The organism is uncultured Selenomonas sp. (assembly GCF_963528755.1).
Taxonomy (GTDB): domain Bacteria; phylum Bacillota; class Negativicutes; order Selenomonadales; family Selenomonadaceae; genus Selenomonas.
Map to the genome: position 1 here is coordinate 57,381 of NZ_CAURXA010000001.1, position 57,671 is coordinate 115,051.

Annotated in this window: 53 protein-coding genes and 2 tRNA genes (2 of these 55 cut by a window edge); 43 read left to right on the forward strand and 12 right to left on the reverse strand. The window is 57.1% G+C overall.

Annotation, left to right across the window (positions count from 1 at the left end; genetic code table 11):
- From RWS31_RS00285 to RWS31_RS00385, 21 genes are all read left to right on the forward strand, one after another.
- A protein-coding gene (locus tag RWS31_RS00285; protein ID WP_314595184.1) for an ArsB/NhaD family transporter crosses the window boundary here: on the forward strand, window positions 1-814 show its 3' portion. Its footprint begins 467 nt before the window's first position; 814 of the gene's 1,281 nt are visible here — the last part of the coding sequence; the start codon falls outside the window, past its left edge; the stop codon is at window positions 812-814.
- A gap of 44 nt (window positions 815-858) precedes the next feature.
- Window positions 859-1,005, forward strand: a complete 147-nt coding sequence (locus tag RWS31_RS00290; RefSeq protein WP_314595186.1) for a hypothetical protein — start codon at window positions 859-861, stop codon at window positions 1,003-1,005.
- 94 nt (window positions 1,006-1,099) lie between these two features.
- Complete coding sequence (locus RWS31_RS00295; RefSeq protein ID WP_314595188.1) at window positions 1,100-1,372, forward strand: DUF4321 domain-containing protein; 273 nt, start codon at window positions 1,100-1,102, stop codon at window positions 1,370-1,372.
- Window positions 1,373-1,384: 12 nt separating this feature from the next.
- Complete coding sequence (locus RWS31_RS00300) at window positions 1,385-1,957, forward strand: Maf family protein (RefSeq protein WP_314595189.1); 573 nt, start codon at window positions 1,385-1,387, stop codon at window positions 1,955-1,957.
- Window positions 1,938-2,627, forward strand: a complete 690-nt coding sequence (gene radC, locus RWS31_RS00305) for a DNA repair protein RadC (protein WP_314595691.1) — start codon at window positions 1,938-1,940, stop codon at window positions 2,625-2,627. The genes RWS31_RS00300 and radC overlap by 20 nt, the downstream gene beginning before the upstream one ends.
- 109 nt (window positions 2,628-2,736) lie before the next feature.
- Window positions 2,737-3,777, forward strand: coding sequence for a rod shape-determining protein (locus RWS31_RS00310; RefSeq protein ID WP_314595191.1), 1,041 nt, complete (start codon window positions 2,737-2,739; stop codon window positions 3,775-3,777).
- Window positions 3,774-4,844: a rod shape-determining protein MreC gene (gene mreC / locus RWS31_RS00315; RefSeq protein ID WP_314595192.1), complete on the forward strand. Its 1,071-nt coding sequence runs from the start codon at window positions 3,774-3,776 to the stop codon at window positions 4,842-4,844. Before RWS31_RS00310 ends, mreC begins: the two co-directional genes overlap by 4 nt.
- The gene (gene mreD / locus RWS31_RS00320; RefSeq protein ID WP_314595195.1) at window positions 4,841-5,341 is read left to right on the forward strand and encodes a rod shape-determining protein MreD; all 501 of its coding nucleotides are present in this window, start codon (window positions 4,841-4,843) and stop codon (window positions 5,339-5,341) included. Before mreC ends, mreD begins: the two co-directional genes overlap by 4 nt.
- A 114-nt stretch (window positions 5,342-5,455) precedes the next feature.
- Window positions 5,456-7,240: a penicillin-binding protein 2 gene (gene mrdA, locus RWS31_RS00325; protein WP_399553721.1), complete on the forward strand. Its 1,785-nt coding sequence runs from the start codon at window positions 5,456-5,458 to the stop codon at window positions 7,238-7,240.
- A gap of 110 nt (window positions 7,241-7,350) precedes the next feature.
- On the forward strand, window positions 7,351-8,043 hold the full coding sequence (gene minC, locus RWS31_RS00330; RefSeq protein WP_314595199.1) for a septum site-determining protein MinC: 693 nt from the start codon (window positions 7,351-7,353) through the stop codon (window positions 8,041-8,043).
- Window positions 8,044-8,053: 10 nt separating this feature from the next.
- The gene (minD, locus tag RWS31_RS00335) at window positions 8,054-8,857 is read left to right on the forward strand and encodes a septum site-determining protein MinD (RefSeq protein ID WP_265071068.1); all 804 of its coding nucleotides are present in this window, start codon (window positions 8,054-8,056) and stop codon (window positions 8,855-8,857) included.
- On the forward strand, window positions 8,850-9,128 hold the full coding sequence (gene minE, locus RWS31_RS00340; protein ID WP_314595202.1) for a cell division topological specificity factor MinE: 279 nt from the start codon (window positions 8,850-8,852) through the stop codon (window positions 9,126-9,128). Before minD ends, minE begins: the two co-directional genes overlap by 8 nt.
- 15 nt (window positions 9,129-9,143) lie before the next feature.
- Window positions 9,144-10,247, forward strand: coding sequence for a rod shape-determining protein RodA (gene rodA / locus RWS31_RS00345; protein ID WP_314595204.1), 1,104 nt, complete (start codon window positions 9,144-9,146; stop codon window positions 10,245-10,247).
- A gap of 26 nt (window positions 10,248-10,273) precedes the next feature.
- Entirely contained in the window at window positions 10,274-12,127 is a 1,854-nt protein-coding gene (locus tag RWS31_RS00350) for a TIGR03960 family B12-binding radical SAM protein (RefSeq protein WP_314595205.1), read from the forward strand.
- Window positions 12,124-12,807 (forward strand): TIGR03936 family radical SAM-associated protein, encoded by a 684-nt coding sequence (locus RWS31_RS00355; protein WP_314595207.1) that lies wholly within the window; start codon window positions 12,124-12,126, stop codon window positions 12,805-12,807. The genes RWS31_RS00350 and RWS31_RS00355 overlap by 4 nt, the downstream gene beginning before the upstream one ends.
- 29 nt (window positions 12,808-12,836) lie before the next feature.
- The gene (locus RWS31_RS00360) at window positions 12,837-14,276 is read left to right on the forward strand and encodes an Rne/Rng family ribonuclease (RefSeq protein WP_314595208.1); all 1,440 of its coding nucleotides are present in this window, start codon (window positions 12,837-12,839) and stop codon (window positions 14,274-14,276) included.
- A gap of 147 nt (window positions 14,277-14,423) precedes the next feature.
- Window positions 14,424-15,146 carry a 30S ribosomal protein S2 gene (rpsB, locus tag RWS31_RS00365; RefSeq protein ID WP_264918533.1) on the forward strand — a complete coding sequence of 241 codons (723 nt, stop codon included), beginning with the start codon at window positions 14,424-14,426 and terminating at the stop codon, window positions 15,144-15,146.
- Window positions 15,133-16,008: a translation elongation factor Ts gene (tsf, locus tag RWS31_RS00370; protein WP_314595210.1), complete on the forward strand. Its 876-nt coding sequence runs from the start codon at window positions 15,133-15,135 to the stop codon at window positions 16,006-16,008. Before rpsB ends, tsf begins: the two co-directional genes overlap by 14 nt.
- Before the next feature lie 229 nt (window positions 16,009-16,237).
- Complete coding sequence (pyrH, locus tag RWS31_RS00375; RefSeq protein WP_314595211.1) at window positions 16,238-16,966, forward strand: UMP kinase; 729 nt, start codon at window positions 16,238-16,240, stop codon at window positions 16,964-16,966.
- Entirely contained in the window at window positions 16,963-17,520 is a 558-nt protein-coding gene (gene frr / locus RWS31_RS00380) for a ribosome recycling factor (RefSeq protein ID WP_294175627.1), read from the forward strand. Before pyrH ends, frr begins: the two co-directional genes overlap by 4 nt.
- A gap of 210 nt (window positions 17,521-17,730) precedes the next feature.
- Entirely contained in the window at window positions 17,731-17,901 is a 171-nt protein-coding gene (locus RWS31_RS00385; RefSeq protein WP_009646785.1) for a DUF362 domain-containing protein, read from the forward strand.
- A gap of 70 nt (window positions 17,902-17,971) precedes the next feature.
- Here the strand turns inward: RWS31_RS00385 and purF are convergent, their stop codons facing one another.
- On the reverse strand, window positions 17,972-19,393 hold the full coding sequence (gene purF, locus RWS31_RS00390; RefSeq protein WP_314595213.1) for an amidophosphoribosyltransferase: 1,422 nt from the start codon (window positions 19,391-19,393) through the stop codon (window positions 17,972-17,974).
- Window positions 19,394-19,719: 326 nt separating this feature from the next.
- On the opposite strand from purF, the gene RWS31_RS00395 reads away from it, so the two are divergent.
- The 3 genes from RWS31_RS00395 (at window position 19,720) to brnQ (ending at window position 25,760) form a co-directional block, all read left to right on the forward strand.
- On the forward strand, window positions 19,720-21,366 hold the full coding sequence (locus tag RWS31_RS00395; RefSeq protein ID WP_314595216.1) for a ShlB/FhaC/HecB family hemolysin secretion/activation protein: 1,647 nt from the start codon (window positions 19,720-19,722) through the stop codon (window positions 21,364-21,366).
- A 222-nt stretch (window positions 21,367-21,588) separates the two neighbouring features.
- Window positions 21,589-24,429 (forward strand): excinuclease ABC subunit UvrA, encoded by a 2,841-nt coding sequence (gene uvrA / locus RWS31_RS00400; RefSeq protein WP_314595218.1) that lies wholly within the window; start codon window positions 21,589-21,591, stop codon window positions 24,427-24,429.
- Window positions 24,426-25,760 carry a branched-chain amino acid transport system II carrier protein gene (brnQ, locus tag RWS31_RS00405; protein ID WP_314595220.1) on the forward strand — a complete coding sequence of 445 codons (1,335 nt, stop codon included), beginning with the start codon at window positions 24,426-24,428 and terminating at the stop codon, window positions 25,758-25,760. The genes uvrA and brnQ overlap by 4 nt, the downstream gene beginning before the upstream one ends.
- Before the next feature lie 75 nt (window positions 25,761-25,835).
- On the opposite strand, the gene RWS31_RS00410 is transcribed toward brnQ, so the two are convergent.
- Together RWS31_RS00410 and RWS31_RS00415 are read right to left on the reverse strand one after the other, a co-directional pair.
- The gene (locus RWS31_RS00410) at window positions 25,836-27,242 is read right to left on the reverse strand and encodes an acetyl/propionyl/methylcrotonyl-CoA carboxylase subunit alpha (RefSeq protein WP_009645236.1); all 1,407 of its coding nucleotides are present in this window, start codon (window positions 27,240-27,242) and stop codon (window positions 25,836-25,838) included.
- Window positions 27,243-27,263: 21 nt separating this feature from the next.
- Window positions 27,264-28,259, reverse strand: coding sequence for a pyridoxal-phosphate dependent enzyme (locus RWS31_RS00415; RefSeq protein ID WP_314595222.1), 996 nt, complete (start codon window positions 28,257-28,259; stop codon window positions 27,264-27,266).
- Between the two features lie 337 nt (window positions 28,260-28,596).
- Here RWS31_RS00415 and RWS31_RS00420 point away from each other — a divergent pair, with 337 nt between their 5' ends.
- A complete protein-coding gene (locus RWS31_RS00420) occupies window positions 28,597-29,181 on the forward strand; it encodes a guanylate kinase (protein WP_314595224.1) in 585 nt (194 codons plus the stop codon).
- Window positions 29,182-29,889: 708 nt separating this feature from the next.
- Here RWS31_RS00420 and RWS31_RS00425 read toward each other — a convergent pair.
- Entirely contained in the window at window positions 29,890-30,927 is a 1,038-nt protein-coding gene (locus tag RWS31_RS00425; protein ID WP_314595226.1) for a hypothetical protein, read from the reverse strand.
- Between RWS31_RS00425 and RWS31_RS11010 the strand changes: the two genes are divergently transcribed.
- Window positions 30,913-30,993 (forward strand): hypothetical protein, encoded by an 81-nt coding sequence (locus RWS31_RS11010; RefSeq protein ID WP_399553722.1) that lies wholly within the window; start codon window positions 30,913-30,915, stop codon window positions 30,991-30,993. The two genes, RWS31_RS00425 and RWS31_RS11010, sit on opposite strands and share 15 nt — an antisense overlap.
- Here the strand turns inward: RWS31_RS11010 and RWS31_RS00430 are convergent.
- A complete protein-coding gene (locus RWS31_RS00430; protein WP_314595228.1) occupies window positions 30,990-31,859 on the reverse strand; it encodes a YitT family protein in 870 nt (289 codons plus the stop codon). The two genes, RWS31_RS11010 and RWS31_RS00430, sit on opposite strands and share 4 nt — an antisense overlap.
- Window positions 31,860-32,022: 163 nt before the next feature.
- Between RWS31_RS00430 and RWS31_RS00435 the strand changes: the two genes are divergently transcribed.
- The 15 genes from RWS31_RS00435 (at window position 32,023) to dnaJ (ending at window position 49,135) form a co-directional block, all read left to right on the forward strand.
- Window positions 32,023-32,100 (forward strand) — tRNA-Arg (locus RWS31_RS00435).
- 213 nt (window positions 32,101-32,313) lie between these two features.
- Window positions 32,314-32,937, forward strand: a complete 624-nt coding sequence (locus RWS31_RS00440; protein ID WP_009645231.1) for a TetR/AcrR family transcriptional regulator — start codon at window positions 32,314-32,316, stop codon at window positions 32,935-32,937.
- Window positions 32,938-32,956: 19 nt separating this feature from the next.
- Entirely contained in the window at window positions 32,957-34,153 is a 1,197-nt protein-coding gene (gene nirJ1, locus RWS31_RS00445) for a putative heme d1 biosynthesis radical SAM protein NirJ1 (RefSeq protein ID WP_314595230.1), read from the forward strand.
- Window positions 34,150-35,142 carry a putative heme d1 biosynthesis radical SAM protein NirJ2 gene (gene nirJ2, locus RWS31_RS00450; RefSeq protein ID WP_006191181.1) on the forward strand — a complete coding sequence of 331 codons (993 nt, stop codon included), beginning with the start codon at window positions 34,150-34,152 and terminating at the stop codon, window positions 35,140-35,142. Before nirJ1 ends, nirJ2 begins: the two co-directional genes overlap by 4 nt.
- Before the next feature lie 138 nt (window positions 35,143-35,280).
- The gene (locus RWS31_RS00455; protein ID WP_314595232.1) at window positions 35,281-36,081 is read left to right on the forward strand and encodes an HAD family hydrolase; all 801 of its coding nucleotides are present in this window, start codon (window positions 35,281-35,283) and stop codon (window positions 36,079-36,081) included.
- An 11-nt stretch (window positions 36,082-36,092) separates the two neighbouring features.
- A complete protein-coding gene (locus tag RWS31_RS00460) occupies window positions 36,093-36,941 on the forward strand; it encodes a histidinol-phosphatase (RefSeq protein WP_314595235.1) in 849 nt (282 codons plus the stop codon).
- Window positions 36,942-37,043: 102 nt separating this feature from the next.
- Window positions 37,044-37,976: a hypothetical protein gene (locus RWS31_RS00465; RefSeq protein WP_314595236.1), complete on the forward strand. Its 933-nt coding sequence runs from the start codon at window positions 37,044-37,046 to the stop codon at window positions 37,974-37,976.
- Window positions 37,977-38,068: 92 nt separating this feature from the next.
- The gene (gene lepA / locus RWS31_RS00470) at window positions 38,069-39,865 is read left to right on the forward strand and encodes a translation elongation factor 4 (protein WP_314595693.1); all 1,797 of its coding nucleotides are present in this window, start codon (window positions 38,069-38,071) and stop codon (window positions 39,863-39,865) included.
- A gap of 87 nt (window positions 39,866-39,952) precedes the next feature.
- Window positions 39,953-41,116, forward strand: coding sequence for a radical SAM family heme chaperone HemW (hemW, locus tag RWS31_RS00475; RefSeq protein ID WP_314595237.1), 1,164 nt, complete (start codon window positions 39,953-39,955; stop codon window positions 41,114-41,116).
- Window positions 41,103-43,322, forward strand: coding sequence for an FkbM family methyltransferase (locus RWS31_RS00480; protein ID WP_314595239.1), 2,220 nt, complete (start codon window positions 41,103-41,105; stop codon window positions 43,320-43,322). Before hemW ends, RWS31_RS00480 begins: the two co-directional genes overlap by 14 nt.
- 49 nt (window positions 43,323-43,371) lie before the next feature.
- Window positions 43,372-43,542, forward strand: coding sequence for a YjfB family protein (locus RWS31_RS00485; RefSeq protein ID WP_314595241.1), 171 nt, complete (start codon window positions 43,372-43,374; stop codon window positions 43,540-43,542).
- A gap of 706 nt (window positions 43,543-44,248) precedes the next feature.
- The gene (gene hrcA / locus RWS31_RS00490; RefSeq protein ID WP_314595243.1) at window positions 44,249-45,277 is read left to right on the forward strand and encodes a heat-inducible transcriptional repressor HrcA; all 1,029 of its coding nucleotides are present in this window, start codon (window positions 44,249-44,251) and stop codon (window positions 45,275-45,277) included.
- 30 nt (window positions 45,278-45,307) lie between these two features.
- Window positions 45,308-45,949, forward strand: coding sequence for a nucleotide exchange factor GrpE (gene grpE, locus RWS31_RS00495; protein WP_314595244.1), 642 nt, complete (start codon window positions 45,308-45,310; stop codon window positions 45,947-45,949).
- A gap of 53 nt (window positions 45,950-46,002) precedes the next feature.
- Window positions 46,003-47,865 (forward strand): molecular chaperone DnaK, encoded by a 1,863-nt coding sequence (dnaK, locus tag RWS31_RS00500; protein WP_314595246.1) that lies wholly within the window; start codon window positions 46,003-46,005, stop codon window positions 47,863-47,865.
- A gap of 97 nt (window positions 47,866-47,962) precedes the next feature.
- A complete protein-coding gene (gene dnaJ, locus RWS31_RS00505; protein WP_314595248.1) occupies window positions 47,963-49,135 on the forward strand; it encodes a molecular chaperone DnaJ in 1,173 nt (390 codons plus the stop codon).
- A 137-nt stretch (window positions 49,136-49,272) separates the two neighbouring features.
- Here the strand turns inward: dnaJ and RWS31_RS00510 are convergent, their stop codons facing one another.
- The 3 genes from RWS31_RS00510 to RWS31_RS00520 form a co-directional block, all read right to left on the reverse strand.
- Window positions 49,273-49,914, reverse strand: a complete 642-nt coding sequence (locus tag RWS31_RS00510) for a DNA-3-methyladenine glycosylase 2 family protein (RefSeq protein ID WP_314595249.1) — start codon at window positions 49,912-49,914, stop codon at window positions 49,273-49,275.
- 11 nt (window positions 49,915-49,925) lie between these two features.
- Complete coding sequence (locus RWS31_RS00515) at window positions 49,926-50,354, reverse strand: EamA family transporter (protein WP_314595250.1); 429 nt, start codon at window positions 50,352-50,354, stop codon at window positions 49,926-49,928.
- A gap of 213 nt (window positions 50,355-50,567) precedes the next feature.
- Window positions 50,568-50,644 (reverse strand) — tRNA-Pro (locus tag RWS31_RS00520).
- A gap of 304 nt (window positions 50,645-50,948) precedes the next feature.
- Here RWS31_RS00520 and hcp point away from each other — a divergent pair.
- A complete protein-coding gene (hcp, locus tag RWS31_RS00525; RefSeq protein WP_314595251.1) occupies window positions 50,949-52,586 on the forward strand; it encodes a hydroxylamine reductase in 1,638 nt (545 codons plus the stop codon).
- A gap of 208 nt (window positions 52,587-52,794) precedes the next feature.
- On the opposite strand, the gene RWS31_RS00530 is transcribed toward hcp, so the two are convergent.
- Window positions 52,795-54,090, reverse strand: coding sequence for a hemerythrin family protein (locus tag RWS31_RS00530; RefSeq protein ID WP_314595253.1), 1,296 nt, complete (start codon window positions 54,088-54,090; stop codon window positions 52,795-52,797).
- Between the two features lie 128 nt (window positions 54,091-54,218).
- Between RWS31_RS00530 and RWS31_RS00535 the strand changes: the two genes are divergently transcribed.
- Window positions 54,219-55,547, forward strand: coding sequence for a replication-associated recombination protein A (locus RWS31_RS00535; protein WP_314595255.1), 1,329 nt, complete (start codon window positions 54,219-54,221; stop codon window positions 55,545-55,547).
- Window positions 55,548-55,640: 93 nt separating this feature from the next.
- Here the strand turns inward: RWS31_RS00535 and RWS31_RS00540 are convergent, their stop codons facing one another.
- The 3 genes from RWS31_RS00540 to RWS31_RS00550 form a co-directional block, all read right to left on the reverse strand.
- Window positions 55,641-56,435 (reverse strand): ABC transporter ATP-binding protein, encoded by a 795-nt coding sequence (locus RWS31_RS00540; protein WP_314595257.1) that lies wholly within the window; start codon window positions 56,433-56,435, stop codon window positions 55,641-55,643.
- Window positions 56,435-57,316, reverse strand: a complete 882-nt coding sequence (locus RWS31_RS00545; protein ID WP_314595260.1) for an ABC transporter permease subunit — start codon at window positions 57,314-57,316, stop codon at window positions 56,435-56,437. The genes RWS31_RS00540 and RWS31_RS00545 overlap by 1 nt, the downstream gene beginning before the upstream one ends.
- An 86-nt stretch (window positions 57,317-57,402) precedes the next feature.
- Window positions 57,403-57,671: the final stretch of an ABC transporter substrate-binding protein gene (locus tag RWS31_RS00550; protein ID WP_314595262.1), read on the reverse strand. The gene runs 721 nt beyond the window's last position; the window shows 269 of its 990 coding nt (coding positions 722-990); its start codon lies off the right edge, out of view; the stop codon is at window positions 57,403-57,405.

Consider the following 57,671-nt stretch of genomic DNA (forward strand, 5'->3'; position numbering starts at 1 on the left):
GAACATCATGATCGGCAGCGCCGTCAAGGAACTGACCTTTGCAGCGTTCATTGAGAACCTTGCGATCATCTCGCTCATCAACCTCATCCTCATCACGGCGATCTTCGTCTTGCTCTATCGCAAGCATTTGACGACGAAGCCCGAGCTCAAGGATCTCGTGATGCAGGAGAACGAGTGGGACGAGCTCAAAGATATCCCGCTTCTCAGGAAGTGCCTGTTCGTTCTCGGCCTGGTCATCTTGATGTTCTTCCTCCATTCGCTCACGGGTCTTGAGTCTTCGCTCATCGCGATTGCGGGCGCGTTCCTCCTGCTCCTTCTGGTCGGCAAGGAAGAGTTCGTTGAGCACGCGATGCATGGCGTCGAGTGGCCGACGATCTTCTTCTTCATCGGTCTCTTCATCGCCGTCGGCGGCCTCGTGGAGACGGGCGTCATCCGCGATCTTGCGGTGCAGGGTGTCAATCTCACGGGCGGTGATGTGACGAAGACGTCGATGCTCGTCCTGTGGATGAGTGCGATTGTTTCGGCATTCCTCGATAACATTCCGTTCGTTGCGACGATGATTCCGCTGATTCAGGACATGGGCGCGATGGGCGTCTCGAATCTTGAACCGGTCTGGTGGAGCCTCGCGCTCGGCGCCTGCCTCGGCGGCAACGGCACGATCATCGGTGCGTCTGCGAACGTCATCGTCGCGGGCATGGCGGCGGAGAGGGGCGTCCCCATGACGTTCGTCCGCTTCATGATGGTCGGCTTCCCACTGATGATCCTGACGATCCTCACGTCGACGGTCTACGTCTACCTGCGCTATCTGATGTAATCTGTCTTTTTGCCTCCCTCGCCTGTGGGGGAGGCTTTCTTTTTGTGCGATACGCGAAAGAAATGACCTTAGTCGAGCAGGATTTATGCCGCGTGGCTAGAAAAAAGGCAGGAGCAATTAAAATCATTGTGCAGCGCCGTTTGACTGTCGATGCATTCGCTGAGGGATCGCTGATAAATGAAGTCGCCTGAATGTGCAAAAATGGGCGCAAAAATGAGCGGTTGAAGGGATCAGCGATTCTCTGAATCGTCGAGGCAAGCGGTGTTTCCTTTGGAGGGATTTTCTGTGAAATTTTCTTCGGGGCGCGGCTTCGGCATGTGCGCCGTATTTGTTTTTACCGGCGCGGTGCTTGGCGGACTCTTGGGTGAGGCTCTGCGCGGCGTGGAGGCGCTTTCTTCAATTGCGCCGCTTCTTTCCGAGACGCATCCGGCGTTCGTCTTGGCGCCCGTGGTGATCGATCTCTTTGTCGTCAGCGTCAGTTTCGGCCTTTCTTTCACGCCGAACATCATGAGTCTCGTCGGCGTCATCGTCGCACTTATTCTTTTCCGACGCTATTGAGGAGGAATATTCATGTTCATCCTGGCATCGGCTTCGCCGCGCCGTCGCGATCTCCTCACGCAGATTGGCGCCTCGTTCCGCGTGGAAGTGAGCGAGGCTGAAGAAGTGCGCGAGGCGAAGACAGCGGAGGAGCTTGTCCGCGTCAATGCGCTCGCCAAGGCACGCGCTGTGGCGGCGCACGCGGCGCTTCCCGTGCTTGGCGCTGATACCGTCGTCGCGCTCGCCGGGCGCATCTTCGGCAAGCCCGCAGACGAGAGGGAGGCGCACGAGATGCTCGCCGCGCTCTCGGGGCGTGCGCACGACGTTCTGACGGGCGTCGCCTGGTGCAGGGGCGGCCAAGAGTTCTCGACGGTTGAGAAGACGCGCGTCTTTTTTGCCGCGCTTTCAAAAGAGACGATCTCGCGTTACGTCGCTACGGGCGAGCCTCTGGGCAAGGCGGGCGCCTATGCCGTGCAGGGGCGTGCCGCCGTTTTTGTCGAACGCATCGAAGGCTCGTTCTCGAATGTCGTCGGTCTGCCGCTTCATGCGGCGGCGCATCTTGCAGAAAGAGCGGGGGTCGATCTCTATGGCGCTTCTCGTGCGTGATCTGCCCGCTGACGAGCGGCCGCGCGAAAGGCTTTTGGCTGAGGGCGCGGCGAGCCTTTCCAATACGGAACTTCTCGCCGTCCTCCTGCGCACGGGCGTCAAGGACGACTCGGTGCTCCGCGTCGCCGAGAAGGTGCTCGCACTCTACAAGGAGCGCGGACTCGCCGCCATCACGCAGATGAGCGCGAAAGAGCTTTCGTCCATCAAGGGCGTGGGCATGGCGAAAGCGGCGACGATCCTCGCCGCCGTTGAACTCGGACGCCGCCTCGCGCTCAAGGCGGCGGAGGAGCGGATGATCGTGCACGGCCCAGCGGATGCCGCTTCCTATGTCATGCCGCGCTTTCGCTTCGAGCGCAGGGAGCACTTCGCCGTGCTGCTTTTGAACGCGAAGAATCATATTCTTGCGCTGAAGACGATTTCCGTGGGAACGCTCACATCTTCCGTCGTTCATCCGCGCGAGGTGTTCCAGGCGGCGATCGAGCAATCGGCGGCGGCCGTCATCCTCGTCCACAATCATCCGTCGGGCGACCCTGCGCCGAGCGGCGAGGATCTCGCCGTGACGCGCCGTATGGTGGAGGCGGGAGAGATCATGGATATTCCCGTGCTCGATCACGTCATCGTAGGTTATGATAAATTTATTTCCCTAAAAGAAGAAGGTATGATACAATAGAACTCGTATCTTCATCAGCCCTTATATCTATGATTGACAAGGCTTTTTGACAGATTTTTGCAGACGTGTTTATGGGATGCGTGTGAAGAGAAGGGAGTTTTATTTCAACATGTGGAGTCTTTTTGGTGGCTTGTCCCGCGATATGGGCATCGACCTTGGAACCGCGAATACATTGGTGCATGTGAAAGGCAGGGGCATTGTTCTGCGCGAGCCGTCTGTCGTAGCGATAAAGAGTGAGAACGGTGAGGTGCTCGCTGTCGGTGAGGACGCGAAGCGCATGATTGGCAGGACGCCAGGCAACATCATCGCCATCCGTCCGATGAAGGACGGCGTTATCGCCGACTTCGACGTGACGCAGGCGATGCTCAAGTACTTCATCCGAAAGTCGATGAATACGAAGTCCTTCGTGCGCCCGCGCGTCGTCGTCGGTGTGCCTTCGGGCGTGACCGAGGTCGAAAAACGTGCCGTCATCGATGCGGCGCAGCAGGCGGGAGCGCGTGAAGCCTACCTCATCGAAGAGCCGATGGCGGCGGCGATCGGTGCAGGGCTTCCCGTCGAGGAAGCGACGGGAAGCATGGTCGTCGACATCGGCGGTGGTACGACGGAGATCGCTGTCATCTCGCTCGGCGGCATCGTCACGAGCCGCTCAATTCGCATCGGCGGCGATGAGATGGACTCTTCCATCGTGCAGTACATCAAGCGCCAGTACAACCTCATGATCGGCGAGCGCACGGCGGAGGAAGTCAAGATCGCGATCGGCTCCGCCATCGTGACGCCCGATGTTGACCGCGAAATGGACATTCGCGGACGCGACCTCGTCAGCGGATTGCCGAAAACGCTTTCGATTCGAGCGAGCGAGGTCAGGGAAGCCTTGAACGAGCCGATCTACAAGATCGTCGACGCCGTCAAAGGCACGCTAGAAAGGACGCCGCCGGAGCTGGCGGCCGACGTCATGGATCACGGCATCATGATGACGGGCGGCGGTGCGCTCCTGACGAATCTCGACAAGCTGCTGAGCCACGAGACGGGCATGCCCGTCCTTATCGCAGAAGACCCCTTGTCCTGTGTCGGCGAAGGCACGGGCAAGTCGCTTGAAAACATCGAACTTCTAAAACGTGTCGTGATGATTTCTAAGAAGTTGAGACAATGAGCCGCATACGCAGAGACGACCAGGACTCGAACCGCAAGGTCTGGCTGCTCCTCGTTTCGCTCGTCTGCGTCCTCTGCCTCGTGTTCTTTGCAGGAAAGGGCAGGTTTCAGTCCCCGTTCCTGAGCAGCGCCGCCGCGACGGTGCTGCGTCCCTTCCAGTCCGTGACGGCCTGGGTGGGAGACAAGATCCACAGCCTTGGTACGGAGTTTTGGGAAGTCTATTACGTCTACGACCAGAATCGTATGCTGAAGAACGAGGTGGAGGGGCTGCGCGTGCAGAATCTCGAAGCGAACGAAGCGCTCGCTGAAAATGCACGCCTCAAGGCGCTTCTCGGCTACAAGCAGACGAAGACGCAGTTTGACCTCGTGGCGGCTCGCGTCATCGGACGCGACTATGCGACATGGTCGGGCGTCATCGTCATCGACCGCGGTACGGCGAGCGGCGTGCATGAGAACATGCCCGTTGTGACGGAGAAGGGACTCGTCGGCGTCGTCATCGAGGCTGCGCCGTACTCCTCGAAGGTGCGCCTGATCCTCGATCCGCGTGCCGCCGTCGGCACGATCGTGCAGCGGCAGGAGTCGCGCGTCGCGGGCATCGTCGAGGGCGATCCAGCCAATCCTCTGATGCCGCGCATGAAAAACATCCCGAAGTCCGCCGATGTCGTCGAGGACGATGTCGTCGTGACGTCAGGCTACGGCGGCGTCTATCCGAAGGGTCTCCTCGTTGGCACGGTCAAGGCGTTGAAGAACGACGAGGGTGGCCTGTTGAAGTATGCGGTCTTAGAGCCCGCCGTCGACTTCCAACGTTTGGAGGATGTTGCTGTCATCGTGGCATCGCGCGAAGCACCGCCCGCTCCGTTCACGCCGCCTGCGCAGACGCCGGGCACAGAGACGGATCCGGCGGCGGAGAAGGCGGCGGCTGAAGAGGCGAAACGTGCTGCTGCACAGCCTGCTCCTTCTCAGCCAGCTGCACCAGCGCAGCCGAAGCAGCCAGCGAAACAGCAGAACGTCCAGCCTGCCGTGCAGCCACAGGGCGCACAGAAGCGCGAGGCAGGTGCGCGGCCATGATCAGCTACCGCAGGATCTTCTTTTGGCTTGCGTTCGTGATCGCGCTCTTCATCCTGCAGACCTCATTTTTTTCCATATTTTCCTGGAACGGTGTCTCAGTGAACCTCATGCTGGTTCTGACCGTTTCGTGGAGCCTCCTTTATGGAGCGCGTCGTGGTGCTTTTCTGGGCTTTATGACGGGGCTTCTGCAGGATCTCACCACAGGCATGTTCTTTGGCATGGACGTCTTCGCCTTGACGATCATTGGCTATGCCACGGGCGCCTTTTCGCGCAACGTGTTCAAGGACCCCGTGTTTTTGCCTGCGATGTCGACGATGTGGGCGACGGCCGCGCACTATTTCCTTGTGCTCGTTCTCATGCTGCTTCTCGGCTATGGTTTCAGTCTGCTCTACGTTGTTAAGACACTTCTTCCGGCGCTTTGCTGGAACGTTCTTTTCGCCTATCCCGTCTATCGCGCGGCGAGTCGCATGCGGTCGTGGCTGGAGCGGCGGAAGTAGCGGCCGGAGCGCAGCGCCTCTCAGGGAAAAGATCAAGGCGCCTTGCGGGGCGTCTTCTTGTTTGAATGGGGAGATATACCTTTGGAAGAAAATGAAAACGAGTATGCAGGGCGCATGCACGTGCTCGGCGGCGTCATCGTTGCCGTCATCGCCGTGCTTCTGCTGCGGCTCGTCTATCTCCAGATCTACGACGGCGACTATTATGCGAGCCTTGCGGACGGCAACCGCATTCGCATCATTCCTAGCGTAGCACCGCGCGGCAATTTCTTCGACCGCAACGGCACGCCTCTCGTCATGAACCGCCCGAGCTTCACCGTGTCGCTCTTGCCACTGTCGGGTACGATTCCCGAGGACGTCATCGAGCGATTGTCCGTGCTCCTTCATGTGCCGACGGAAGAGATCCACAAGAAGATTGACGCGCATGTCGGCTTCGATCCCATACGCATCAAGCAGGATATCGGACCGGAAGTTTATACGATCATCGAGGAACAGCGCGACAAGTACCCGGGCGTCATGATTGAGGCGCAGCCGATCCGCGATTACGTCTACAAGACGTGGGGGGCGCACGTCTTCGGTTACGTCAGCGAGATCAGCAACGAGGAGCTGGAAAAGCGCAAGGCGGAAGGCTACAAGTCAGGCGACATCGTCGGCAAGTTTGGCTTGGAGCGCGTCTACGACAAGACGGTGCGCGGCACGGACGGCGGCAGGCAGGTCGAGGTTGATGTCGCGGGCAAGCCCGTGAATAATCTCGGTACAAAGGAGCCGGTCGCGGGCAACGACCTCGTTCTCACGATCGATGCGACGATCCAGGTTGCCGCCGAACGCGCCATCGATCAGCAGCTTTCCTCCATCGGTGCCAATGCGGCGGCGGCCGTCGTCATGAATCCGCAGACGGGTGAGGTGCTCGCCCTCGTGAGCCGCCCGTCCTTCGATCCTAACCTCTTCGTCAACGGCATATCGACGAAGGATTGGAAAGTCATCAACGAGAACCCGTATCATCCGATGGATAACAAGGCGATCACGGGCGAGTATCCGCCAGGATCGACCTTCAAGATTGTCACGGGCACAGCCGCATTGCAAGAAAACGTCGTCTCGCCGAATGAGATCATCTACGACTCGGGACGTCATTGGATCATCCCAAAGGGAAATGCGGGCGGCGAAGCGCTCGGACCGATCAATTTCATCCAGGCGCTTGCCCACTCGGATAACGTCTACTTCTACGAGATGGGCAATCGCCTCGGCGTCGACCGTCTGGGCGAGTACGCGCGCATGTTCGGCATCGGTTCGAAGACGGGCATCGACCTGCCCTACGAAGCCGAAGGTCTCGTGCCGAGCCGTGAATACAAGAAGAAGGTCTACGAGGACGACTGGTATCTGTCGGAGACCTTTGATGCGGCGATCGGGCAGGGATTCGACCTTGTGACGCCGCTGCAGGCGGCTGCCATCATGGGGACGATTGCAGCGAACGGCGACCGATATCAACCGCATCTCGTGCAGCGCATCGTAGGACCTGACGGCAATACGGTCGAGACGATAAAGCCCAAGCGCATCGGCAGACTCGATGTGCGCCCAGAGGTCATCGCGCTCGTGCAGCAGGGACTCAGGGACGTTACGAAGTACGGCACGGCGGCGGCGGCCTTTGGCGCGAAGTATCCTGTCGATATCGCGGGCAAGACGGGCACGGCGGAGAACTCGCACGGGCGCGACCACGGTTGGTTCGTCGCCTACGGGCCGTTCAATAATCCGACGATCGTCGTTGCGGTCATCGTCGAGCAGGGCGGCTTCGGCTCTCTGTCAGCCGTGCCGATCGGCAAGAAGATTCTCGACGCAGCGTTCAATCTCGATACGCCCGAAGTCAAAGCTGTTCGGCAAGAAGTGGCGGCGCGGCAGAAATCTTGATATAATGGAGAGGAAAGAAAGGAGAAACGGCTCCGTCAGAGGTATCGGAGTCGCTCCTCGGATCCCGCGTGCGGCGCATCGCCGCACGCGCATGTAAAAGCGAGGAAATCATGGAGAAAGAAAGCGTATTGTTTAAGGGGCTGAAGACGGGGCTCCTGCTCGTGCTGGTGGGAAAGCCCGAGTTCTCTGCTGTTGAGCGCGAGATTCGTGAAAAGCTGGAAACGAGCGCCCTTTTCTTCCGGCGCGGCACGGTCATCGAGTGGCGCACGGGGACGTTCACGGCGAAGGAAAGCCTCGCTCTGAAGAAGCTCTTCCTGCAGCACGGTTTATACTTCCGTGAGATGAAGGAAGAAGCTGATGCACAGAAGCCTGTCGTCAGTGCGGTGAGCGGGGCGGCGCGGGCGGGAGTCGTCCTCGGCAGGAAGAAGGCGGAGTCTCCCGAGATGAAGAAAGAGCCGGACGCGGACAAGAAGGACGTGCAGATGCTCGTCGTGAACCGCACGCTTCGCGGCGGACAGGAGGTGCAGAGCCAAGGCTCGGTCCTCATTCTCGGCAATGTGAACCCCGGTGCGCAAGTCATCGCGGGCGGCAGCATCGACATACGCGGCACCTGCCGCGGCATCGTCCATGCGGGTGCCTATGGCGACAGGGATGCTATCATCATCGCGGATCACTTGATGCCCGTGCAGATCCGCATCGCTGACGTCATAGCGCAGTCACCCGAGCAGTATGAGAAGCCGGAGCTTGCCGAAAGGGCGAGCGTGCAGGATGGACGAATTGTGATTGAACCGATAGAAAGGTAGGAAGCAGCCGATGGCAGAAGTTATCGTTATCACCTCAGGCAAGGGCGGAGTCGGCAAGACGACGACCACAGCGAATATTGGCGTGGGACTCGCGAAGCGCGGCAAGAAGGTCGTGCTCATCGACACCGATACGGGGCTCAGGAATCTCGATTTGCTCCTAGGACTCGAACGCCGCATCGTCTATACACTCGTCGACGTCATCCAGAAGCGCACAACGTACAAGCGGGCGCTCGTGCGCCACAAGAAGTATGAGACGCTCTTCTTGATGCCGACGTCACAGGTCGCGGACAAGTCGGCGATCGAACCCGAGCAGATGAAGGAACTCATCACTGAGATGAAGGGAGAGTTCGACTACATCCTCGTCGACTGCCCGGCGGGCATCGAGCAGGGCTTCCAGACGGCGGTCATCGCAGCGGATTGGGCGATCGTCGTCACGATGCCCGAGATCGCCGCCGTGCGCGACGCCGACAAGATCATCGGCAGACTGCAGAACGACGGCAAGGAGATCAAGCTCGTCGTCAACCGCATTCGCTCGCAGATGGTCAAGGACGGCACGATGCTCGACATGGATGCGATCAATGACATCCTGTCCCTGCCGTGCATCGGACAGATTCCCGACGATGAGAAGGTCATCGATTCGGCGAACCGCGGCGAGCCGGTCATTGACAATGCGAACTCGCTCGCGGGCAAGGCATATGCCAATGTTGTCTCGCGCATCATGGGCGAGGACGTGCCCTTCCTCGAGGCACCGAACGAGAGCTTTCTGCAGCGGCTCAAGAACATGATCCTCGGAAGGGGGAAGCGTGATGATTGAAGCTTTGCTCAAGATTTTCGGCAAGTCTGGCAAGTCGTCGCGCGAGATCGCCCATGATCGTCTGAAGGTCGTTCTGATTCATGATCGCTTGAGCGTTTCACCCGAGGTCATGGACAAGATCAAGACCGACATCATCCACGTCATTTCCAACTATGTGGAGATCAATCAGAAGGACATGGAGATTTCGCTCGCCAACGACCAAGATTCCGTCGCGCTCATCGCGAACATTCCCGTGAGCCGAATGAAGCCCAAGGAAAGTAACAGACGCTAGGAGGAGCAGGGGAAAATGAACAAGCGTTGGCTCAGGCGCATGGACTTCACGTTGATCGGTGCGACGGCGGCGATCATCGTCATGAGCCTCATCGTCATCGGCAGCGCCACGCACATCAATACGGCGGGCGGCGATCACTACTGGTTCGTGCAGAAGCAGGGCGTATTCGTCGTCTTGAACGTGCTCTTCGCCATATTCCTCATGAACTTTGACTACAAGGCACTGCAGAACTATGGCAAGAATCTCTACATCTTCAATGCCGTCATGCTTCTCCTCGTCATGATCATCGGACAGACGGCGCTCGGCGCACAGCGATGGATTCAGCTCGGCCCCATCACTCTGCAGCCGTCGGAGTTTTCGAAGATCATTATGATCATCGCGCTCGCCGCCATGCTGGAGGATCGCGTGGGAAAACTCAATACCGTAAGCGACATCCTGCCCGTCGTCGGCTATGTGGCGCTGCCGTTCTTCCTCGTCCTCAAGCAGCCCGATCTCGGCACGTCGCTCGTTTTCATCGCCATTCTCTTGGGCATGATGTTCGTCGCGGGCGTGAACCTTCGTATACTTGCAGCAGGGTTTGCGGCGGGCATAGCGGCGTCGCCCCTCCTCTGGCTCTTTTTGAAGGATTACCAGAAGATGCGCCTCAAGGTTTTTCTCGATCCGAGCGTCGACCCGCTTGGCTCGGGTTATCACATCATTCAGTCGAAAATCGCTATCGGCTCGGGGCTGATCTTCGGCAAGGGGCTTTTCGGCGGTACGCAGAGTCAGCTGAACTTCCTGCCTGAGAACCACACGGATTTTATCTTCGCCGTTGTCGGTGAGGAACTGGGCTTCGTCGGTGCGTCGGCGCTGCTCCTTTTGTACCTTGTCGTGCTCTGGCGCGGCGTGAAGATCGCGCGTGACGCGAGCGACACTTTCGGTCGGCTGCTCGCCGTCGGCATCACCTCGATGCTCGCCTTTCATGTGCTCGTCAACGTCGGCATGACGACGGGCATCATGCCCGTCACGGGCATACCGCTGCCGCTCATGAGCTACGGCGTCAGTTCGCTGACGACGAACTTAATCGCGATCACGATCTTGCTCAACATCCACATGCGCAAGGCAAAATTTGTATTCTGAGAGAGGAATTATTCCAGGGAGGATTTATGGTCAAGTTGGAACAGGAGATGCTTCAGGCTGTCGAGAAACCCGCACGCTATACGGGCGGTGAATGGAACGCGCAGCCGAAGGCCTCCGCCGCCGTCCTTTGCCGCATCGCGCTCGCGATGGCGGACGTCTATGAGGTCGGCATGTCAAACCTCGGGCTGAAGATTCTCTATGAGATTTTGAACCGCCGCGATGACATCGCGGCGGAACGTGTTTATGCGCCCTGGCTCGATATGGAAGAGGAAATGCGCCGCCGCGGCATCCCGCTCTTTTCGCTCGAAACCTTCCAGGAGGTTTCTTCCTTCGACATCCTTGGCTTCTCGCTGCAGTACGAACTTCTCATCACGAACACGCTCAACATGCTTGACCTCGCAGGGCTGCCGCTCCATGCGGCGGAGCGCACGGACGAGCAGCCCTTCGTCATCGGCGGCGGCCCTTGCGTATACAATACGGAGCCGATCGCCGACTTCTTCGACTTCTTCGTGCTCGGCGACGGCGAGGAAATCGTCGTCGAGGTGTGCGACGCCTTGATTGCCTGGAAGAAGGAGGGTCGCCTGGACGGCAGGCGCGGTTTCCTGCGCCGCGCTGCGCGGATTCCGGGAATTTATGTGCCGTCCTTTTACGCGCCCGAGTACGATGCGCGGGGCATGTTCACGGGGCTTCGCGTCCTCGATGAGGCGGCTTCGCCGCAAATCTATCGGCGCGTCGTCAAGGATCTCGATGCCGCGCCCTTTTTGGAAAAGCCCGTCGTGCCGTACCTCGGCATCGTGCACGACCGCCTCATGCTGGAGCTTTTCCGCGGCTGCACACGCGGCTGCCGCTTCTGTCAGGCGGGCATGGCATACCGCCCCGTGCGCGAGCGCCGTCCCGAGACGCTCGAATCTCTGGCGCGCACGCTCTTCGATTCGACGGGCTACAACGAGATGTCCTTGACGTCGCTCTCGTCCGCCGACTACTCGTGCCTCTCGCCGCTCGTCGACGGGCTTCTTGCCGGCACTCAGGGTGAGCGCGTGAGCTTTTCCCTGCCGTCTTTGCGCATCGACAGCTTCTCCGTCGACATCGCCGAGCGATTGCAGCAGGTGCGAAAGAGCGGCCTGACGTTTGCGCCCGAAGCGGGTACGCAGCGTCTGCGCGACGTCATCAACAAGAACGTGACGGAAGACGACTTGCTGCACTCGGTGCGCACGGCGTTCGAGCAGGGCTGGAAGGCGGTCAAGCTCTACTTCATGATGGGGCTGCCGACCGAGACGGACGAGGACATCGTCGGCATCGCAGAACTCGCGCAGAAAGTTGTCGACTGCTACAAGGAAGTCAAGGGGAAGCGCGGCGTCAAGGTCACGGTGTCCGTCTCGTGCTTCGTGCCCAAGGCGTACACGCCGTTCCAGTGGTTTGCGCAGGTGCCGCAGGAAGAATTCGAGCGCAGGCAGCGGCTCTTGAAGGAGAGCATACGCGACCGCGCGATTTCGTTCCATTACCATGACGCACGCGCGAGTGTCCTTGAAGGAGCGCTGTCACGCGGCGATCGCAGGCTCTCCGCCGTCATCGAGACGGCGTGGCGAAACGGCGCGAAGTTCGACGGCTGGACGGATCAGTTCAAAGACGAAGTCTGGAAGGACGCCTTTCGCCGCTGCGGCGTTGCGCCCGAGTTCTACAGCCAGCGCACGCGCGATCTGGAAGAAGTCCTGCCGTGGGCGCACACGAGTCCCGGCGTGTCTGAGGACTTTTTGCGCCGCGAGTGGCAGCGTGCAGAGGAGGCGGCGCTCACGCATGACTGCCGGCGCGAAACGTGTACGGGCTGCGGCGTCTGTCCCGAGCTTGGCTGCGACGTCGTCGATTGGAGGGGAGAAGCATGAAACTGCGCGCACTCTTGACGAAGGGCGAGGAGATCCGCTTCATCTCCCATCTCGATTACGCTGCGCTCATCGAGCGGGCGATCCGCCGCGCCAAATTGCCCGTTGCCTATTCGGAGGGGTTCAACCCGCACATGAAGTTCTCGTTCGCCTCGGCGCTCGCCGTGGGTGTGACGAGCGAGGCGGAGGTCATGGACGTGGAGCTTTCGCGCCCCGTCGCGCAGCCCGAGGCGTGGGACAGACTCGCCGCCGCCCTGCCGCCGGGCGTTCGCCTCGGTCGCCTCGTCCCGTACGAGGGCAAGGCGAAGTCGCTGATGGCAGCGGTCGACCGCGCCGAGTACCGCGTGCGCGTGCCCTATGCGGGCACAGAGGAGGAGGCGCGGCGCAGCGTCGCCGCCTTCTTCGCCGCGTCCGAGGTCATCTATCGGCGCGTCCTGCCGAAGAAGACGCGCGAGGTCGAAGTGAAAGCGTACCTGAAGGAAATCCGCGTCGAAAAAGAGGGCGGCCGCCTTCTGCTCTTCCTCGCCATCGCCGTCACGCCTGAGGGCAGTCTGAAGCCTGGCGAGGCGATCGGGCTTCTGGCGCACGACTTCGGTCTCGCCGTCGAGCCGAGGGAGGCCGAGATCTGCCGCACGGCGCTCCTTTCGGGCGGCAAAGACCTTTTCACCTTGATCGAATCGTAAGACCGATACTCATCGATGGAGTTGATGTGATGAAAACCATTCTTGTAAACTGCGCCCCCGAAGAGACGCGCATGGCGATCGTGGAAAGCGACGAGCTTCTGGCAGTCGAGGTAGAGCGCGAGTCGCAGTCGCATCTCGTCGGCAACATCTACAAGGGACAGGTGCAGAACGTCCTGCCGGGCATGCAGGCGGCTTTCGTCGACATTGGCTGGGAGAAGAACGCCTTCCTCTACATCGGCGACGGCGTGCCGCACGGGGGCGCACAGAAAACGACGCCCGCCGCACGCATCCATATCGGCCAGCGGCTTCCCGTACAAATCACGAAGGACGCCATCGGCACGAAGGGTCCGCGTGCGACAATGCACCTGTCGATTCCGGGCAGGAACGTCGTGCTCATGCCGACGGCCGCCTACATCGGCATCTCGCGGCGCATCGAGGGCGAGGCTGAGCGCATGCGGCTTCGGGAGATCGCCGCGCGCATCTGCCCGGCGGGCATGGGACTCATCATTCGCACGGCGGCGCACGGGCAGACGGAGGAGAGTTTCCAGGAGGACGTCGACCGCCTCGTGCGCCTCTGGCAGACGCTAGAGGCGAAGAACAAGATGGCGAAGGCGCCGGCGCTCCTCTACCGCGACGCCGACCTCATCGTGCGCCTCGTGCGCGACTCCTTCACAGAAGAGATTGATGCGCTCTACATCGACGATGCTGACGCCTGCCGCCGCGTGAAGGAACTCGTCGAATCCATCTCGCCTGAGCTTACACAAAGAGTCCATCTCTACGAGGAACGCGAGCCGCTCTTCCGCCGCTACGGCGTGGAGGAAGAAATCGAGCGCCTCGGCGAGCGCGAGGTCGTGCTTCCCTCGGGCGGCTCGATCGTCATCGACAAGACGGAGGCGCTGACCGCCATCGACGTGAACACGGGGCGCTACGTCGGCAAGGCAAACCTCGGCGACACGGTCTACCGCACGAACCTCGAAGCGGCGGCAGAAATTTTGAAGCAGATCCGCCTCAGGGACATCGGCGGCATCATCCTCGTCGACTTCATCGACATGGACACGGACGAGCAGAAGGAAAAGCTCCTCACCTTCCTGCGCGACCGCGTGCGTTTCGACCGCACGAAGACGAATATCGTCGACATCACGGCGCTCGGCCTCATCGAGATCACGCGCAAGAAGTCGCGGCAAAACTTGGAGAGCATCATCTACAGCCCGTGCCCTTACTGTCACGGCCGAGGCAGGGTCGAATCGCCCGAGACGATCGCCATCCGAATCTGCCGCGACATCCGCCGATTAGAGAGCAAGGCGCACGCGGGCGCCTATGAGATCGAAGTAGCGAGCCGCATCGCACGCGCCGTGGAAACCGCCGAGCCGCTCGCGCACCTCGCCGCCGAACTCGCACTTTGCCTGACCGTCGTCGCTAAGGACGTCATGGCGCTCGAAAGCTACACGATCTTGCCCAAGGAAGAGTGATTTTCCCACTTGCTTTTCCGCCTCATCTATGCTAAAATTTTTCACGGTGTCTATATAACGCACGCGCACTGATGTCTGCCCTGTGCTCCTTTGGGAGTGGTGCAGAGGATGAGGGGCGCGGAGGAAAAAACAGGAGGTGCACCAATTATGGCAGTAGTTTCTATGAAACAACTTTTGGAGGCCGGTGTCCATTTCGGACATCAGACCCGCCGTTGGAACCCGAAGATGGCGAAGTACATCTTCACGGAGAGGAACGGCATCTACATTATTGATTTGCAGAAGACCGTGCGCAAGGTTGACGAGGCGTACAACTTCCTTCGCAGCTTGGCGGAAGAGGGCAAGAGCGTTCTCTTCGTCGGTACGAAGAAGCAGGCGCAGGACGCCGTGAAGGAAGAGGCGACGAAGGCTGAGATGTTCTATGTCAACGAGCGTTGGCTCGGCGGCATGCTGACGAACTATCAGACGATCCAGAAGCGCATCCGTCGCTTGAAGGATCTTGAGCGCATGGAAGAGGACGGAACGTTTGACGTTCTGACGAAGAAGGAAGTCCTGCAGCTGCGTCACGAGATGACGAAGCTGGAGAAGTTCCTCGGCGGCATCAAGGAGATGAACCGTCTGCCGGGCGCTCTCTTCGTCGTTGATCCGCGCAAGGAGCGCATCGCCGTCGCTGAGGCGAGAAAACTCAACATCCCCATCGTCGCAATCGTTGACACGAACTGCGATCCCGATGAGATCGACTATGTGATTCCGGGCAACGACGACGCGATCCGTGCCGTCCGCCTTTTGACGAGCGCGATGGCGAGCGCCATCGTCGAGGGTCGTCAGGGTCAGGCCGGTGCAGGCGAGGAGGCGCAAGATGGCAAAGATTGACGCAAAGATGGTCAAGGAGCTGCGCGAGCGTACGGGCGCAGGCATGATGGACTGCAAGAAGGCGCTGACGGAGACCGACGGCGACATGGACAAGGCGATCGACTACCTGCGCGAGAAGGGCATTGCGAAGGCTGAGAAGAAGGCCGGCCGCATCGCTTCTGAAGGCGTCGTCGCAGCTTATGTCGCGGACGATGCGAAGGTTGCGGCGCTCGTCGAGATCAACTGCGAGACGGACTTCGTCGCCGTTACGGAGAAGTTCCATGCGCTTTGCGATAAGATCGCCAAGCACATCGCAGAGACGAATCCTACTGACCTGGATGCCTTGAATGCGAGCACACTTGAAGGCAAGACGGTGGCAGAAATCGTCACGGAAGCTGTCGCGAGCATCGGTGAGAAGATTTCACTGCGCCGTTTCGAGCGCTATGAGAACGCTTCGGGCCGCATTGCAAGCTACATCCACATGGGCGGCAAGATCGGCGTGCTCGTTGACCTTTCGGGCGGCACGGCGGAGATCGGCAAGGACGTCGCCATGCACATCGCAGCGTCTGCACCGACGGCAATCGACCGTTCGGGCGTGAAGGCGGAAGACCTTGAGCACGAGAAGGAAGTTCTGCGCGCGCAGGCTCTTGAAGAGGGCAAGCCTGAGAAGATCGTGGAGCGCATGGTCGAGGGCCGCATCAACAAGTTCTATCAGGAAGTTTGCCTGCTGGAGCAGCCCTTCGTCAAGGATCCGGACAAGAAAGTTCAGGAGGTTCTCGGCGATGTCAAGGTCGAGCGCTTCGTTCGTTTCGAGCTGGGCGAAGGTCTTGAGAAGAAGTCGGAAGACTTCGCAGCTGAGGTCGCTGCTCAGATCAAGGGCTAAGAGATTGGAAATAAGAAAAGCTGCTGCATGGCGATGGATGAAAAATGTTTCTATGCGGCAGCTTTTTTCCTGCCATTTTCAGGAAGGTGTCGTACAAATACACAACACCTTAGGAAGCTCTAACGGCAGGACGGTTTTCTGAAAAGTGAAGAGGATTATTTCCAGCTTCGTCGAATAGGGAAGAGAAGCAACGAGATGGGAAGATACTTCTGCAAGGGGGACGTTCATTTTGGATATTGCCAGTTACAAGCGTGTCGTTTTGAAACTCAGCGGTGAATCTCTCGCAGGAGATCAGGGCTTCGGCATCGACCTGCCGACCGTCGACGCCATTGCGGCCGAGGTCAAGAAGGTGCGCGAGCACGGCATTGACGTCGCCGTCGTCGTCGGCGGCGGCAATATCTGGCGCGGCCTTGCGGGAAGCGACAAGGGCATGGATCGGGCGCAGGCGGACTACATGGGAATGCTCGCGACCGTCATGAACTCGCTCGCCTTGCAAAGTTCTTTGGAGAACATCGATGTCGATACGCGCGTGCAGAGCGCCATCGAGATGCGTCAGATCGCCGAGCCGTACATTCGCCGCAAGGCTGTGCGCCACCTCGAAAAGGGACGTGTCGTGATCCTGGCGGCAGGCACGGGAAATCCGTATTTCTCGACCGACACGACGGCGGCTCTTCGCGCTGCTGAAATCGAGGCGGACGTCATCCTCATGGCGAAAAAGGGTGTCGATGGCGTCTACGATTCTGACCCGCGCAAGAATCCTGCGGCAAAGAAGTTCAGCCGCCTCGCGTACATGGAGGTCCTGAATCGTGGCCTCGCTGTCATGGACTCGACGGCGACGAGCCTCTGCATGGACAACAAGATTCCCATCGTCGTATTCAATATTGATAGGCATGAGAATATCCTCAAGGCTGCGGTCGGCGAGGATATCGGCACGATTGTAGGGGGAGAGGAAGCATGATCAAGGATATTTTCCATGCGCAGGAAGAGCGCATGAAGAAGACGCTCGAAGCGCTGCGCCGCGATTTCGGCTCGCTGCGCGCTGGACGCGCAACCCCTGCGCTCCTCGATCGCGTGATGGTCGACTACTACGGACAGCCCACGCCTGTGAGCCAGGTCGCGGCAATTGCTGTGCCCGAGCCGCGCATGCTCATGATCACGCCTTGGGAGAAGACGATTCTGCACGACATCGAGAAGGCGATCATGAAGTCCGATCTCGGACTCACGCCAAACTCCGACGGTACAGCGGTACGGCTTTCCATTCCGCAGCTCACGCAGGAGCGCCGTACGGAACTCGTGAAGTCGCTGAACAAGAAGACGGAGGATGCGAAGGTCGCGATCCGCAACATCCGCCGCGATGCGAACGAGCAGATGAAGAAGCTCGAAAAGGCGAAGGAAATCACCGAGGACGACGCGAAGAAGGGCCAGGATGACATGCAGAAGCTTGTCGACAAGTACATCAAGGCCGTGGAAGATGCGCGCGTCGTCAAGGAAAAGGAAATCATGGAAGTCTGATGGAAGAAGTCGATGTTTTGGGCATTCCCTGGCAGGAGGCGAAAGAGCGCCTTGAGGCGCTCGGAATCCTCTGTGATGTGGAGTGGACACATCCCACACGAGATTTTTTTCCGATAGATGAGCAGTCTCCCTATGTCGTGCGGCAGAGGCGAGACGGCGATAAGATAAAGCTCGTGCTTGCGGCACGGCTGCGAAAGGAGGTGTCCTGTCATGGCTTACAAGATTAGCGAAGAGTGCATTTCGTGCGGCTCGTGCGCTGGTACCTGTCCCGTCGAGGCGATCTCGGAGGGTGAGTCCCAGTATGTGATCGACCCGGAGAAGTGCATTGAATGCGGTGCGTGCGCGGAGGGCTGTCCCGTCTCCGCAATTTCCGCACCCTGATGCGCAGAAATGCATGAAAAAACCGCTGCCAGGCAGCGGTTTTTTTGTGCGCTTTCGAGGGAGCGATTCCTCAACCTTCGCTTTCAGAGAGCTTTTTCTCGAAGCGATCCTTGGTTGTATTCTTTGGGATGCTCGTCGGATAGTCGCCGCTGAAGCAGGCGTCGCAGCATGGGATGTTGCCGGCGAGTGCGGGCAGCGATTCGATCGGCAGATAGCCGAGGGTGTCGGCGCCGACGATCTTCGTGATTTCCTCAAGCGTGTGGTGCGCGGCGACGAGGTGATCGGCAGAGTCGATATCCGTGCCGTAATAGCAGGGATGGAGGAACGGCGGTGCGGAGATGCGCAGGTGAATTTCCTTCGCTCCCGCCTTGCGGATGAGGTCTGTGATGCGCTTGCTCGTCGTGCCGCGCACGATGGAGTCGTCGATGAGTACAACCCTTTTCCCGTAGACGGTTTCGGCGATGGGGTTGAGCTTGATGCGCACCTTGTCGACGCGGTTTTCCTGCCCGGGCGCGATGAAGGTGCGGCCGATGTACTTGTTCTTGATGAGCCCGATGCCGTAGGGGATGCCTGAGGCACGGCTGTAGCCGAGTGCCGCGTCGAGTCCCGAGTCGGGTACGCCGATGACGACGTCGGCGTCGATGGGATGCTTGGCGGCGAGAATCTCGCCGGCGCGCGTCCTTGCTGCATGGATGGAGACGCCGTCGATGATAGAGTCGGGACGCGCGAAGTAAATATACTCAAAGACGCACGATTTTCGCGGCTTCGTATGACAGTGTTCCAAGCGGCTCGTCATGCCGTTCTTCGTGAAGACGAGGATCTCGCCGGGCAGGAGGTCGCGCTCGAATTCGGCGCCGACGGCGCTCAGAGCACAGCTCTCAGAAGCGACAACCCAGGTGCCGTCGGGCATCTTGCCGTAGCAAAGCGGACGGAAGCCCTGCGGGTCACGCACGGCGACGAGCTTGGCGCTCGACATCAGACACAGTGAATAAGCGCCCTCCAGGCGGTTCATCGTCTGACTGACCGCGTCTTCGATGGAGGGAGTCTTGAGCCGTGCCTGCGTGATGAGGTAGGCGATGATCTCTGTGTCGATCGTCGTGTGGAAGATTGCGCCCGCGAGTTCGAGCTTGTCGCGCAGGACATCGGCGTTGCTGAGGTTGCCGTTGTGTGCGAGCGCCAGCTTTCCCTTCTGGTGGTTGATGGCGAGCGGCTGACAGTTGCGGCGGCTCGTCGCTCCCGTCGTGCCGTATCGTACATGGCCGACGGCCATCGTGCCCTCGGGGAAGTGAGAGAGGACTTCGCGCGAAAAGACGTCGTTGACGAGTCCGAGATCCTTGTGCGAGGAAAAGACGCCGTCGTCGTTCACGGTGATGCCGCAGCTCTCCTGGCCGCGGTGCTGCAGCGCGTAGAGTCCGTAATACGCCATCGCGGCGACGTTCGCCGGCTCGGGGGAAAATGCGCCGAATACGCCGCATTCTTCATGTATGCTCATTCCTGTGCCTCCTGCTTGGGGGAAACTTCTTTTTCCCCTACATCGTACACCATGAGAAAAGTCATGTCAATGGAACGACTGTATACAAAATACGCAGAAGGATGTGTACGGCTGGCAGCGGATTAAAATTTCTCGCGAGGCACAATAAATGATTCTGAGGGAAGGATTTCAAAAGGTGCATGTCGAAAAAGAAAAAAGCTAGGCTATGTCTGATGGATTGGCTTTTCCTGCAAACGGGTGGGCATACGTCCGGCAGGTTCCTATTTTAGGAGAAAGACTGCACGAAGCAGCATATCCATGAATTTAGAGCAAGGGAGATCATTGGCATGAAAAACAAGCTGCACCATACTTTGACGAGGGCGGTGCTCTTGGGGCTTCTCGCGAGCACGGCGGCGGCGCCGGTGTATGCCGCGTCTTCGCTGTCAAAGCCCGGGCAGGACATCGAAAGGACGCTGCCTGGGGCAGAGGCGGGCGTCGAGAACAACATGAAGAAGAACACGGCGACGAACGAAGTGAAGTTCCTCGTAAAGAACATCCAGCTCGACGTCGAAGATGAGATCAAGTTCAACAATGCCGAGATTCGCGACATTCTCTTAGCGCGCATCGGCAAGGAGACGACGCTTGCGGGGCTCAACGACCTGCAGGATCAGATCACGGCGTACTGCCGCAGCCACGGCTATCCGGCTGCTGCCGCCTACCTTCCCGCGCAGGAGTCCGAGGACGGGAATGTCATCATCAAGGTCATTCCTGGCCGTTACGGTGACGTGAAGCTCGACAACAAGAGCCGGTTCAAGGATGCGGCGGCGCAGGGTTTCCTTGCAGGGCTAAAGAAGGGCGAGATCATCCGCACGAAGGATCTTGAGACGGCGCTTTACACGATCAGCGACTTCAGCGGAGCGCGCGCCGTCGGCACGCTCAGTGCAGGAAAATCGTTTGGAACGAGCGACGTGACTGTGCACATCGAGGATGGCAAACCGTCCTCGACCATCGTCTACGCCGAGAACTATGGCAGCGAGTCTACAGGACGCTACCGCTACGGCGCACAGCATTCGATCTATAACGTCGACGGCATGGGATCGAAGGTCAATGTCGGCGCCTTGATTTCCAACAAGTCGCTGCACAATTACTATGTGAACTACGAAGCACTTGTAGGGCACGGCGGCACGTCGCTCGGCATCGGCTACAGCCGCATGGACTATGAGGTCAGCGGACCGCTGAAACGTCTGGGAGCGCACGGTACGGCGGATACGATCAGCATCTATGGCAGCCGTCCAGTATACCATACGTCGGATGAAAAGCTCGCTCTTACCTACGGCTACGATTATCGCAGCCTCAAGGATGATATGGACGCTTTCGGCGGCATGGCGGACAGCAAGAAGCATTCGCACGATATCCATGCCGGCGTAGAAGGCTTTTGGCGTGACCGCAAGAGCGGCCTTTCGCTGAACTACAATTTCGTGCTGACAGCAGGCAACGTTACGGCGGATTCGTGGTATGCAAAGAAACTGGCGAAAAGTGCGGGAACAGACGGTGGCTTCACGAAGGTGGAAGCCAAGGTCACGGCTGTGCAGTCGCTTGGCAAACAGACGGATGTCATGGTAAAACTGTCAGGTCAGGCGGCATCGAAGAATCTCGATAGTTCCGAACAGATGTATTTGGGCGGTGCTAATGCCGTACGCGCCTATCCGCAGGGCACAGGCACGGGGGATAAAGGGATACTCGGCACGATTGAGTTCCGTTACTACACCAATGTGCCAGGGCTTGTCGCGAGTACCTACCTCGACGCAGGCCGCAGTTCGTTTGACGGCAGCACGACGACGCTGAAAGGGTGGGGTGTCGGTCTCGCCTACAATGCGCCCGACTGGTTCGCGCGCATCGACTATGCACGTCGCATCGGCTTGGGTCGATCAACCAATGAAACCATATCGGCGGATCGCGGACGCTTCTGGTTTCTTGCGGGCAAGATCTGGTAATGGCGAAAAATACATAAGGCAGGCTGCCGTACGAAGCAAGAACGGGCTTCGTGCGGCAGCCTTTTTGTATGGGCGGCTCTCGCGGGACATGTGCAAGGTTATTCTGATAGAGGCACGATTCTTCTGATTTGTGCAAAGAGAAGATAAAATAATAAAAGGGCTTCAACTTCCGCCGCCTTTCCTATATAATAGGGGGAAGCAGCAAACGGAGGAAAATACTTTATGGAGAATGTGATTCGCATACAGGGCGCGCGCGCCCATAATCTGAAGAATATCAACGTGGAGATTCCGCGCGACAAGCTTGTCGTCGTCACGGGGCTTTCGGGATCGGGCAAGTCTTCGCTCGCTTTTGATACGATTTATGCTGAGGGACAGAGGCGCTATGTGGAGTCGCTGTCGTCCTATGCAAGGCAGTTCCTCGGTCAGATGGACAAGCCCGATGTTGACAATATCGAGGGACTTTCGCCGGCGATTTCCATCGACCAGAAGACGACGAGCCGCAACCCGCGCTCGACCGTCGGCACGGTGACGGAGATTTACGATTACATGCGATTGATGTTCGCGCGCGCCGGCCGCCCACATTGTCCGAAGTGCGGCAAGCCCATCGCGCAGCAGACGGTCGATCAGATGATGGACAAGCTTGAGGCTCTGCCCGAGCGCACGAAGCTCCTGATCATGGCACAGATCGTTCGCGGCAAGAAAGGCGAGCACAAGAAGATTCTCGACCACATCCGCCGCGAAGGCTATGTGCGCGTGCGCATCGACGGCGAGGTCGTCGACCTCGGTGAAGAGATTCACCTCGACAAGGCGAAAAAGCATACGATCGAAGTCGTCGTCGACCGCCTCGTCGTTCGCGAGGGCATGGAGCAGCGTCTGGCTGATTCCTTGGAGACAGCTTTGAAGATGGGAGAGGGCGTCGTCTACGTGCAGATCGTCGACGGCGAACTTTTGATGTTCAGCGAGAACTTCGCGTGCGTCGACTGCGGCATTAGCCTGCCTGAAATCACGCCGCGCATGTTCTCGTTCAACAGCCCTTACGGAGCATGTCCGACGTGCAGTGGCCTCGGCAGCAACATGGAGTTCGATCTGGAGCTCGTCGTACCCGACGATTCGCTGTCGCTTGCCGAGGGAGTATTCGCGCCGCTTTCCAAGAACCTCAACACATACGCGAACTGCCAGATGGAGGCCGTTCTCAAGCATTACGGCTATACGGTTGATACGCCGTTTCGCGACTTGGACAAGAAGGTGCAGGAGCTTCTTCTCTATGGCACGGGCGAGGAGAAGTTCGAATTCGGCTACGAGAACATGTTCGGCGAGTACAAGCTGCATCATTCGGCCTTCGAGGGCGTTATGCCGATGCTTACGCGGCGCTACCGCGAGACGGACACGGATGCGATGCGCGAGGACTACGAGAACTATATGACGATCACGCCATGCCCTGCGTGCCATGGAGCGCGTCTTCGTCCTGAGGTGCTTTCCGTCAAGGTTGGCGGCAAGAACATCGCCGAGGTCACGGCGCTGACGATCCGCGAGTGCGACGAATTTTTCTCAGGGCTTTCGCTTTCGGAGCGCGAGGCGAAGATCGCCGCGCAGATCTTGAAGGAGATCCACGCGCGTCTCGGCTTTCTCTTGAACGTCGGGCTTGATTATCTGACGCTCTCGCGTGCGGCGGGGACGCTCTCGGGGGGCGAGGCGCAACGCATACGGCTTGCGACGCAGATCGGCTCGGGACTCATGGGCGTGCTCTACATCCTCGATGAGCCGAGCATTGGACTTCATCAGCGCGACAACAACCGCCTCTTGGCGGCGCTGCAGCATCTCCGCGATCTCGGCAACACGCTCATCGTCGTCGAGCATGACGAGGATACGATGTATGCCGCCGACCATATCATCGACATCGGTCCCGGCGCAGGAGCGCATGGCGGGCGTGTCGTTGCCGAGGGCACGGCAGAAGAGATCAAGAAGGTCGCCGCTTCCGTCACGGGACAGTATCTCGCGCGGAAGAAGTTCATCCCCGTGCCGAGCCGCCGCCGGACGGGCACGGGCAATTTCATCGAGATCGTCGGCGCGGCGGCGAACAATCTCAAGAACCTGCGCGTGAAGTTCCCGCTCGGGGAACTGATCCTCGTCACGGGCGTTTCCGGCTCGGGCAAGTCGACGCTCGTCAACGAGATCCTCTACAAGGGCGTCGCCTCAAGGCTCTACCATGCGAAGGGGAAGCCCGGCAAGCACAAGAAGATTCTGGGACTGGAGCACGTCGACAAGATCATCGACATTGACCAGCAGCCGATCGGACGAACGCCGCGCTCGAATCCTGCGACGTACACGGGCGTATTCGATGCCATTCGCCAGCTTTTCAGTCAGACGACGGAGGCGAAGATGCGCGGCTACAAACCCGGGCGCTTCAGCTTCAACGTCAAGGGCGGCCGCTGCGAGGCGTGCCGCGGCGACGGCATCATCAAGATTGAGATGCACTTCTTGCCCGACGTCTATGTGCCGTGCGAGGTCTGCAAGGGAGCGCGATACAACCGCGAGACGCTTGAGGTGCGCTACAAGGGAAAGACGATCGCCGACGTGCTCGCCATGACGGTTGACGAAGCTGTGGAGTTCTTCAAGAATATCCCGCGCATCGAAACGAAGCTCAAGGTCATTCAGGATGTCGGTCTTGGCTACATCAAGCTCGGGCAGAGTGCGACGACGCTCTCGGGCGGCGAGGCGCAGCGCGTGAAGCTCGCGACGGAATTGGCGCGCCGCTCGACGGGGCGCACGCTCTACATCCTCGACGAGCCGACGACAGGGCTTCACACCGCCGATATCGCGAAGCTCCTCGGTATCCTGCACCGCCTCGTGGACGGCGGTGACACGGTCGTTGTCATCGAGCACAACCTCGATGTCATCAAGACGGCCGACCACATCATCGATCTCGGCCCTGAGGGCGGTTCGGGCGGCGGCACGATCGTTGCCGAAGGCCGTCCCGAGGACATCGTGAAGGTCAAGGCCTCGTACACGGGAAAGTTCCTGAAGCCCTTGTTGGAAGAGAATTTTGAGAGGAATGCGAAATGAACCGATTGAAGAAGAAGGATCTTTTGACTCTGGGCTTCATGATGTTCTCCGTCTTTTTCGGGGCGGGAAACCTCATCTTCCCGCCTGCGCTGGGACAGGCGGCGGGGACGAACACGCTGCCCGCCATGCTCGGCTTCATGACGACGGGCGTCGGTCTGCCGCTTTTGGGCATCATGGCGATCGCGCTCGCGGGCGGCGAGTATGTGCAGCTTCTGAAGAGGCGCACGTTCCCCTGGTTTGCAACGGCGCTTCTCATCATCCTCTACCTTATCATAGGACCGTTGTTCGCCATGCCGAGGACGGGCGCCGTCTCGTTTGAGATCGGCATTCGTCCCTTCGTTGGTGCGGGCGATGTCACGCTTCCGCAGGCTGTCTACACGGCACTTTTCTTTGGTGCATCGTACTACTTATCGCTCAATCCGAACAAGCTCATCGACCGCGTGGGCAAGATGCTCACGCCTGCGCTGCTCGTCGTTCTCGTGATTCTCTTTTTGCGTACCTTCTGGTCGCCGATGGGCGCAGTGCTCGATCCGACGGGCGTTTACCTGGAATCGCCCTATGCGCAGGGATTCCAGGACGGCTATCAGACGATGGATCTCCTCGCGACCATCGCCATCGGCGCACTCGTCGTCAATGCCGTGCGCTATCGCGGCGTGACCGACACGCGCACCATCGGCAAGGCGTGCCTCACAGCCGGCCTCATCACCGTATTCCTCATGGCCTGCGTTTACGGCTCCTTGGCCTATCTCGGAGCGACGAGCGTGACGGCTCTCGGACACTCGGAGAACGGCGGACAGCTCCTCGCCGAAGCCGTGCGCATCTTCTTCGGCGCGGCGGGCAACGTGCTCCTCGCGCTCATCATCATCCTCGCGTGCATCACGACGTGCTGCGGCATCACGTCGAGCGCCGCGATGTTCTTCCACAAGCTCTTCAAAAAGAAGGTTTCCTACGAGCGTCTGCTGCTCTTCTCCACGATCTTCAGCTTCGGCGCGTCGAACATCGGCCTCACGCAGATCATTGCGCTCGCCGTGCCGTTCCTCGTGGCAATCTATCCTCTCGTCATCGTCTTCGTCATCCTCTCGCTCTTTGACCGCTTCATTGGCTGGCGAAAGAGCATCTACCAGGGTGCTGTCCTCGTCACATTCGCCTTCTCGCTGACGGATGCGATGCACGCCGCAGGTTTTGGCTCTGCCGCCCTCTATGAAATGCTTGCCGCGCATGTTCCGTTCTACGGCGTCATGATGGGGTGGGTCTGCCCGGCGGTCGCCGGAGCGGTCTTGGGATTCATCATCTCGCTCGGGCAGAAAGCGCCAGCGCCGAAGGAAGCGTAGTGAGCGCATGCGGGATGCCGCCGTACATGAAAAGAACCCGACGGATGACCGTCGGGTTCTTTTCATGTGCGGTTTTCACGCGTAATACATGCTCGCGTTGATGGAAGCGGCAAGATCGAGCTTGTCCTTGAGCTTGAGCTTTTTCGGCTCGTTCTCGTAGTGGGTGATGCGGCGCTTGATGAACTGCGTGTCGATATTGCCCGTGCGGAAGTAGCTGTCCTCAAGAATTTTCTGGTGCAGGGCGATCGTTGTCTTGACGCCTTCGATGCGGAATTCGCTCAGGGCACGTTCCATGATCTTGATGGCATCGCCGCGCGTTCTGCCGTGCACGATGACCTTGGCGATGAGGGAATCGTACCACGGCTCGATTGTCAGTCCCGTCGTCACGCCGCTGTCGAAGCGTACGCGCGGACCGCTCGGCTCGTGCATGAAGGTGATGAGACCGGGAGACGGCAGGAAGTTGTTGTCGGGATCTTCGGCGTTGATGCGGCACTCGATGGCGTGACCGCGGATCTTGATATTCTTCTGCATGAGCCCCAGAGGCTCACCGTCGGCGATCTGGATCTGGCGGCGCACGATGTCGACGCCTGTGACGGCTTCCGTGATGGCGTGCTCGACCTGGACGCGCGGATTGATCTCCATGAAGTAGAACTTGTTGTCGGCGAGGTCGAGGAGGAATTCCACCGTGCCGGCATTCGAGTAGTGGACGCTCTTCGCCGCCTTGATGGCAAGGCGGCCGATCTCGCGGCGCATCTCTTCCGTCAGGGCGACGGAAGGCGACTCTTCGAGGAGCTTCTGATTGCGGCGCTGCAGCGAGCATTCGCGCTCGCCGAGGAAGAGCACCGTGCCGTAATTGTCGGCGAGGATCTGCGCCTCGATGTGGCGCGAATGCTCGATATAGTGTTCGAAGTAGTGGACGACTTTCTTGAGATCGACGAGATGCAGGATGTTCTTGAGATCCTCTTCGGAATGTGCGACGAACATGCCCTTGCCGCCGCCGCCTGATACAGGCTTCAAGATGACAGGGTAACCAACTTCCGCAGCAGCCTTCAAGGCCATCTCGTTGCTTTCGAGAGGTGCGCTGCCCTTTGACATCGGAATGCCGGACGGCGCCATGGCAGCGCGCGCTGCATCCTTATCGCCGACGAGGCGCAGGGTCTCGGGCATGGGGCCGATCCAGACGATGCCGGCCTTCGTGACCATCTCGGCGAAGTCGGCATCTTCGGACAGGAAGCCGTAGCCTGGGTGGATGGCGTCGGACTTCGTCTGAATTGCTGCCTCAAGGACGGCTTCCTTGTTGAGGTAGCTTTCTGTCGCATCGGCGGGGCCAACGCGGTAGGTGAGGTCGGCGAGCTGAACGTGCAGGGCGTTCTTGTCGGCGTCAGAGTAGATGGCGACCGCCTCGACGCCGAGCTCTTGACAGGCACGGATGACGCGAACGGCGATTTCGCCGCGATTGGCGATGAGGATTCTCTTGAACATGATGTAGCCTCCTGATTCGTATTATCCTTTGAGTCCCGAGCCTGTTAGCGGCACGACGACACGATAGTTGTCGGGTTTTGCCGTACCGAAGATCTGCATGGCGCCGGCGAGAGCTGCGGCGCTTGTCGTTTCCACATAGATGCCTCGGCGTCCGAGCATTTCTTTGCACTTCACGATTTCTTCATCCTCAACGATGAGGACGTCACCGCCGCTGTTCGTGACGGCAGCGAGCATATCGTGCAAACGTTTGGGTGTTTCGATGCGAATCGATTCAGCAATTGTCTCCGTCTTCGGGTTTGCCGGTATCTTGTTGAACGCCTCGTAGAGCGGTGCACAGTTCTTGCTCTGCACGGGAACGAGGCGTGGCAGGCGGCCGATCTCGATGAAGCCGTAGTAAAGCCCTAAGAGCATCGTGCCGTTGCCGACGGGCAGGAAGATGTACTCGGGAACACTCTCACCGAGCTGTTCGTAGATCTCGTATGCCATCGCCTTCATGCCCTCGAAGAAGAGCGGATTGTATACATGCGAAGCATAGTAAGCGTCGCCGAGGTTTTCCTTGACCGCCTGACACGCATCCATGCGGCCGCCTTCAGTTTTAACGATTTTCGCGCCGTAGGCGGCAATTTGACGCAGTTTGTCGGGTGACGTCTCCTTTGGCACGTAGACTGTGCAGTCAATGCCTGCTGCTGCTGCGTGCGCGGCGATGGAGGCGCCGGCGTTGCCTGCCGAATCGAGCGCGATCTTCTCGATGCCGACGTGGTGGATCTCATTGATCAGCGTGTAGGCCCCGCGATCCTTGAAGGAGCCGGTCGGCAGAAGGTTCTCTGTCTTCAGCAGATACTCGATGCCGTCAATCTTGATACTCAGAAGATCGGTGTGCATGTGTCCGATCGTGACGTCATGCACCGTTTCTTCGTTTGCCGCCTTGTTCAGATGGAACATGCCGCCGCATTCGCAGCGGTAGTTCATCGAGCTGATGGGATATTTTTTTTTGCATTTTTCGCAGTAAAAATACACGGAGCATCCCGCCTTTCGTCATAGCATGTGATTTCCTTTTGTTCAGTATTTTGTCGTCATGAATATATTCGCTTTTTCCTGCGCATTTCCTTTTCTTATGTAAGTTTTCCTGCATTTCAATCAGAAATTTTAAGAGAAAAATAAGGACAGCTCTGTGTTTCTCCAGAGAAAATGTGGTTGGCAAAGGAGAAGAAATGATGTATGATAGCATGTGAGAGGTTTTTATGACCTTTGTTTTTACTGCAGGGACGGCTTTTTTGATATAAGAAGAACGAGGAGGGGAGGCCCTCTTTTTCTTTTTCGCCGGCCGTGCAAACGGCCTTCTTAGGAGAGGATTATGACAAACAAGATTTATGCGCTGGTCGGGCCGCACGCTTCGGGCAAGACGGTGCTGATCGGCAAACTTATGCAGATGGGGATTCATTACATTCCTTTATATACGACACGGAAGCCGGGAAAGATCGATTCCGATACGAGATTTTATCGCTTTGTCGGCAAGACGGAATTCTTCAAGCAGGAATTCATTGTGCACGTCACATATAAGGGAGACTATTATGGCGTTTTAAAAAAAGACGTTCTCTCGGCACTGCAAGAGCATAAGATCAGCCTTGTGATGTTGGAGGCGAATGGCGTCAAGCAGCTCGCGCGCCTTTTGAAAGAGAATTTCGAGACGATCTTCCTCATGGTTGACTATGTGACGCTCGTCGAGCGCATGATTCGTCTTGGACATAAGAACAGTGAAATAAAATATCATTTGGAATATGCGGAAAACAACAGTGAGTTTGACAACTGGAAGGACGCCACGCATGTCGTGAAGATCCGAAATGTGGCGAATCCAGGGGCGGCATTTGATCAGATCTTGGCAATCATGGGATTGATGCGCCTCCTGCCGCCGGAGAAGCTCAAGGAATGCGTGCAATAAAGGGGCAGCCTGCAAGGGCTGTTTCTTTATTTTGCAGAGAAATTTAGGCGACGGAAAATATTTCAAGATTTTTCAAAATATTATTGACAACTTATAGGAGATGTTTTATAATAAAAGTGCAGATGGAAGGAGGCATCCCTTGCGAAGATGTTTGCAGAAAGAGGAGAAACTTTAGTATGCAGACTAGCAAAAATAGCAGAAAAGCTTAAGGTAAATCGAAGGTTCAGGCATGAGGCGCATCGTGGAGGAGGAAGAGCGTATTCCGAGACCATGGTGAACAAGCTCACGGAGAGAATCCAAAGGGCGGCAAGCCGCTGCAGTATGGCGGCAGGAAGCGGAACGAATGTTCATGAAGGGTTGAGGGGCGCTTGCGGAACTGATGTAAGGCAAGACGCAAGTGCCGAAGAATCCACGGATGCAAGAATCCGTGCGTCGAGGCGGAAGCTCGTGCAGCTGCGAAGGACAATGCATGAGTTTGACGCAGAAGAAGAGCAGTTCCGATCAATTCCGAGTCCGAGTAGAAGAATCATGCGCAGGAAAAGCAGGGCGCATAATGCCGATACCGCTTGACTGTTGAAAGAGAGCGTGCTGAAGGGCGCGTTTCCATGTAGCAGGGCAAAGGCTTCATGGCTTCGGTGAAACTTGGGAAATCTGCGGGGGTCGACTTTCAAAAAGAGGCTTCGGACAAGACGTCCGAAGCCTCTTTTCTTAAGATTTGATGACTTGGTATAAGTCATACATATTCTTTTCGATAGCGATTTTTTTCTTATTCATAGGCTTTTCCGTCTGGAAATCACGGCCGCTGAAACGCACATATACATCATCAGCATGGGCGATGGCTCGAAACATGTCGAAAGCATATTCATCCATAGGTTCCTCATAGTATTCAACCACGGATATGGAATATGCGCCAAAGAGCCAAGAACTGATACCTGAAGAGTCGCTTTGGACATCTCGATGCGAGCGATGAGGATCATATTTAAGCTCGTATATATCTCCATCAACTCGTGCCGAAACCGTATCGAAGTTCAACCAATGAGTATCGCCCATTTGCATGCTGATTCCCTGGACATGGGTGTTGGTCTGGGTGTTTACGAACATGGCCACGAACGATATCCGGACGATGTTGGAATCGTTGTCTACCGTGATGGTGGGATAAAGCGTGATGGGATCGGCACTGACCTTTTTTGGCTCATAATAGGTTACGTTTCTTATGCTGTCTTTCGTTACTCTCACGTTCTTCGTGAGTCTTTTTATTTCCTCAGCTTTATCAGATTGCCACATAGGAGTGCGGATTGGTTGCTCTACTAAATAATCAGTTTGTATCGGAGCGGGAGCAGTGTTTTCAGAATGAATGGTTTTGAAAGGGCGGTGCTCTGATGCTTGTTTTGATCGGATCGGTTCACTCATTGGAACTGTGGGTTGGCTTTCCTGATTTGTGACATTATTTGCGTTTGCGTCGGGATCGGATGTAGTTTCTACGGAGGTCTGTTCTGTGGCAGACGCGTTGGATGTTATTTCGATATCGTTTGCTGGCAGAGGAGAACTTTCGGCGGAAGGTTTTTGTGTCGCTGCTTGGTTTTTGCCGACTTGTTCGCTTCTTGTTGAAGCGTGATCCGCTTGAGTTTGCTCTGACAATTTATGGTTAGGGTCCAGATTGATAACGGTTTCTGCTCCTGCTTCATGGATTGTCGAGCATAGCAGCAATCCTAAAGAAAATGCAAGTAGCCAGTGCGATTTTTTCATTTACTATCTCTCCCGTTTTATTCGTTGGCAGTTTTTTTGCTCCTTGATATGGTTGAATATATTTAATGCCCGCTTTTCTTGAATCTGCCGCCGACGATATCGTGGACGGCGTTGATGGTCACGAAGGCGCTCTCGTCGATGTCGAGGACGGTCTCCTTGAGTTTGTTGACTTCGAGGCGCGTGACGACGGAGTAGAGAACCTTTTTCTCCTCGCCCGTGTAACCGCCTTCGCCGTAGAGGAGAGTGACACCGCGTCCCAATCGCTCGGCGAGGGCGACATTGATTTTGTCCGGTTCGTTCGTGACGATCATGACGGCGTAGGATTCGTCGAGTCCTTGGACGACGACGTCGATCATCTTGGCGATGACAAAGTAGGCGACGAGCGAGTACATCGCCTTGTCCCAGCCAAAGAGGAGGCCGGCGCTCGACAGGATGAAGAGGTTGATGAACATGACGACTTCGCCGACGGAGAATACGGATTTCTTGTCGAGGATGATGGCGACGATCTCTGTGCCGTCGAGCGAGCCGCCCGAGCGAATGATGAGTCCGACGCCAAGGCCGACGATGATGCCGCCGAAGATGGCGGCGAGAAAGAGATCCTGCGTGACGGTCGGGAATGGCGCGAAGTAGGCCGACCAAAAAGAGAGCAGGAAGATGGCAGTCATGGTGGCGACGGCGAAGGCTTTGCCGATCTGCTTGTAGCCGATGTAGAGGAACGGGAGGTTGAAGAGGATGAGAAAGACGCCCAGAGGCTGTTCTGTGATGGCATGAGCCATGATGGAGAGGCCGACGACGCCGCCGTCGATGATGTTGTTCGGGATGAGGAAGATTTCAAGACCGACGGCCGTGATGACGGCACCGATGAAGATCATCACATATTTTTGCGTGAGGGCGAGCAGGCGCTTCTTGCGACTTTTCTTTTCTTTTTCCATAAAGCAGATCCTTTCGTACAGCCGGACGCTTCCTCAAGGAAGCGGATTCATTCAATGATGCTTTCATTATACGGAAAAAACAGGACTCGCGCAAATTTTATTTGACAACGGGTGTTTCCTGTGATAGAATCACTTATGTTGATTGCGAGAGCGGTCGGCTTGTGACTCAGTAGCTCAGTTGGATCAGAGTATTTGACTACGAATCAAAGGGTCGGGGGTTCGAGTCCCTCCTGGGTCACCATTTTGAAGTTTTGCGCTGGCAGTAGCTGGCGCTTTTTTTGTGTGCAAGAGCGCTCGTCGTTCAAAATGCTTTATGGAGCGACTTCATTCTAGCAGCGTTTCCTTAAAATTATGAAGATGCTTCATTTTCTGCTTTAAAAATGAAGGGGATTCATGTATAATAGGCAAAGAGAGTTGGAGTGTGCAGGAGACTCCTTGAGCGAGGAGGATTTGTATGGAAGAAGATAAGATCAGCCGCCGCGAGATGAAGAAGATTCAGTCGCGCAAGGCCATTCTCGATTCGGCGGCAAGCCTGTTTCAGAGTCGCGGGCTGGAAGATGTTGCGATTGCGGATATCATGAGCGGGGCGGATCTTGGCATCGGTACGTTTTACAATTACTTTGACTCCAAGGACGATGTCTTGATGGAACTTCTGGGACGCATCATGAAGGAACTGGGAGAAAGGGTGCGCGTCCTGTCTGAGGAGCGTAGGCCCGTGACGGAAATCCTGCGCGAGCTGCTTCTGGCCGCCGCCAGACTTCTTGGGCAGAATCGTTATGTGCTGCCGCTTTTCCTGCGCGCTGCACAGCAGGCGACCTTGCTGAAGCGCTCGGAGGCGAGCGTTTCGGCGCCGCCTTTCACGGTGCTTTTCACACGCTTGGTTGAGGAAGGCCAAGCGAATGGCGAGTTCCGCCATGACATCCCGACGGCGATCATCTCAGAACTTTTCCACTCGCTGTTTCAAGCAGCGGCGTTCAGTAAATTGGAAATTCCCTTCGAGGAGAATGTGCGCCTGAAGCTTGGATTGATTCTCGACGGCATGCGCGTGATTGAAAAGCAGGAAGAGCAAAAGGAATGAACGGGAGGATTTTTATTTCATGATCAGTGTAACGAAGCTTCTTTTTGCGCGCGAGTATTTCGGCGACTCGCTGCGCTATACGAAGAATGCGCATCGAATGAAAAACGGTGCGGCCGAGGGAATGGGCCCCGTCGTCGTCTGGAATTCGACGAAGACGTGCAACCTCAAGTGTCGCCATTGCTACATGAACTCGGACGCCAAGAAGTATCAGGATGAGCTGACGACAGAGGAGGCGCGGCGCTTCATCGACGACCTCGCTGACTTTCGCGTGCCCGTTTTGCTCTTTTCGGGCGGCGAACCGCTCCTTCGTCCCGACTTCTTCGAGCTTGCCGAGCACGCGGCGGCAAAGGGCGTGCGCCCGACGCTCTCGACGAACGGCACGCTCATTGACCGCGCGACGGCGCAGCGCATCAAGGACATCGGCGTGGGCTACGTCGGCATCTCGCTCGACGGTCTCAAGGACGTGAACGACAAGTTCCGTGGCAAGGAGGGCGCCTACGAGGCTGCCATGCGCGGCATAGAGAACTGCACGGCGGTCGGGCAGCGCGTGGGGCTTCGCTTCACGATCAACCATCACAACATCATGGAGCTCGACAAGATCTTCGATTTCATCGAGGAGGAGGGCATCAACCGCGTGTGCTTCTATCACCTCGTTTACTCGGGGCGCGGCAACGCGATGATGGAAGAGGATGTGACGGCACAGGAATCGCGCAGTGCCATGGATACGATCATCCGCCGCACGCGTGATTTCGAGGAGCGCGGTCTGGAAAAGGAGATCCTGACGGTTGACAATCACTGCGACGGCGTTTACATCTACTTGAAAACGCTCAGGGAAAAGGGCGAGGCGGCGGCCGAGCATGTGTGGAAGCACATTTCGATGAACGGCGGCAACCGTTCGGGCATCGCTTTCGGTGAGGTCGATCCCTTAGGCTACGTCCATCCCGATCAGTTCACGCAGCACCATACTTTCGGCAACGTGCGCGAGAGGAAGTTCGGCGAGATCTGGCAGGACACGTCGAACGCCATCATGGCGGGACTCAAGGATCGAAAGCCGCTCCTTAAGGGTCGATGTTCCTCGTGCCGCTACCTTTCGTGCTGCAACGGCAACTTCCGCACGCGCGCTGAGGCACGTACGGGCGATTTCTGGGCAAGCGATCCTTCGTGCTATCTGACGGACGAGGAGATTGGACTTGCGCGTGAGGAGGCGGCGATATGATCATCTCGTGGAACACGACGAATGCCTGCAACATGTACTGCAAGCACTGCTACCGCGATGCGGGCTGCAAGGCGGAGGAGGAGCTTTCGACGGCGGAAGCGAAGAAGCTCCTCGATGAGATCGCGCGTGCGGGCTTCAAGATCATGATTTTTTCGGGTGGCGAGCCTCTGACGCGTCCCGACATTCTGGAACTTGTAGAACATGCGACGAAGCTTGGCCTGCGCTCGGTCTTTGGCACAAACGGCACGCTGATCACGCCCGAGATGGCACGCGACTTGAAGGCGGCGGGCGCGATGGGCATGGGCATTTCGCTCGACTCGATGTCGCCTGCAAAGCATGATACGTTCCGCAGCTATCCGGGCGGCTGGGCGGGCGCTGTCGAAGGCATGAAGAATTGCCGCGCGGCGGGGCTGCCGTTTCAGATTCATACGACGGTCATGGACTGGAACGAAAAGGAGCTGGAGGCAATCACGGATTTCGCCGTGGAACTCGGCGCTGTGGCGCACCACTTCTTTTTCCTCGTGCCGACGGGACGCGCCGAGACGATCGAGGAGGAATCGCTTCGTGCCGAGGCGTATGAGAGCGTCCTGACGCGCATCATGAAAAAGTCGGAGGAAGTGGATATCGAATTGAAGCCGACGTGCGCGCCGCAGTTTTTGCGTATCGCGGGGCAGATGGGCATCAAGACGCGCTTTCGGCGAGGCTGCCTCGCAGGACTCAGCTACTGCATCATCAGTCCGCGCGGCAAGGTGCAGCCGTGCGCCTATCTCAACATGGAGCTTGGTGACGTGCGAAAGACGCCGTTCGACGAAATCTGGAAGAGCAGCGAGGTGCTGAACAAGCTGCGTACGCTCGAATATTCGGGCGGCTGCGGTACTTGCGACTACAAGCGTGCCTGCGGCGGCTGCCGTGCGCGTGCTGCCTACTACAACGATGGCGATTATATGGCGGAAGAGCCTTGGTGTCTTTACCACGGGCGCAAGGGATAGTATAATTAGATAGGCAGGGGCGACGGTGCGCCGGAAAGCGTGCCGCCGCCCTTTTTCGTGAGGCGGCGCTAGATGCTCAAACGGCGGATGTTTGTGCGTGCAGCCTGCAGCAATGGGGGTTGAAGAAAGGCGGCTTTTATGATCAAGCTGGTATTTTGCGATATGGACGGCACGCTTCTCGATGCGCAGGGAAATCTGCCTGAAGGACTCGGCGCTATCCTCGCCGAACTCAAGGCGCACGGCGTGATCTTTGCGCCTGCGAGCGGCAGGCAGTATGCGGCGCTTCTGCGTCACTTCCGACCATGGGCGACTGATCTCATCTTTTGTGCCGAAAACGGCTCCTACGTCGTGCGGCGCGGCGAGGAGCTTTTCTCTACGACGATCGCGCCCGCCCTGTGCAGGGAAATCGTGCGCCGCGCCGCCGCCGTCAAGGGCGCCTATACCGTCTGGTGCGGCAAGGAGTACGCCTATGTGACGGAGCGCAACGAGGATTTTTTTGCCGAGATGGAAAAATATTATACGGAATACAAGATGGTCGAAGATTTTTCTGACGTGCATGATGCGGCGATCAAGTTTTCTATATGTGATCCCGTGGAGGCGGATGCTGAGCGCACGATCTATCCTTCGCTGCAGGACTTGTCCGAGGAGCTGAAGGTCGTCGTCTCCTCGAACTATTGGGTGGACATCATGCAAAAAGATGTGAACAAGGGCGCCGCCGTGCGCCGCGTGCAGCAACTTCTGGGCATTCGCCCCGAAGAGTGCCTTGCCTTCGGCGACTATCTGAACGACGTCGAGATGCTCGGCGCGGTAGGCGGGAGCTACGCGATGGAGAATGCGCACCCGAAGGCGAAGGCGGCGGCGAAGCATATCGCGCCGCCCAACACGCAGCACGGCGTGCTGCGCATCCTGCGCCGGCTGCTCGATGAAGGAAAGATGTAGGGGGGAAGATCATGAAGCTCGACTATCATATGCATTTGGAATACGGCTCTTACGATGAAGCGTGGGTGGAAGGATTCTTTCGGGCGGCGGCGGCGCGCGGCGTGGCGGAGATCGGCTTTTCCGAGCACAGCCACACGTTTCCGGAGTTTGAATCGCTCTATTACGATGATCTCATCTTGGACGACTCCTTCGTCGGCAGTTTTCAGCAGAAGTGGCTGAAGAAGAACAAGTTCAAGTATACGCTCGAAGAATACTTCGCCTTCATGGCAAAACTCAAGGAAAAGCACGCTGTCAAGACGGGCATCGAGGTCTGCAACTTCCAAGATCAGACGGCTGTTGCCAAAATCCTCGGCAGCTGCGATTTTGACTATGTGATCGGCTCCGTTCACTTCATTCGCGGCTGGGCCTACGACTCGTCCGAGATAAAGGCGGAGTGGGATCGCATCGCGCTCTTTGACATCTACGAATGGTACACGCAGGAGATCGAGAAGCTCTGCGCCTCGAAGCTCTACGATGTGCTTGGGCATCCGTTCAACATCCGCCTCTTCCGCTACTTCCCCGACTTCGATGTCACGCCGTTCCTGGAACGTGCCGTGTGCGCGATGGAAAAGGCGCAGATGGCGGTCGACATCAACACGGGCACACTCTACCGCTATCCGGTTGCGGAGATCTCGCCTTACGAGGATTTCATGCGCCTAGCGGCGGCGCACAAACTGCCTGTCATCACGACTTCGGACGCGCACAAGCCCGAGGATGCGGGAGCGTACAATGACGAGGCCGTCGCCTACGCACGGCGCTTCGGCTACGAGACGACACTGCGCTTCACGAAGAGGGAGCGCGAGGTCGTGCCGCTCGGCTGATCGTTGCAGCCGCTCCTTTCACCTCTTGCCAGACATGCGGATTTTTCGTACAATATGGGGGAGAGATTTGTACGTTTGTTAAAGAGAAAAGGGGGAGTCGCCTTGAAAAACGCATGGGAGAAGTTCTGTTTCGCGGTCGTTGCCGTGCTTCTTTTTGCCGTCGTGCCGTGCCGCGCTCTTGCTGCGCCCGATGCGTCGGAAGAATGGTATTGGTTGGCATCGGATGCGAAGTACAGCAAGTATTTTGCGCCGAACGAAGTCACGGTCGTCAAGAGTCTCAATGTCGCAGGGTTGGAGCGTGCGATGCCGACGGTCATCCAAGGCTGGATAAAGACGAGCTTCAGCTATGAAGGCGCAAAGGAGACGATTGCGAACTACGGCATCAAGGATATCCTGCCCGATCCGGCTGCGCTTGCCTACAGCCTCGCACTCGTCGAGGTCAGTCCGCAGAATCGCACTTTCCGCTATCTGGAAGAGGACTTTTACGATGCGCAGGGAAACATCCTTTGGTCGAAGCGCACGCCTGGCTCGGAAAAGGAAATGAACTCGCAGCAGTATGATGAAATCTTTTATGCGGCAATCGTCGACAGCGTTTTCGGCATGGGCGAACTGGAGCGTCTGACGAGTTCGGATCGCTGGTATGAGCTTTGGAAAGAAAAGCGGTCGGACGGAGGCGAGGAGAGCGCCATGGCGGACACCTCGACGATGCGGCTCAAAGGGGAACTGCTCTTTTATTGGGAGTGGGTCACGAAAAAGGACGCCAAGGGAAATACGTTGGAGGTGCAGTTCCTCAAGCGCGCCTTTAACGTGCCGATGGGCACGGTAAGCACGAAGGATGGCAAGACTTGGACGCCGCAAGCGGGTTGGCAGGATCTGGAGGAGACAGATCTGACGTTTCACGGCATTCAGCAGGGCAGCAAGGAATATACGGGACTCCTGCGCCTGCGTACCTATACGGCGAAAAACCTCGCGTGGCTCTATCGCGCGAGCTTGGAGCCGAACGCCGAGCGGCGTCTCCAACGCGATGAGGAGTGAGGTGCGGGCATCACGCCGGGCATCTTTGTCATGGGGAGTGGCTCGCCCCGTAGGAAAGTCAACGAGCCGATGGACAAGGAAAGGAATTTTTGATGCATAACAAATACATCCGCAATTTCTCGATTATCGCGCACATCGACCATGGCAAGTCGACGCTTGCCGACCGCCTCATTGAAAGCACGGGCACTTTGACTGAGCGCGAGATGGAGGCGCAGGTGCTCGACAACATGGAGCTTGAGCGCGAGCGCGGCATTACGATCAAGGCGCAGACCGTGCGCCTGCACTATCGCGGCAAGGACGGCGAGGTCTATGAACTCAATCTCATCGACACGCCGGGTCACGTCGATTTCACATACGAGGTGTCGAGAAGCCTTGCAGCCTGCGAGGGAGCGCTTCTCGTCGTCGATGCGGCGCAGGGTGTCGAAGCGCAGACGCTCGCGAACGTCTACATGGCGCTGGAGCACGATCTCGAAATCATCCCTGTCATCAACAAGATCGATTTGCCGAGCGCCGATCCCGAGCGCGTCAAAGAGGAGATCGAGGAGGCGATCGGTCTCGACGCGTCCGAGGCAATCCTGACTTCGGCGAAGACGGGCGTAGGCATCGAGGAGATCTTGGACGCCATCGTCGAGCGCATCCCGCCGCCGAAGGGCGAGGATGATGCGCCGCTTCGCGCTTTGATCTTCGACTCGTACTTTGACTCGTACAAGGGCGCGATCGCGCATGTGCGCCTCATGGAAGGCCATATCAAGAAGGGCATGGAACTGAAGATGATGGCGACGGGCAAGACATTCGAGGTGACCGATGTCGGCTGCTTCCGTCCCGCGCCGGCAGAACTCGGCGAGCTTACAGCGGGCGAGGTCGGCTTTGTCGCGGGAAGTTTGAAGAACGTGCGCGACGTGCTCGTCGGCGATACTGTGACGAGCGCGAAAAATCCTGCGCCTGAGCCGCTGCCCGGCTATCGCGGTGTGACGCCGATGGTCTACTGCGGACTCTATCCCGTGGACAGCGCCGACTACGACAACTTGAAGGACGCGCTCGAAAAGCTGCAGCTCAATGACGCGGCGCTGATCTTCGAGCCAGAGACGTCGATCGCGCTTGGCTTCGGCTATCGCTGTGGCTTCTTGGGACTTCTGCACATGGACGTCATTCAGGAGCGGCTGGAGCGCGAGTACGGCATGAAGCTCATCACGACGGCGCCTTCCGTCATCTACCACGTCCACAAGACGAACGGGACGATGCTCAAGGTCGACAATCCGTCGAAGCTGCCGCCGCCGACGGAGATCGACTTCATCGAGGAGCCGTTCGTCAAGGCGACGGTCATCGTGCCGAAGGATTATGTCGGCCCCGTCATGGAAGTCTCACAGGAAAAGCGCGGTACATTCGAGAGCATGGACTACCTCGACACGAACCGCGTCATGATCATCTACCACATTCCTTTGAGCGAGATCATCTACGACTACTTCGATCGCTTGAAATCGACGACGCGCGGCTATGCTTCGCTCGACTACGAGCTTGCCGACTATCGTCAGTCGCGCCTCGTGAAACTCGACATCCTCTTGAACGGCGATCCCGTCGATGCATTGTCGACCATCGTCCACGCTGACCGCGCCGCGACGCGCGGCCGCCAGCTCGCGCAGAAGCTCAAGGAGATCATTCCACAGCAGATGTTCGAGATTCCGATCCAGGCGGCCGTCGGCAACAAGATCATCGCGCGAGAGAACGTGCGTGCCATGCGAAAAGACGTGCTTGCCAAGTGCTACGGCGGCGACATATCGAGAAAGCGCAAGCTGCTCGAAAAGCAGAAGGAAGGCAAGAAGCGCATGAAGGCGGTCGGCAGCGTCGAAGTGCCGCAGGAAGCCTTCATGGCGATCTTGAAGATCGACTGATTCCCGCGAGGTTCTGCGCTTCCTTTTATTGTGGGAATTGCCGAGCGAAGGGGAAAGCGAGAATTTGAAAGGAAAAGAGGCGGCAGGATGGGCGATTTCGGCGTGTATGTCCATATTCCCTTCTGCCGCCGCAAGTGCTTTTATTGTGACTTTCCTTCATACGCAGGAGAAGAGCGATGGATGAGTCGCTACCGAGAAGCCCTGTGCCGCGAGATTGCGGCGCAGGGCTGTCGCTGTCTGCAGGAAGGGGCAGTGCGTACCGTCTACATCGGCGGCGGCACGCCGACGGCGCTCCTCGCAGACGACCTTCTCGCCGTCATCTGCGCCGTGAGAGAGAGTTTTCATCTGACGGGCGCGGAAGAGTTCACGGTCGAGGTGAATCCCGGCACGGTCGATGTACAGCTTCTCGAACGATTGCGCGAAGCAGGCGTCAACCGTCTGAGCTTCGGGGTGCAGTCGTTCTCCGACGCGCTGCTTTCTGCCATCGGACGCATTCATACGGCTCGAGAGGCGGAGGATGCCGTGCGCATGGCGCAGAAGGCGGACTTTCGCGTGAGTCTTGACCTTATGTACGGACTGCCTGGACAGACGCTTGCCGATCTTAAGGATAGTGTGGCGCGAGCCGCTGCGCTTGGCATTGGTCACATCTCCGCCTATGGACTTGCCGTCGAGGACGGCACGCCGTTCGCCCGCATGGAAGAGGCGGGGCAGCTTCATCTGCCGACGGATGACGAGTGCGGCGATATGTACGACTACATCACGGCAGAACTGCCGCGCCTTGGCTATCGTCGCTATGAGATCTCGAATTACGCGAAGGCGGGAGAAGAGAGCCGCCACAACCTCGCCTACTGGCAGGACGTGCCCTACATCGGCCTCGGTGCAGCAGCGCACTCGTATTGGCACGGACGGCGCATGGAGAATGAGCAGGATCTCCGCCGATACATCGCGTGCATCGAAGGAGGCCTGTCGCCTGCGAGGGAAGAAGAGCCTTGCTCGCGCGAAAACCATATTGAAGAATTCGCCTTCCTCGCGCTTCGCACGGCCGACGGGCTGGCTAAAGGTCGCTTTCGCAGCACTTTCGGCTGTGATGTGCACGAGGTCTACGGTGAAGTGATCGCGCGATTGCAGGCGGCGGGGCTTGTTGAAGAAACGGTGGAAAGCATACGGTTGACAGCGCAGGGCATGAAGTTCGGCAACCGCGTCTTTGAAGCATTCTTGTTGGAGAGGGATGAAACTTATGGGGAAGAATAAGTTGGAGCGGAAAAGAGAAAAGGTTCTGATCTTCGGCTTAGACAGCGATTGGATTGCGAAAGAAACGGCTCTTAGAAGGGATTTTGAGATTCTTGCGATTATCGATGAATCATCTGAGAATATTGGAAAACAATACGATGAGATAAGGATCATATCCCTACAGGAAATTACAGGATATGCCTATGACACTATATTGATTACTGTCTATGGCAATATAGCAGCCAAAATTGAAGCTTGTATCACAGCGGGAGGAGATCCTGCTGCTATTCGACTTTGCTACCCGAAGGGGTGCAATGTGTGGAAAAAGCAAGTCATCGAGGAAGAAAATAAAAGATTGATTGCTAATTTTGATCGAGTAAGGTTCTATTTGTTCCATGGCACAGATTTCTATATTTTAGAAGAAATTTTTTTACGAAATTGCTATGGTTTTTTATCGAATATAGATAAAGAAGCGATTGTCATCGACATCGGTATGAATGTAGGATATGCATCCTTGTTTTTTGCGTCTCAGGATTTTGTGAAGAAAGTGTATGCTTATGAACCGTTTCGTGATACCTATATTGATGCCTTAGAGAATTTTTCTATTAATGATACGGAAATACGGGAGAAGATTGTACCACATAATTTTGCACTAAGCAATTATGACGGTGAGATGGAACTGCACTTTGATAGGACGCAGCCAGGCGATATGAATATACTTGAAGATAACATACATCTGGATGGTGCTAAGACAACGGTTTTGGTCAAACGTGCCTCAGAAATGTTGAAAGATATCTTGCAGAAGAATCAAGACAAAATGATTATCGTAAAGATGGATACGGAAGGATCGGAATATGATATTGCTGAGGATTTGGAGAAAGCGGACTTATTTAGATATGTAGATGTTCTGCTTGGGGAGACGCATTTTGACCACGAGCAAGAGTTGTTGGATCGGCTGCAGCGCAGTGGCTTTTTTTGCTTCTCGCCGTATCACGGGCATGGAAATGGTATGGTCTATGCTGTTCGTTATAGGTCCAGAAAAGGTTTAAGGGAAAATGGTTGTAGCTTCGAAGAGCGGAGTGGTTTGGAAAAAGGAGTTTATAATAGGCAAAACTCTTTTGAAAAGAAACCGAAAATATCCATCGTCCTGCCTGTCTATAACGGCGAACGCTACCTTCGAGAATCTCTCGACAGCATTTTGGCGCAGACGATGACGGATTTCGAGCTCATCGCCGTGGACGATTGCTCGACGGATGCGACATCTGTGATCCTTGCCGAATATGCCGTGCGCGATTCGCGTATCCGTATCATACGCAATGGAGAGAATCAGAAACTGCCACGTTCTCTCAACATTGGCTTTGCTGAAGCGCGAGGTGAATATCTGACATGGACGTCGGATGACAATGTCTATTTGCCGGAAGCTTTCGTACGCATGGCGGATTATCTTGATCGTTTTCCCGATACGATGATGGTGAATGCCTCTGTGGATATGATGGATGAGGAAGGTAATGTAGAGCACAGCGAAGGTGACCGATTCGATGCTGAATTCCTGCTTTCATTTTATGAAAATCGAATTGGAGCGTGCTTTCTCTATCGCAGAACCGTTCTGGAAGAAATTGGCGGCTATGATCCAGAGATGTTTTTGATCGAAGATCACGAATATTGGCTGCGCATCATGCTGCAGTATGGACGGATCGGGCATATCAAGGAAGTTCTTTATCACTATCGCCAACACGCGAAAAGCTTGACGGCGACACGTAAAAATGAAGTTATCAAACAAGCGTTCAAGGCGCGTCGCAAACATTTACGAGGTATCTTGTCGCATGTGATCGAGTATCGTGCTTTGGCCGTGCTTCTTTTTTGCCATGGATTTGCCACGAATGAATGGCGGGAAGAGGATAAGGCGATTTTTTACGAATATTTGCCGGAGCTTCGTCGTATTGCGTTTCTTACAGGTCAGAAACCTCTTGTTGTTTATGCTGGAGATGAGCAGTATGCTCGCCTCGCTGTGCAGCAAAATGGTGGAAATGTTTCCTTTATCGCTGTGAAAGATAAACCAGAACAAGATGAACAATGGGCGGGTGTTCCTCTGATTGCAGGAGAAGAACTGATGAAACGAAAGGATGCATATGAGGTTACGGTAGCCTCTTCGGTAGCGGATCTCTATGCAGCACTGGAGGATTTGGGGCGCTGGGGCGTGGAGATGTGCGGCATCGTACTGGCTTAAGCCTTTCTTCTATGATTACGATAAATAAGAAAAGAAAGGAGCGATTCCGATGGATATGAGCATAGCGGCGATGTCGGTCAATCTAAGCCAGGCACGCTTCTCGCAGCAGTTCGGCATCTCCGTTATGAAGATGGCGATGGATACGACGGAAGAAGCTGTGGGCGAGATGTTGAAAAGCCTCGACCCTGCGGTCGGCAACAATATTGATATTGCAGTATGAAAGAAGGGCTGTCGCACAAAATGTGCGACAGCCCTTTTTTCTGGACTCGATCGGTTGACAGCGCAAGCCTGTGCAAGAGAAAGAAGCGCAAATTACACGCACAAACATCCACTTTGTGGACATTGTGCGTCGCCCTTACAGAAGTCTAGCCAATCGGTCTGCGCCTTCGGCTTGACCTCTTGGGACTTCATCGTAAACTTTCAGGACATATGTTCCGCCGTCGCGCGAAACGGCATGATTGCTTTTGCGCTCGTTTCCTGCAACAGTTTCATCAAAGTGGCGCGCTGTACATATGTCCTCACGCCTTAATGAAAGTTACCCAATCAGTCAGCGCCCTTTGGGCTTGACTTCTTGGACTTTCATAGTAAAACTTTTTTGCGAAAGACAAAAAAGATGTTGACTTTTTGACTTTTATCGTGTATATTCTAGTCATGGGTTAGCACTCAAGGCGATTGAGTGCTAACAGCATGAACTACACGCACAAACGTCCACTTTGTGGACATTGTGCGCCGCCCTTAATGAAAGTTAGCCAATCGGCCTGCGCCCTTCGGGCTTGGCTTCTTGGACTTTCATAGTAAACTACACGCACAAACGTCCACTTTGTGGACAAAAGTGCGCCGCCCTTAATGAAAGTTAGCCAATCAGCCTGTGCTTTGGCTTGGCTTCTTGGACTTTCATAGTAGACCTTATCAGAGGGGGTGTGAAGATGCTTGATGAAAGGAAGCAGCGCATCCTGCAGGCGGTAGTCGATGACTACATCTCGTCGGCGGAGCCTGTCGGCTCGCGCACTGTGGCGCGGCGTCATGATTTCGGCGTTAGTTCGGCGACGATCCGCAACGAGATGGCGGACCTTGAGGATATGGGCTACTTGGAGCATTTGCACACGTCCTCGGGGCGCATTCCTTCGTCGAAAGGGTATCGCCTCTATGTGGACGATCTGCTCTCGCCCGCACCGATTGACGAGCGCGAGAGGGTGTTGATCGACCACTGGTATCGAAAGCGCGTCAAGCGCGTCGAGAGCGTCTTTCAAGAAACGGCGAAGATCGTTTCGCGGCTGACGAAGAATCTCGCGCTCGTCTTGGCACCGCAGTTGGATGAGGCGGCTTTTCGCACGCTGCAGTTCGTGCCGCTGAGCGAAGGGCGCGTCATCGCCGTCTTGATGACGGACGCGGGCTTCGTGGAGAACCGCGTCGTCGAGATGCCGAAGGGGGCGAGTTTCGAGGATTTTCAGCGCATGGCGGAGGTCATCAACCGATGTCTGTCGGGCGAGAAGCTTTCCTCCATCGGCACGGCCGCTTTGAAGCGCATACGCGCCGAAGTCATGGACGAGTCACTTTATCGGGCGGCAATGGACCTGATTTACGAAGCGCTCGACGAAGAGCGCAAGGAGCAGCGGCTCTATCTGGGCGGCACGACAGAGATGCTTGCGCAGCCGGAGTTTCGCGATGTGACGCGCGTGCGTGCGCTCCTCTCACTGCTCGAAGAAGAGAACTTCGTCAAAGACGTTCTGCAGAAGAAATCGCAGGAGGGGCTCGTCGTCACGATCGGCCGTGAGAATGAGTACAGCGGTATTGAGGATTGCAGCATCATTCGCGCGACGTACCACTTGGATGGCGAGTGCTTGGGCACGATCGCCGTCTTAGGGCCGACGCGCATGGAGTACGGCAAGGCGATGGCGCTCTTAGGTTATCTGAACCGCCATATCGCTGCGCTCGTGCAGCCTTTCCGCTGGTAGCGGCATAGCATGAAATACGAGGTGAAGGGAATGCCATCATTCATGAAGGATGAGTTGAAGAAGAAGGACGAGGAAAAGCTCGAAGAGATGAAGCGCGAGATCGACGAGGCGGAAGCTGCAGAAGAAGAGGACGCTGCGGAAGAAGCGGCGAGAGATGTCCGCGAGGAGACTGCCGAAGGAAGCCGTGAAGGTACCGAGGAGGCAGAAAATGGCGCAGACGATCCTGTGAAGCGTGCGGAAAAGCTTGAAGCCGATCTGGCAGAAAAGGATGCACAGATGCTGCGACTGCGTGCGGACTTCGACAATTTCCGCCGTCGTTCGGTGAAGGAGCGCGAAGAGCTTGCCGCCGTCGTCACGCAGGGCATCCTCACGGATATGCTGCCACTTCTCGACAACTTCGAGCGTGCGCTTTTAGCCGAAGGCTCTGATCTCGACAGCTTCCGCGCAGGCGTTTCCATGATCTACAAGCAGATGCAGGAAGCGCTCGCGAAGAATGGCTTGGAGGTCATCGATACGAAGGACAAGAAGTTCGATCCGAACTTCCATCAGGCGGTCATGCGCGTGCAAGATCCCGAGAAGGAGGACGATACGATCGAGCAGGAACTGCAGAAGGGCTACATGGTAAAGGGGCGCGTCATACGCCCAAGCATGGTGCAGGTCGTTTCAAATTAAGTCAAATAGAGGAAACTCTTTTTATAGATATAAACATTTAGGAGGAATTCATCATGGCAAAAGCAATTGGCATCGATTTAGGTACCACGAACTCCGTCGTCTCCGTCATGGAGGGCGGCAAGCCCGTTGTCATCACGAACCCGGAGGGCAGCCGCCTGACGCCGTCCGTCGTTGGCTTCACGAAGACGGGTGAACGTCTCATCGGTCAGCTCGCCAAGCGCCAGGCTGTATCGAACCCCGACCGCACGATCGCGTCGATCAAGCGTCACATGGGCGAGAAGGACTACAAGGTTTCCATCGACGGCAAGGACTACACGCCGCCTGAGATTTCGGCAATGATCCTGCAGAAACTCAAGGCGGATGCAGAAGCCTACCTCGGCGAGACGGTGACGCAGGCGGTCATCACGGTGCCGGCGTACTTCAACGACAGCCAGCGCCAGGCGACGAAGGACGCGGGCAAGATCGCGGGTCTCGACGTCCTGCGCATCGTCAACGAGCCGACGGCGGCTTCGCTGGCCTATGGTGTCGACAAGGGCGGCGAGCATACGGTTCTCGTCTTTGACTTGGGCGGCGGCACGTTCGATGTCTCGATCCTCGAACTCAGCGAGGGTATGGTCGAGGTCAAGGCGACGAGCGGTGACACGCACTTGGGCGGCGACGACTTCGACCACGCCGTCATGAACTGGATGGTCGAGGAGTTCAAGAAGGAGAATGGCATCGACCTCTCCGCCGACAAGATGAGCGCACAGCGCCTGTTGGAAGCGGCGGAAAAGGCGAAGATCGAGCTTTCGAGCATGATGGAGACGCCGATCAATCTGCCGTTCATCACGGCGGACGCCACGGGTCCGAAGCATCTCGACCTAAAGCTCACGCGTGCCAAGTTTGATGAGCTTACGCATGATCTCGTCGAGCGCACGATGGGGCCGACGCGTCAGGCGATGTCGGATGCGGGTCTTTCGCCTTCGGATATCGACAAGGTGCTTCTCGTCGGCGGTTCGTCGCGCATCCCTGCCGTGCAGGAGGCCATCAAGGGCTACTTCGGCAAGGAGCCGGATCGCAGCGTAAACCCGGACGAGTGCGTTTCCATCGGTGCGGCGATTCAGGCCGGCATCATCGTCGGTGAGGTCAAGGATATGCTGCTCCTCGACGTCACGCCGCTCTCTCTGGGCATTGAGACCTTGGGCGGCGTTTCGACGAAGCTCATCGAGCGCAATACGACGATTCCTGTGCGGAAGAGCCAGATCTTCTCGACGGCAGCGGACAACCAGCCGTCGGTTGACATCCACGTCCTGCAGGGCGAGCGCGAGATGGCTGCGGGCAACAAGACGCTCGGACGCTTCGAACTTTCCGACATCCCGCCGGCGCCGCGCGGCGTTCCCCGCATCGAGGTTGCTTTTGACATCGATGCGAACGGCATCGTGCACGTCTCCGCAAAGGATCTCGGCACGGGCAAGGAGCAGAAGATCACGATCCAGTCCGACAGCGGCATGAGCAAGGATGACATCGACCGCATGGTTAAGGAAGCTCAGGCGCATGAGGCCGAGGACAAGAAGCAGAAGGAGACCGTGGAGGTCAGAAACCGTGCTGATTCGGCTGTCTATCAGGCGGAGAAGGCGATCAAGGATCTCGGCGACAAGGTCGACAAGGCGAAGGCGGACGAAGTGCAGGCGGCGGCCGACAAGGTCAAAGAAGCACTGAAGGGCACGGACACGGACGCCATCAAGAAGGCGACGGAAGAGCTGGAAAAGCCGCTCTATGAGATGAGCGCGGCGGCGTACCAGCAGGCGGGAGGCCCTGAGGCTGCAGCAGGCGCGGGTGCAGCTCCTGGTGCAGGTGCTGCGGATACGGGCGCGAAGAGCGAGGACGACAACGTCGTCGACGCCGAGTACACGGAAGTTAAGGACGACAAGAAATAAGCGCAAGAAGTGACGGAGAGTGTGGAGCGTGGAGTTCATGCTCCGCACTCTTTTGACGATAAAGGACAGGCGCACTGGGCGCTGTGAGGTGTTTATTGTGAGCGAGAAACGAGATTACTATGAGGTGCTCGGCCTCTCCAAAGGCGCTTCGGATGCGGACATCAAGAAGGCGTTCAAGAAGATGGCGCGCAAGTACCATCCCGATTTGAACCGTGACAATCCGAAAGAAGCTGCCGAGAAGTTCAAGGAGGTCAACGAGGCCTATCAAGTCCTCTCCGATCCGCAGAAGAAATCGACGTACGATCAATTCGGCCACGCGGCGTTTGACGGCGCGGGCGGCGGTGCAGGCGGTGCGGGCGGTTTCGGTGGCTTTGGCGGTTTTGGAGGTTTCGGCGGCGGGGGCGGCATGGGCGGCTTCGGCATGGATGACATCATGGACGCCTTCTTCGGCGGCGGCGGCCGCCGTCGCGGGCCGAAAGGCCCTGAGCCGGGCAACGACTTGCGCTATGACTTGGAGATCACCTTCGAGGAAGCGGCATTTGGCAAAGAGGTCGAGCTGACGATTCCGCGCACGGAGAACTGCGATGTGTGCCACGGCACGGGCGCGGCCGAGGGAACGAAGCCCGAGACATGTCCCGACTGCCACGGCACGGGGCAGGTGCAGCAGGCGCAGCGCACGCCGCTCGGCAATTTTATGACTTCTCGTCCGTGCAGTCGCTGCGGCGGCACGGGGCGGGTCGTCAAGAATCCGTGCAAGAAGTGCAAGGGCACGGGTCACACGCGTGTCAGCCGCAAGATCGAGGTCAAGATCCCTGCGGGCATCGACGAGGGGCAGCGCGTGCGCATCTCGGGCGGCGGTGAAGCAGGAAAGCGCGGCGGCCCGAACGGCGATCTTTACGTCTATATCTATGTGAAGCATCACAAGCTCTTTAAGCGAAGCGGCGCGGACGTCATCAGCGAAGTGCCGATCTCCTTCGTGCAGGCGGCGCTCGGCGATACGATCGAAGTGCCGACCATCGACGGCAAGGCGGAACTCAAGATTCCTGCGGGCATTCAGTCGGGCACGGTTCTCCGCATGCGCGGCAAGGGCATCCCGCATCTAAGGGGCACGGGACGCGGCGATCAGCATGTGCGCGTCAAGGTCTTGACACCGCAGAAGCTTACGAGCAAGCAGAAGGACGCCTTGCAGGCATTCGGCGACCTCTGCGGCGAAAGCGTCAATCCCGAGCAGAAGACGTTCAAGGATACGCTGAAGAGTTTCTTCAAATGAATATTCGGCGCGAAGTGATTGGGCGCGAAAAGGCATAGAAAATGGGAGCTGCTCTGGCAGCTCCCATTTGTGCTTTCAATATTGGCTTTTTGTTCAAACGTTATATGCACGTTGCCTTTGCTTTTGCGATGTGTCCGTTATTTCTTTCGCGCGGCCGGATCGCTCAATCCCTCGATTGCGCCGCCTGCAATCGCCCATAGGTAGAGGCTGGCGGTACTTGCGTAGGGTGAGTACCGCTTCTTGTAGCGCTCGAATCTCTTGCGGTCGATTTTCTTGTGCCGGTAGAGCATTCGAAGGCCGCGCTGTATGCCGAGGTCGCCGAAGCTTAGGATGTCAGGACGTCGGAGCGTGAAGATCAGCAACATTTCCGCTGTCCAGGCGCCGACGCCTTTGAGTGAGGAGAGAGCGCGGATGACTTCGTCATCGGACATCATTTCCAAGGCGGCGATATTGAAATCACCGCGCGCGACCTTCTCGGCAAAGTCCATGATGTAGTCGGCCTTGCGAAAACTCGTGCCGACGGCCTGCAGTTCCTCGCGTCCCAGGGAAAGCAGATGCGCCGCATCCACCGTGCCGACCTTCTCGCAGAGCCTTGCCCAGACGGCTTCCTGCGCTTTCGTCGAGATTTGCTGCCCGATGATGTGATGCACGATGGCGGAAAATACGCCGTCATGCACGGGACGCTCCAGCACGCCGAGGCTCTTGATGACAGCGGCGAGTTTCTTGTCCTTGGATTTCAGGTAAGCGAGTTCCTTTTCGCCGCAGGGAACATACATCATGTGTGTCCTTTCTACAGTATGGCGATGATCAAGCTGCCGAGTGCGATGAGAAAGATGCCGATGCCGTGCGTGAGACTGACTTCTTCCTCAAAAATGAGTATGGCAAGGAGAACGGCGAAGACGACGCTGAGCTTGTCTATGGGAGCGACGCGCGAAACGTCGCCAGTCTTCAGAGCCATGAAGTAGAAGAGCCACGATGTCGCTCCGGCAATACCGCTCAAGGCGACGCATGCCAAGGCCCTGTGGTCGGCAAACACCTCGGGCAGATGTGAGGCATGCCCCTGCACGACCATGACTGCGACGAGGAAAATCGCCATGATGATGCCGCGTACGGCGGTGGCAGCGCTGCTGTCCAGCCCTTCAAGGCCCATCTTGCCGAAGATGGAGACGAAGGCAGCGGAGAGTGCGGAGAGGAGAGCATAGAGAAGCCAAGAGGACATGAGTGAAACCTTTCTTTGTGGACAAAAAGAAATAACCGCCCCTCGTTAAAGGATAGCGGTTAAATATTTAACCAACTTATTGGAAGATGCAACCGTTTAGGATAGTTTTCTTCCTATCCGTATCATAACAAATCCGTGATACGACTGCAAGTCTTGACGCACATAAAAAGGAGCTATCCGAGCTGTGTTCGGATAGCTCCTAAATATCCAAGCTGGTCGGAGCGACGGGATTTGAACCCACGACCTCTTCCACCCCAAGGAAGCGCTCTACCAAGCTGAGCCACGCCCCGACTGCTCTAGTATAGCAGACTTCTTCTGAAAAAGCTAGGGGAAATTTTCTTTTTTTAGAAAAACTTTGCGGTGGCAGGATTTTCGGATGAGGGAGGTTGCTCGGCCGATCCATAATGGAAAGTATTTGAGATCGAACAAGTACAAAAGTATAGGAAGAAAGATTCTCACTGAAGAGAATGAAGGACTTTTTTCGTTTTGGTAACAAGTGTTACCGAAGGGGCATCTTCTCTTTGCTATGATAAGGCTGTCAAGAGGAACTGCGTCGCGGTTCCCGTTACATCGAAAAGAGAGAGGACGGTATATATGGAGAACAAGATGTTTTGCTTTCAGTGTCAGGAGACGGCGGGCTGCAAGGGCTGCACGCAGGTGGGCGTTTGCGGCAAGAAACCGGAGGTCGCAGGACTTCAAGATCTCTTGATCTATGTGACGAAGGGGATTTCTGCTGTTTCGACGGCTCTGCGCGAGGCGGGAAAGACGGTTTCTCAGGCAGTCAATGATCGCGTTACGCTGAATCTCTTCATCACGATTACGAATGCGAACTTCGACGATGCAGCGATTGCCGATGCGATCGAAGAGACGCTGCGCATGAAGGCGGAGTTGCTGAAGGATGTAGCAGATGCGTCGAAGCTGCCGGCAGCAGCTCTTTGGAATGGTGCTAGGAGTGAATTCCAGGCGAAGGCGGCTTCGGCAGACGTCGGCGTTCTCGCGACGGAAAACGAGGATGTTCGCAGCCTTAGGGAGCTTGCGACGTACGGCCTCAAGGGCATGGCGGCGTACAATCATCATGCGAATGTCGTCGACTACCGCGACGAGGCGATCGATGCCTTCATGCAGAAGGCGTTGGCGATGCTCTTGGATGACAGCCTTTCGGGTGACGATCTCACGGCTCTCGTGTTGGAGACGGGCAAGTACGGCGTCGATGTCATGGCTCTCTTGGACAAGGCGAACACGGAGACTTACGGCAATCCGGAAATCACTAAGGTTGATCTCGGCGTGCGCAAGAACCCGGGCATCTTGATCTCGGGTCACGATCTCAAGGATCTGAAGGAACTGCTTGATCAGACAGAGGGTACGGGCGTCGATGTCTACACGCACGGCGAAATGCTGCCCGCGCACTACTATCCGGCCTTCAAGAAGTACGCACACTTTGCGGGCAACTACGGCAATGCTTGGTGGCAGCAGAAGGAAGAGTTCGAGGCGTTCAACGGTCCGATCCTCATGACGACGAACTGCATCGTGCCGCCGAAGGCGAGCTATCAGGATCGCATCTTCACGACGGCTGCTGTCGGCTTCCCTGGATGTCCGCATATCGAGGAGAAGAACGGCAAGAAGGACTTCTCCGCTGTCATCGAGTTGGCGAAGAAGTGTGCGCCTCCGAAGGAATTGGAGCAGGGCGAGATCGTCGGCGGTTTTGCGCATGAGCAGGTCTTCGCGCTTGCCGACAAGGTGGTCGAGGCCGTGAAGTCGGGCGCGATCAAGAAGTTTGTCGTCATGGCTGGCTGCGACGGTCGTCATAAAACACGCAACTATTACCGCGACTTCGCCGAGGCTTTGCCGAAAGACACAGTCATCCTGACGGCGGGCTGCGCGAAATATAAGTACATCAAGCTCAATCTCGGCGACATTGGCGGTATCCCGCGCGTTCTCGATGCGGGTCAGTGCAACGATTCGTACTCCTTGGCGCTCATCGCACTGAAGCTCAAGGAAGTCTTCGGACTCGCCGATGTGAACGAACTGCCGGTTGTCTACAACATCGCATGGTATGAGCAGAAGGCGGTCATCGTCCTCCTCGCGCTCCTGCATCTCGGTGTAAAGAACATCCACCTCGGACCGACACTTCCTGCGTTCCTCTCGCCGAATGTTGCGAAAGTGCTCGTCGAGACCTTCGGCATCGGCGGCATCACGGATGTCGAGAGCGACATCAAGAGCATGATCGGCTGAGTGCCGTATATGCCCAGGTAAACTGCAGCGCACAATGTCCACTTCGTGAACATTGTGCGCTGCTCTTACAGAGGCTGGCCTAATTGGTCTGCACCTTCGGCTTGACTTCTTGGGTTTCATGCTAAAATAACGGAGTAAGGAACGGGCTTCTCTTGCAGAAAAAGCAAGAGAAGCCCGTTTTGTGTATGTGATGTGCGTGCCTATCATGTCATTCCATCAGCTTCGATGCTGCTTCCTCGATATAGGGCATCTTTTTGTCAACCTTCAGGATATGCTGTACGAGCCAGTTGAGAAGGAACTTGATGAGTTTGTCGAGCGCGTCTTCCTGATCGCGGTCAATTTCGTCGAAGTCGATGTTGTTGAGCTTCTCGACAAAGGCCGTGTGTGCGGCGACTTGCTCGGGAAGACCGTCGTAGTTGATGCTCTTCATGTAGCGCTCCTCGTCGGCGAAGTGCTTGATCGTGTAGTCGCGCAGTTCTTCGATGATCTCGATGATGTCGTCGAATTTATCGACGCGGAACTCGTCATGCACGAGTTCGTATGTCTGGCGCACCAGGTTGAAGAGTGTTTCGTGCTCCTTGTCGACGAGCGGAATCTGTGTGTGGAATTCGTCGGTGAAGGCGAAGGGGTCGGCGGGCGCCTTCTTCGCCTTGATGACCGTCGTCGTCGGCTTCGCTGTCTTAGGAGCGGTTGCCTTTGCGGCAGGTTCGGCCGCAGAAGCAGGCGCAGCGGCTTTTTTCTCCGTCGGCTTTCCTTCGACGTTTTTTTTGACTTTTTCCGCGGGTTCGGCTGCTTTCGCGGCAGGTGCTTCGTCCTTGCCGCTTTCGGCAGCAGGCGTGGCAACACTGGCTTGCTTCTTCGCGGCTGCGCGCTTCTTCGTCACTTTTTTTGCAGGGGCGGCGAACGCTTCTGTCGGCTGAAGCGCTGGTTCTTCTTCTCCACTGCCTGCTTTCACATCCCCATCAGCAGCGGTTGTTGCTTGACCTTCCTTGGCTACTTCGTCCGCTGCTTCTCGCGTCTTGGCGGCTTCCTCGGCATGCGCTGCTTCCGCTGCTCGCGCTTCCTTTGCCGCCCTCGCCTTCGCCTCGACGGCGGCGGCCTTTGCCTTCCGCAGTGCGCTGCCAATCAGCATGTCGCTCGATAAGATGTGCTGCAGGAACCATTCGTTGAGGAAGTTTAGGAGGCTCGTAAGTTCCTCATGGTCGTTCTGGAAGTTCATCGAGGATTTGTGCTGGTCGATGACTTCGCGAAAATGTGTGTGCGCCTCCTTCTGATCTGCAAGCTCACCGTCGCGCGACATGGTCATGATTTCTTCTTCGTAGACGTGCTGTTTGACGATATGATCGTGCATCGTCGCTAGGATCTGGCCGCTCAAGCGGTGATAATCGTCCTCATGGCCGGCGGCGAGCGCCTCGCGTGCTTCTTCCATGTCCTCCAAGAGGCGGCGGTGCCCGTTGTCGATAAAGGGGATGCCTGTTTCAAAATTTTCCAGGAAGCGGTACATAAAGTTCACTCCATTTTTTACATAATAATTCTCTTCTAGGATATATCGTAGGTTGGGAAGTTTGTCTTAAGCGCGTCTTTTGACCCATAGCGATATCTGCTATAATGGAAGGAAATGAGGTGTGGAGGATGGAAATGGAACAGGAGTCACTTTTTCGGCGCGAGGTTGATTTGCCGTTGGCGGCGCGGATGCGCCCCAAAAGTCTTGCGGATTATGTGGGACAGCAGCACCTCGTGGGCAAGGGAAAAATGCTTAGGAAGCTCATCGCCGAGGACAAGATCTTCTCGATGATCTTCTGGGGGCCGCCAGGTGTCGGCAAGACGACGCTCGCACGCATCATTGCGCGGGAGACGAAGGCTCGCTTCATCGACTTTTCTGCCGTGACGAGCGGCATCAAAGAGATTCGTACAGTCATGCAGGAGGCGGAGAAAAATACCGCCTATGGCGAGCGCACGATCCTCTTCGTCGATGAAATTCATCGCTTCAACAAGGCACAGCAGGACGCCTTTCTACCGTTTGTGGAGAAGGGCAGCATCATCCTCATCGGCGCGACGACGGAGAACCCGTCGTTCGAGATCAACAGCGCTCTTCTGTCGCGCTGCCGCGTCTTTGTGCTCAAGGCCTTGCAGAAGGAGGACATCCTAGGGCTTCTGCGCCGTGCACTCGCCGCGCCCGAGGGCTTCGGCGAGCAGAAGGTGGAGATTGCCGATGATCTCTTGGAAGCGCTTGCGATATTCGCTAACGGTGATGCTCGTACGGCTCTTTCGACCTTAGAGATCGTCGTTTTGAACGGCGAAGTCGAAAAGGATGCGATCAAGGTCACGCGTGAAACGGTGGAGCAGTGCTTGGAGAAGAAGTCGCTGCTCTACGACAAGAAGGGAGAGGAGCATTACAATCTGATTTCTGCGCTCCACAAGTCGATGCGAAATTCCGATGCTGATGCTTCGGTTTACTGGCTCGCACGCATGCTGGAAGCGGGCGAAGATCCCTTGTATATCGCGCGGCGCATCGTGCGCTTTGCGAGCGAGGATGTGGGACTTGCCGATCCGCGTGCCTTGGAGCTTGCCGTCGCGGCGTATCAGGCGTGCCACTTCATCGGCATGCCCGAGTGCTCGGTTCATTTGACGGAGGCTGCCGTTTACATGGCGCTCGCGCCGAAATCAAACGCGATGGAAGTCGCCTATTTGAAGGCAAAGGCCGATGCGATGACGCGCCTCGCTGAGCCTGTGCCGCTCGTCATACGAAACGCCGTGACGCGGCTCATGAAGGACGAGGGGTACGGTAAGGGCTATCAGTATGCGCACAACACGAAGGAAAAGCTCACGAACATGCAGTGTCTGCCCGATGATCTTCTGGGGAGCGTCTACTACGAGCCGACGGAGGAGGGGCTTGAGGGCCGCTTCAAGGCGCGACTCGCCGATATCAAGCGCTGGAAGAAGGAGCACGGCGCGAAGTGAACAAGGGCGGAGTGCACCGTGCGGAAATTGAAACGATGGTGAAATAAAAGAAGCATCGCGTCGGTGTTGCGTCGAGCGATGCTTCCTTTTATCTCATGACAGCAGCAGGCTGTCGTTCGTCATTTCATTGCCCGCAGCCTTTTCAAAGAGTGCGAGCAGGTCGCGCACTGTGAGGCGCGATTTTTCTTCGCCTTTGACATCGACGAGGATGTTTCCTTCGTGCATCATGATGAGGCGGTTGCCGAGGCGAAGGGCGTCCTTCATGTTGTGCGTGATCATGAGAGTTGTGAGCTTGCGCTTTTCCACGATATCCTTTGTGATGTCGAGAACTTTTTCTGCCGTCTTGGGATCGAGTGCCGCCGTATGCTCGTCGAGGAGCAGGAGCTTAGGCTCGGCCATTGTTGCCATGAGGAGCGTCAGCGCTTGACGCTGACCGCCCGAGAGAAGGCCGACCTTGGATTCGAGACGATCTTCGAGGCCGAGGTCGAGTCCTGCCAGAAGCTCGCGGAAGCGTTCGCGCTGCGCTTTGGAGAAGCTCCAGCGAAGGCGCGGTGCATTGCCGCGGCGTGCGGCAATGGCGAGGTTCTCTTCGATCATCATGCCCGCAGCCGTGCCCATCATGGGGTCTTGGAAGACGCGTCCGATGTATTTGGCGCGCTTGTGCTCGGGCCACTTCGTGATGTCTGTGCCCGCGATGACGATGCTTCCCGCATCGACGCGGAAGGTGCCGGCGATGGAGTTCATCAGCGTCGATTTGCCCGCGCCGTTGCCGCCGATGACAGTCACGAAGTCACCGGGCGAAAGGTGCAGCGTGACACCTCGGAGCGCGTACTTTTCTGTGATTGTGCCGGGATTGAAGGTTTTGGCGATGTTTTGAAGTTTGAGCATCAGCGAGAGCCTCCTTTCGCGCGGCGGATGCGCGCCTGGATGAGAGGCAGGGACAGCGCGAGCGCGACGAGCGCCGCCGTGAAGAGCTTGAGGTCGTTGGGCGGCATGCCGAGTTCAAGGACGATGGCGATGACGGCTCGGTAGACGATAGAGCCGCCGATGACGGAGAGAAGGCAGTTTTTGAAGCTGCGCGTACCGAAGAGTACCTCGCCGATGATGACGGAGGCGAGACCGATGACGATCGTGCCGACGCCCATGCCGACGTCCGCAAAGCCGTTCGACTGCGCGACGAGCGCTCCCGAGATGGCGACAAGACCATTTGAGAGCAGGAGGCCGAGGATGATCGTCATGTCGGTATTGACGCCGTTCGCACGGATCATGTGCGGATTGTCTCCCGTCGCACGAATCGCCGCGCCGAGTTCCGTACCGAAGAAGTAGTAGCACGCGACGCTGATGACGACGACGACGAGAAAGCCCATGGCGAGCACGGCGACTTCGCGCGTGAGGCCGAAGCTCTGCGCCTGCGTGAAGATCGTCTCTGTATTGAGGAGCGGCAGGTTCGCCTTGCCCATGATGCGAAGATTCACGGAGTAGAGCGCGATCATCGTGAGGATGCCGGCGAGGAGCGCGGGAATCTTGAGCTTTGTCGTCAGAAGTCCCGTGACGACGCCTGAGATCATGCCCGCGACGAAGGCCGCGAAGATGGCGAGAAGCGGCGTGACGCCAGCGGCAAGGAGGCTTGCTGCCGTCGCCGCGCCCAGAGGGAAGCTGCCCTCGACGGTGAGATCAGCGATGTCGAGGACGCGGAAGGTCAGGTAGACACCGATGGCGAGGAGCGCCCAAAGGAGTCCTTGGGAAATCGTTGGTATGATGAGATCCATAGAGAGAAATTCTCCTTTTTGGAAAAGCAGCCGCAAGGAACTGCTTGCGGCTGTTTCTTGGTTTTGATCGGGGACAGGAGCTGTAGTTATTCGAAAATCTGTGCATCCTTCAAGATGTCAGCAGGAATCTGGATGCCGAGCGTTTCCGCGTTTTTCTTGTTGATGCTGACCTTCAGTTCCTTCGCCATCTCGATCGGCATGTCGGCGGGTTTCTTCTTGCCTTCGAGGATGTCGGCGGCCATGTGACCCGTCTGCACGCCGAGCTTGTAGTAGTCGATGCCGTAGGTCGCAAGTGCTCCCGCCTTGACCCAGTTGTCCTCGCTGCAGAACACGGGCTTCTTCGCTGGATTCGTGA

Coding starts and splice junctions, on each gene's coding strand:
- rpsB (WP_264918533.1), top strand. CDS start 14,424: ATGGCAGTAGTTTCTATGAAACAACTTTTGGAGGCCGGTGTCCATTTC.
- grpE (WP_314595244.1), top strand. CDS start 45,308: ATGCCATCATTCATGAAGGATGAGTTGAAGAAGAAGGACGAGGAAAAG.
- RWS31_RS00300 (WP_314595189.1), top strand. CDS start 1,385: ATGTTCATCCTGGCATCGGCTTCGCCGCGCCGTCGCGATCTCCTCACG.
- mreD (WP_314595195.1), top strand. CDS start 4,841: ATGATCAGCTACCGCAGGATCTTCTTTTGGCTTGCGTTCGTGATCGCG.
- nirJ2 (WP_006191181.1), top strand. CDS start 34,150: ATGATCATCTCGTGGAACACGACGAATGCCTGCAACATGTACTGCAAG.
- brnQ (WP_314595220.1), top strand. CDS start 24,426: ATGAACCGATTGAAGAAGAAGGATCTTTTGACTCTGGGCTTCATGATG.
- uvrA (WP_314595218.1), top strand. CDS start 21,589: ATGGAGAATGTGATTCGCATACAGGGCGCGCGCGCCCATAATCTGAAG.
- mreC (WP_314595192.1), top strand. CDS start 3,774: ATGAGCCGCATACGCAGAGACGACCAGGACTCGAACCGCAAGGTCTGG.
- mrdA (WP_399553721.1), top strand. CDS start 5,456: ATGCACGTGCTCGGCGGCGTCATCGTTGCCGTCATCGCCGTGCTTCTG.
- RWS31_RS00545 (WP_314595260.1), bottom strand. CDS start 57,316: ATGGATCTCATCATACCAACGATTTCCCAAGGACTCCTTTGGGCGCTC.
- minD (WP_265071068.1), top strand. CDS start 8,054: ATGGCAGAAGTTATCGTTATCACCTCAGGCAAGGGCGGAGTCGGCAAG.
- RWS31_RS00310 (WP_314595191.1), top strand. CDS start 2,737: ATGTGGAGTCTTTTTGGTGGCTTGTCCCGCGATATGGGCATCGACCTT.
- dnaK (WP_314595246.1), top strand. CDS start 46,003: ATGGCAAAAGCAATTGGCATCGATTTAGGTACCACGAACTCCGTCGTC.
- purF (WP_314595213.1), bottom strand. CDS start 19,393: ATGAGCATACATGAAGAATGCGGCGTATTCGGCGCATTTTCCCCCGAG.
- RWS31_RS00515 (WP_314595250.1), bottom strand. CDS start 50,354: ATGTCCTCTTGGCTTCTCTATGCTCTCCTCTCCGCACTCTCCGCTGCC.
- hemW (WP_314595237.1), top strand. CDS start 39,953: ATGGGCGATTTCGGCGTGTATGTCCATATTCCCTTCTGCCGCCGCAAG.
- RWS31_RS00540 (WP_314595257.1), bottom strand. CDS start 56,435: ATGCTCAAACTTCAAAACATCGCCAAAACCTTCAATCCCGGCACAATC.
- minE (WP_314595202.1), top strand. CDS start 8,850: ATGATTGAAGCTTTGCTCAAGATTTTCGGCAAGTCTGGCAAGTCGTCG.
- RWS31_RS00440 (WP_009645231.1), top strand. CDS start 32,314: ATGGAAGAAGATAAGATCAGCCGCCGCGAGATGAAGAAGATTCAGTCG.
- rodA (WP_314595204.1), top strand. CDS start 9,144: ATGAACAAGCGTTGGCTCAGGCGCATGGACTTCACGTTGATCGGTGCG.
- frr (WP_294175627.1), top strand. CDS start 16,963: ATGATCAAGGATATTTTCCATGCGCAGGAAGAGCGCATGAAGAAGACG.
- RWS31_RS00420 (WP_314595224.1), top strand. CDS start 28,597: ATGACAAACAAGATTTATGCGCTGGTCGGGCCGCACGCTTCGGGCAAG.
- RWS31_RS00395 (WP_314595216.1), top strand. CDS start 19,720: ATGAAAAACAAGCTGCACCATACTTTGACGAGGGCGGTGCTCTTGGGG.
- RWS31_RS00480 (WP_314595239.1), top strand. CDS start 41,103: ATGGGGAAGAATAAGTTGGAGCGGAAAAGAGAAAAGGTTCTGATCTTC.
- minC (WP_314595199.1), top strand. CDS start 7,351: ATGGAGAAAGAAAGCGTATTGTTTAAGGGGCTGAAGACGGGGCTCCTG.
- RWS31_RS00410 (WP_009645236.1), bottom strand. CDS start 27,242: ATGTTCAAGAGAATCCTCATCGCCAATCGCGGCGAAATCGCCGTTCGC.
- RWS31_RS00360 (WP_314595208.1), top strand. CDS start 12,837: ATGAAAACCATTCTTGTAAACTGCGCCCCCGAAGAGACGCGCATGGCG.
- RWS31_RS00530 (WP_314595253.1), bottom strand. CDS start 54,090: ATGTACCGCTTCCTGGAAAATTTTGAAACAGGCATCCCCTTTATCGAC.
- RWS31_RS00460 (WP_314595235.1), top strand. CDS start 36,093: ATGAAGCTCGACTATCATATGCATTTGGAATACGGCTCTTACGATGAA.
- RWS31_RS00430 (WP_314595228.1), bottom strand. CDS start 31,859: ATGGAAAAAGAAAAGAAAAGTCGCAAGAAGCGCCTGCTCGCCCTCACG.
- RWS31_RS00425 (WP_314595226.1), bottom strand. CDS start 30,927: ATGAAAAAATCGCACTGGCTACTTGCATTTTCTTTAGGATTGCTGCTA.
- RWS31_RS00535 (WP_314595255.1), top strand. CDS start 54,219: ATGGAAATGGAACAGGAGTCACTTTTTCGGCGCGAGGTTGATTTGCCG.
- RWS31_RS00355 (WP_314595207.1), top strand. CDS start 12,124: ATGAAACTGCGCGCACTCTTGACGAAGGGCGAGGAGATCCGCTTCATC.
- hcp (WP_314595251.1), top strand. CDS start 50,949: ATGGAGAACAAGATGTTTTGCTTTCAGTGTCAGGAGACGGCGGGCTGC.
- RWS31_RS00455 (WP_314595232.1), top strand. CDS start 35,281: ATGATCAAGCTGGTATTTTGCGATATGGACGGCACGCTTCTCGATGCG.
- radC (WP_314595691.1), top strand. CDS start 1,938: ATGGCGCTTCTCGTGCGTGATCTGCCCGCTGACGAGCGGCCGCGCGAA.
- tsf (WP_314595210.1), top strand. CDS start 15,133: ATGGCAAAGATTGACGCAAAGATGGTCAAGGAGCTGCGCGAGCGTACG.
- nirJ1 (WP_314595230.1), top strand. CDS start 32,957: ATGATCAGTGTAACGAAGCTTCTTTTTGCGCGCGAGTATTTCGGCGAC.
- RWS31_RS00385 (WP_009646785.1), top strand. CDS start 17,731: ATGGCTTACAAGATTAGCGAAGAGTGCATTTCGTGCGGCTCGTGCGCT.
- RWS31_RS00485 (WP_314595241.1), top strand. CDS start 43,372: ATGGATATGAGCATAGCGGCGATGTCGGTCAATCTAAGCCAGGCACGC.
- RWS31_RS00350 (WP_314595205.1), top strand. CDS start 10,274: ATGGTCAAGTTGGAACAGGAGATGCTTCAGGCTGTCGAGAAACCCGCA.
- lepA (WP_314595693.1), top strand. CDS start 38,069: ATGCATAACAAATACATCCGCAATTTCTCGATTATCGCGCACATCGAC.
- hrcA (WP_314595243.1), top strand. CDS start 44,249: ATGCTTGATGAAAGGAAGCAGCGCATCCTGCAGGCGGTAGTCGATGAC.
- RWS31_RS00510 (WP_314595249.1), bottom strand. CDS start 49,914: ATGATGTATGTTCCCTGCGGCGAAAAGGAACTCGCTTACCTGAAATCC.